The organism is Thiobacillus sp. (assembly GCF_018780105.1).
Classification (GTDB): Bacteria; Pseudomonadota; Gammaproteobacteria; order Burkholderiales; family Thiobacillaceae; genus Thiobacillus.
In genome coordinates, this window is the sequence record NZ_JADMKC010000030.1 from 1 (window position 1) to 50,141 (window position 50,141).

Below are 50,141 nucleotides of genomic sequence, written 5' to 3' on the forward strand. Positions count from 1 at the left end.
CGATTCGCGAAGGCGGCCGTACCGTCGGTGCGGGCGTCGTGGCGAAAATCGAAGAATAAGGCGAATTACATGCAAAACCAGAAGATCCGTATCCGCCTGAAGGCGTTTGATTACAAACTTATCGACCAGTCTGCACTGGAAATCGTCGAGACTGCCAAGCGCACCGGCGCCGTGGTCAAGGGCCCAGTTCCGCTGCCCACATCGATTGAGCGTTTTGACGTGCTGCGTTCGCCTCACGTCAACAAGACGTCGCGCGACCAGTTCGAGATTCGTACTCACCGCCGCTTGATGGATATCATGGATCCAACCGACAAAACGGTCGATGCACTGATGAAGCTGGATCTTCCTGCTGGCGTGGACGTCGAAATCAAGTTGTAAAAATCGGGCGGCATCGGTATACTGCCGCCCCTTCGCTGTATCAATAGTCGCCGGTCAATTGTAATCGGCACCTACAACCCTTGCGGTCGGCCCAGGTTGGTCGCTTGAGATAGGAAATACAAAAATGAGTATAGGGCTCGTTGGCCGCAAGGTCGGCATGACCCGCATTTTTACCGAGAACGGTGCATCCGTTCCGGTAACCGTGCTGGAAATGTCAAACAATCGTGTGACACAAGTGCGCACGTCTGAAACTGATGGTTACTCCGCGGTCCAGGTTGCTTATGGCGTGCGCCGCAATAGCCGTGTCAACAAATCTGAAGCGGGTCACTTCGCTAAAGCGGGTGTCGATGCTGGCGCCTTGATGCGCGAGTTCCGTGTGTCTGCTGATGTGGCGGCTCAATACCCGCTTGGCGCGACGGTTCCGGTTGAGGTGTTTGCTGCAGGGCAAAAGGTTGATGTGACGGGGGTGACGCAGGGCAAGGGCTTTGCGGGCACCATCAAGCGCCACAACTTCAAATCTCAGCGTGCGACCCACGGTAACTCCCGTTCGCACAATGTGCCGGGTTCTATCGGTATGGCGCAGGACCCGGGCCGCGTGTTTCCGGGCAAGCGGATGTCGGGTCATATGGGCGCGGTGACGTGCACCAAACAGAATCTCGAGGTTGTCCGTGTTGATGCGGAACGTGGGCTGGTGCTCCTGAAAGGGGCGGTCCCGGGTTCCAAGGGTGGTCATGTCGTGGTGCGCCCGGCAGTGAAGGGGGGTATCTGATGGAATTGACCGTTATTAACGAGCAGGGTCAGCAGGTGTCCAGTCTGGTTGCTGCCGATGAGACCTTTGGCCGCGACTACAACGAAGCGCTGATTCATCAGGTGGTGACCGCTTTCCAGGCGAATGCGCGCAGCGGCAATCGTGCTCAGCAAACGCGTGCCGAAGTGACGGCAACCACGCATAAGCCATGGCGCCAAAAGGGCACCGGCCGTGCGCGTGCAGGCCGCTCCTCAAGCCCGATCTGGCGTGGCGGTGGTCTGGCTTTCCCGAACAAGCCCAATGAAAACTTTACGCATAAGGTCAACCGCAAGATGTACCGTGCGGGCCTTGCCGCCATTCTGTCGCAGCTGGTGCGCGAGGGTAAGCTCAAGGTGGTCGAGAGTCTGGGTGTGGATTCGCCCAAGACCAAGTTGCTGGCGGGCAAGCTGAAGTCCATGGGCTACAGCAAGGTCATGATTATTGCGGATAGCGTGGATGAGAACCTGTGGTTGTCCTCGCGCAATCTGCCGAATGTATATGTGGTTGAGCCGCACCAGGCTGATCCCTGGAGCTTGGTCAAGTTCGGTAACGTGCTGATCACCAAGGCCGCAATCAAGCAGTTTGAGGAGATGGTGTGATGGGTGCGTTTACTCAGGAGCGTTTGCTCAAAGTTATTCTTGCGCCGGTGATCTCTGAAAAGAGCACGCGACTCGCGGACAAGTTGAATCAGGTGGTGTTTCGGGTGTTGCCTGATGCGACCAAGCAGGAAATTGGTGCGGCCGTGGCCGACTTGTTCAAGGTCGAGGTCGTGGGCGTGCAGGTTCTCAACGTCAAGGGCAAGGTCAAGCGCTCGGGGCGGGTTACGGGTCGCCGTGATAACTGGAAGAAGGCTTATGTCACCCTCAAACAGGGTCAGGACATTGACTTCGCGTCCGGTCAGTAAGGGAGAAAATCATGGCATTGATTAAAGTCAAACCCACCTCAGCCGGCCGCCGTGCGGTTGTCAAGGTTGTTACTCCGGGCCTGCACAAGGGCAAGCCGGTTGCTGCGTTGCTCGAGCCGCAAAAGCGAGGTTCTGGTCGCAACAACAACGGGCATATTACGGTTCGCCACAAAGGCGGCGGCCACAAGCAGCATTACCGTGTCGTTGATTTCCGTCGCAACAAGGATGGTATTCCTGCAACGGTTGAGCGTATCGAGTATGACCCCAACCGTTCGGCTCACCTGGCGTTGTTGTGTTATGCCGATGGCGAGCGTCGCTACATCATTGCGCCGCGTGGCATTCAGGCCGGCGCTCAGTTGGTGAGCGGCGTCGAGGCACCGATCAAGCCGGGTAATTGCCTGCCCTTGCGCAGTATTCCGGTGGGCAGCACGGTGCACTGCATTGAGATGATGCCGGGCAAGGGCGCGCAAATTGCACGTTCGGCCGGTACCTCGGTTCAGTTGCTGGCGCGTGAAGGTGCTTACGCCCAGTTGCGTTTGCGTTCGGGTGAAATCCGCAAGGTGCATGTCGACTGCCGTGCAACGCTTGGTGAGGTGGGTAACGAAGAGCACAGTCTGCGTTCGATCGGCAAAGCGGGCGCGATGCGCTGGCGTGGTGTGCGTCCGACCGTGCGCGGTGTGGTCATGAACCCATGCGATCACCCGCATGGTGGTGGTGAAGGCCGCACTGCGGCGGGCCGTCATCCGGTCAGCCCGTGGGGTACCCCGACCAAGGGTTATCGTACCCGTAGCAACAAGCGCACCTCCAACATGATCGTCCGCCGCCGTCAAGCGCGCTGATAGAGGTAGATAAGTAATGGCACGTTCAATTAAAAAAGGCCCGTTTGTCGATGGGCACTTGCTGAAAAAGATCGAAACTTCGCGCAACTCGAACGACAAGCGTCCGATCAAGACCTGGTCGCGCCGCTCGACCGTATTGCCTGATTTCATTGGCTTGACGATTGCGGTGCACAACGGCCGCCAGCATATTCCGGTGTTTGTGACCGAAAACATGGTCGGACACAAACTGGGTGAGTTTTCCATAACGCGGACCTTCAAGGGCCACGTTGCGGATAAGAAGGCTAAGAAATAAGGAGCGCATGATGGAAGTTTCTGCGATTTTGCGTGGTACGCGCTTGGGTGCACAAAAGGGCCGTCTGGTTGCTGATCAGATCCGGGGTCTTCGTGTCGAGCAGGCGTTGAATATTCTGGCCTTCAGCCCTAAAAAGGGTGCTGAGATTATCAAGAAGGTGCTCGAGTCGGCGATTGCAAATGCCGAACATAACGAGGGTGCTGATATTGATTCACTGAAAGTCAAAACGATTTACATCGACCAGGGTTCGGTGTTGAAGCGTTTTACTGCCCGCGCCAAAGGGCGAGGCAACCGTATTAGCAAACCGACCTGTCACATCACTGTGACGGTTGGGGATTAAGGAAGCGCCATGGGACAAAAAATACATCCAATTGGATTCCGCCTTGGCGTTCAGCGCATCTGGACCGCAAAGTGGTATGGCTCCAACAAGACCTTTGCCAGTTCATTGCTTGAAGACATCAAGGTCCGTGATTATCTGAAGAAGAAACTGGCGCATGCGTCCGTTTCAAAAGTGATCATCGAGCGTCCGGCTAAAAATGCGCGCATTACCATTTTCAGCGGCCGTCCGGGCATTGTGATCGGCAAGAAGGGCGAAGACATCGAAGTGCTGCGCGGTGAGCTTGCACGCCTGATGTCGGTGCCGGTGCATGTGAATATCGAAGAAGTCCGCAAACCCGAAACCGACGCGCAGATCATTGCTGACGGTATCGCGCAGCAGCTTGAGAAGCGCGTCATGTTCCGCCGTGCGATGAAACGCGCCATGCAGAACGCCATGCGTCTGGGTGCCCAGGGCATCAAGATCATGAGCTCAGGCCGTTTGAACGGTGCGGAAATTGCCCGTACCGAGTGGTATCGTGAAGGACGTGTGCCGTTGCATACCCTGCGCGCAGAAATCGACTACGGTTTCGCCGAAGCGCAAACGACGTACGGCATCATCGGTATCAAGGTATGGGTCTATAAGGGTGACGCGCTGAATCGTAGCGAACAGCCAGTGGTCGCTGAGCAAGAGAAGCGCAGCAAGAAACCAGGAGTGAAACATGCTGCAGCCAGCTAGAAGGAAATACCGCAAGGAACAAAAGGGCCGTAATACCGGCTTGGCAACGCGCGGCGCTGATGTGAGTTTTGGGGACTTTGGCCTCAAGGCTGTGGGCCGCGGTCGTTTGACAGCACGTCAAATCGAAGCGGCGCGCCGTGCGATGACCCGCCATATCAAGCGCGGTGGCCGCATCTGGATTCGTATTTTTCCGGACAAGCCCATTTCGCGTAAGCCTGCCGAAGTTCGTATGGGTAACGGTAAAGGTGCGCCTGAGTACTATGTTGCCGAGATTCAGCCGGGCAAGGTTTTGTATGAGATGGATGGCGTCAACGAAGAACTGGCACGCGAGGCATTTCGCCTGGCTGCTGCCAAGCTGCCGATTGCCACCACTTTCGTTACCCGCATGATCGGGAGCTAAACAATGAATACACAAGAAATGCGCGGCAAAAATGCCGTTGAACTGAAACAGGAACTCGAGTCCCTGTTGCGTGCGCACTTTGCGCTGCGTATGCAAGTGGCCACCCAGCAGTCCACCAAGACTGCCGATCTCGGCAAGTTGCGCCGTGACATTGCACGGGTTAAAACGATTATGCGCGAGAAGGCGGGTCAAGCATGACTGATAGCAAGAAGATGGTTCGCACCCTGACTGGGCGCGTGGTGAGTGACAAAATGAACAAGACGGTTACCGTCTTGGTTGAGCGCCGCGTAAAGCATCCTGTCATTGGCAAGATTATTCGCTTGTCCAAAAAATACCATGCACATGATGAAAACAATGAGTTTCATGAAGGTGACACGGTGCAGATCGAAGAGTCACGCAAGCTGTCACGTACCAAGGCATGGACAGTCAGCAAGCTTGTTGAGCGCGCCCGCGTTTAATACTTGCGCTAAGTTTGGTTTCTCAGTATAGTTCTGCGTTTTCCGGTTGGCGTGCCGGTTGAGGTTAACTGGTTCGTCGGCTCAATAGTTTTCGCGTAAGCGGAATATCTCCCGAACGGGTTCCAAAACTGGCCGCCGCTATGGTGGATAAAGTTGGAGGCAATTAAATGATTCAGATGCAGTCCGTTTTGGACGTTGCGGACAATACTGGTGCGCGCTCAGTTATGTGCATCAAGGTGTTGGGTGGTAGTCACCGTCGCTATGCGACTGTGGGTGATATCATCAAGGTCAGCATCAAGGATGCTGCGCCGCGTAGTCGCGTAAAAAAGGGTGACGTGTATAGCGCTGTTGTCGTGCGTACGGCTAAGGGCGTGCGCCGTCCTGATGGTTCGCTTGTGCGCTTTGATGGCAATGCGGCAGTGTTGTTGAACAACAAGCTTGAGCCGATTGGCACCCGCATTTTTGGCCCCGTTACCCGTGAATTGCGTACCGAGAAGTTCATGAAGATCGTCTCGCTTGCGCCCGAGGTTCTGTAAGGAAAATCATGGCACGTATTCATAAAAACGATCAGGTGGTAGTCCTAACCGGCAAAGACAAAGGCAAGCGCGGGACTGTGCTTCGTGTTCTGGATACAGGGCATCTTCTGGTCGGTGGCGTTAATCGCGTCAAGAAACACCAGAAGCCGAATCCCATGCGCAATGTTCAGGGCGGGATTGTTGAAAAAGAGATGCCGATCCAGGCTTCGAATATCGCGCTGTTCAATGCAGCGACACAGAAGGCGGATCGCGTGGGTTACAAGGTGCTGGAGGACGGTCGTAAAGTACGCGTGTACAAGTCCAATGGCGAGATGGTTGACGCACAGGGGTAATCATGGCGCGTTTTCAAGATTTATATCGTGACACGGTGGTGCCCAAGCTGATTGAACAGTTTGGTTACAAGTCGGTTATGGAAGTTCCTCGCATCAAGAAGATCACCCTGAATATGGGTGTGGGCGAGGCTGTTGCCGACAAGAAGGTGATGGATCACGCGGTCTCCGACATGCAGAAAATTGCGGGTCAGAAGCCGGTTGTTACCAAATCGAAAAAGTCGATTGCCGGCTTCAAGATTCGTGATAACTACCCGGTGGGTTGCATGGTCACCCTGCGTCGCGGTCAGATGTTTGAGTTTCTTGATCGTCTGGTTACTGTGGCTATGCCGCGTATTCGTGACTTTCGGGGCGTTTCGGGGAAATCCTTTGATGGCCGTGGCAATTACAACATGGGCGTCAAGGAACAGATCATTTTCCCGGAAATCGAGTACGACAAAATTGATGCTCTGCGTGGGATGAATATCACCATCACCACCTCGGCAAAAACTGATGATGAAGCGCGAGCGCTGCTTGCTGCCTTCAGCTTCCCGTTCAAGAATTGAGGTAGGCATGGCTAAGATGTCCTTGATTAACCGCGAAGAAAAGCGTGCGCGCATGGTTAAAAAATACGCTGCCAAGCGTGCTGAGCTCAAAGCGCTGATTTCGAATACCAAAACCAGCGATGAAGATCGCATGGCTGCATATAAAGCGTTGCAGGAACTGCCGCGTGATTCCAGTCCGGTGCGTCAACGCAACCGTTGTCAGTTGACTGGTCGTCCGCGTGGTGTGTTCAGCAAATTCGGCCTAGCGCGTAGCAAGGTACGTGAATATGCGATGCGTGGAGAAATCCCGGGCATCGTCAAGGCTAGCTGGTAAGGGGTAAGACGATATGAGTATGAGTGATCCGATCGCGGATATGCTGACCCGCATCCGTAACGCGCAAGCCGTTGAAAAAGCTGTCGTTTCCATGCCTTCATCAAAGGTCAAAATTGCCATTGCGAAAGTGCTGGCTGATGAGGGTTATATCGATGGTTTTGCCATTCGCGGCGAAGCTGGCAAGCCAGAGCTTGAATTGCAGCTCAAATATTATGCTGGTCGTCCTGTGATTGAGCGGATTGAGCGCGTCAGCAAACCGGGTCTGCGCATTTACAAGGGGGTGGAAGATCTCCCGCGTGTAATGAACGGCTTGGGTGTGGCCATCGTTTCGACTTCCAGCGGCGTGATGACAGACCGTCATGCGCGTGCCAAGGGTGTTGGCGGTGAAGTTTTGTGCGTCGTGGCCTAAGGGGGAGCGGATATGTCACGTGTTGCTAATAACCCCATTTCCCTGCCTGCAGGTGTTGAAGTCGCCCTGGGCGCCAAGATTTCCGTCAAGGGCCCTTTGGGTTCATTGACTCAGGCCATGTCGGATGATGTGAACGTTGCGCTTAATGCGGGCGTGCTGACATTTGCGCCGGCTGCGGAATCGATCCAGTCGAATGCGATGGCGGGAACGCTGCGCGCACTGGTCAACAACATGGTCACCGGTGTTTCCAAGGGGTTCGAGAAAAAGCTGCTGCTGGTTGGCGTGGGTTACCGCGCGCAGGCTCAGGGTGATGCGCTGAATTTGACCCTTGGCTTTTCGCATCCGGTTGTTCACAAGATGCCCGCCGGCATCAAAGTCGAGACCCCTACGCAGACGGAGATTCTGATCAAGGGTGTTGATCGGCAGGTTGTCGGGCAGGTGGCGGCTGATGTTCGCTCATATCGTCCGCCGGAGCCTTATAAAGGCAAGGGCGTTCGCTATAGCGATGAAGTCGTGATCAAGAAAGAAACCAAGAAGAAGTAAGGTTTAAGGATAAACAATGAACACCAAGCAATCACGGATTCGCCGGTCGCGTAAAACTCGCGCCAAAATCGCGGCCGTTAAGGCGATTAGGCTTTCGATCAATCGTACCAACAGCCATATTTATGCCCAGATCATTTCTGCGGACGGCGGTACGGTGATGACCAGCGTATCGAGCAACGATAAGGATATGCGCGGTCAATTGCCGAACGGCGGAAATATTTCTGCTGCTGCGGCAGTCGGCAAGCGTTTGGCTGAAAAGGCCAAGGGTTTGGGTATTGAAAAAGTGGCTTTCGACCGGTCTGGTTTTCAGTTTCATGGGCGCGTAAAGGCCCTGGCTGAAGCGGCCCGCGAAGGCGGTTTGGTATTTTAACGAGGCAGACCCAAGATGGCCCGTACAGCACCTACAAGTAACGAAGAGCGCGGCGACGGCTTGCGCGAAAAGATGATTTCCGTCAACCGTGTCACCAAGGTGGTGAAGGGTGGACGGATCATGGGTTTCGCAGCATTGACCGTGGTCGGCGATGGCGATGGCGGCATTGGCATGGGCAAGGGTAAATCCCGCGAAGTGCCTGTTGCAGTGCAGAAGGCGATGGAAGAAGCCCGCCGCAAACTCGTCAAGATCAATTTGAAGAGCGGCACGTTCCACCACACCGTGGTGGGCCATCATGGCGCATCTCGTGTCTTGATCCAGCCCGCTTCTGAAGGTACCGGCATTATCGCGGGTGGCGCAATGCGCGCTGTGTTCGAGGTGATGGGTGTGCAGAACGTGCTGGCAAAATGCCTGGGTTCCACCAATCCCTACAACGTTGTGCGTGCGACCATTGACGGTCTGATGAAGATGTCCACACCCTACGAAATTGCTGCGAAACGCGGCAAATCAGTTGAAGACATTACGGGGTAAGTCATGGCTGAACAGAAGATGATCAAGGTAACGCAAGTCAAAAGCCTGATTGGCACCAAACAGGCACATCGTGCTTGTGTGCGTGGCTTGGGCTTGCGTCGGATGCACCAGACTGTTGAAGTGCTGGATACGCCGGAAAACCGTGGAATGATTACCAAGGTTGCTTACTTGGTGAAGTGCGAGGCTTAAATGGAACTGAATAACATTAAACCGGCCGATGGCGCGAAGAAAAACAAGCGTCGTGTGGGTCGTGGTATTGGGTCCGGCCTTGGCAAAACTGCAGGTCGCGGTCACAAAGGTCAATCCTCGCGTTCGGGCGGTTTCCACAAGGTGGGTTTTGAAGGCGGTCAGATGCCGATGCATCGCCGTCTGCCAAAGCGTGGCTTTGTTTCGTTGACCAAGGCGAATACGGCTCATGTGCGCATTTCAGAACTCGATGCCCTGGGCGTTGACGAGATAGATCTACTGGTGCTGAAGCAGGCCGGCATGGTCAGTGTGTCCGTACGTGCGGCCAAGGTTTACCTTGCTGGCGAGATGACCAAGGCAATCAAACTTCGCGGCATTGCTGTCACGAAGGGCGCGCGCGCAGCAATCGAAGCGGCCGGCGGCAGCATCGCCGATTGATTCCGCGAGGACGCGCATTTTGGCTACGCCTAAATCCGGCATGAGCAAGTATGGGGATCTGAAGCGTCGCCTGCTGTTTCTGCTCGGCGCACTGATCGTATACCGCATCGGGACATTTATTCCGGTACCGGGTATTGATCCGCTTGTACTGGACCAGCTGTTCAAATCTCAGCAGGGCGGCATTCTCGGCATGTTCAACATGTTCTCGGGTGGTGCGCTGTCTCGTTTCAGCGTATTTGCACTGGGGATCATGCCGTACATCTCGGCGTCGATCATCGTGCAGTTGATGACGACCGTTTCGCCCCAGCTGGAAGCCTTGAAAAAGGAAGGCGAGGCCGGCCGCCGCAAGATTACGCAGTACACCCGTTATGGGACCCTGTTCCTTGCCCTGTTTCAGGCAATTGGAATTGCAATTGCATTAGAGTCTCAGGCTGGTTTGGTGCTGGATCCCGGTATGGCTTTCCGCTTGACCACGGTAGTGACCTTGACCGCGGGGACCTTGTTTCTGATGTGGCTAGGCGAGCAGATTACTGAACGTGGTCTTGGAAACGGTATCTCCATTATCATTTTTGCGGGTATTGCTGCAGGTTTGCCGCACGCCATTGGCGGAACGCTAGAGCTTACGCGGACAGGTGCGTTCTCCATTCCGCTGGTGTTGATGCTTTTTGTGGCGGTGTTGCTGGTTACTGCATTGGTTGTATTTGTCGAACGCGGTCAGCGCAAGATTCTGGTCAATTACGCTAAACGCCAGGTGGGCAAGATGGTCGTGGGCGGGCAGAGTTCACATCTGCCGCTTAAGTTGAATATGGCGGGCGTCATTCCCCCGATCTTCGCTTCGAGCATTATTTTGTTCCCCGCCACCCTGGCGGGCTGGTTTGGCAGCAAGGATGGTTTGGGTTGGCTTAAAGATATCGCCTCAACCCTGTCGCCCGGCCAACCGGTATATGTGTTGCTGTATGCGCTTGCGATCATCTTCTTTTGCTTTTTTTATACGGCCTTGGTGTTCAACTCCAAGGAAACGGCAGAAAATTTGAAGAAGAGCGGTGCGTTTGTGCCGGGGATTCGTCCTGGTGATCAGACTGCACGCTACATCGACAAGATTTTGACCCGGCTTACCTTGGTTGGTGCGATATACATCACGCTGGTGTGCTTGCTGCCCGAGTTTCTGATTTTGAAATGGAATGTGCCTTTCTATTTCGGCGGTACGTCCCTGCTGATTATCGTGGTGGTTACGATGGACTTTATGGCGCAAGTTCAGGCTTACGTCATGTCTCATCAATATGAAGGATTGCTTAAGAAGGCAAATTTCAAGAGTGGTCTGGTGGGTCGCTAAGCGGCAATGTAGGTTGAACCGGCTTCCTGAGGGTTTGCTTTTGCAGTAATTGTTTTTGTTCGGCGGTATATGCCGATAGTGAATGGAGAGAACCATGAGAGTTCAGGCTTCTGTTAAAAAAATGTGCCGTAAATGTAAGGTTGTACGTCGCAAGGGTGTTGTGCGCGTGATTTGCGACGATCCCCGTCACAAGCAACGTCAGGGCTGATCCTGGCTTGTCGATTTGATTTCGAGTCAACCAATGTTTGGTTGATGTGTTATAATATTTTGTTTTGCGCTCGGAGCTTTGCCAATGGCTCGTATTGCAGGGGTTAATATCCCGAATCATCAACACGCGGTTATCGCGTTGACCGCCATTTTCGGTATCGGTCGTACTACGTCTGGAAAGATTTGTGACGCTTCTGGCATTGCCCAGACGTCGAAAATCAAGGACTTGACTGAAGCGGAGATGGAGCGTCTGCGTGAAGGCGTGGCCAAGTTCGCGGTCGAAGGTGACCTTCGTCGTGAAATCACCATGAACATCAAGCGGCTGATGGACCTCGGTTGTTACCGTGGTTTCCGTCACCGTAAAGGCTTGCCGGCACGTGGTCAGCGTACCCGTACCAATGCCCGTACCCGTAAGGGTCCGCGCAAGGCCATCAGAAAATAAGGTTTAGACATGGCTACGAAAACAGCAGCTCGCGTTCGCAAGAAGGTTAAAAAGAATGTGGCAGAGGGTATTGCCCACATTCATGCTTCTTTCAATAACACGATTGTGACGATCACCGATCGTCAGGGTAACGCGCTTTCCTGGGCGACGGCGGGCGGCGCAGGCTTCAAGGGCTCGCGCAAGTCGACTCCGTTTGCTGCTCAGGTTGCGGCCGAAAATGCCGGAAAGATTGCGCAGGAATGTGGCGTGAAAAACCTGGAAGTTCGCATCAAGGGCCCGGGCCCTGGCCGCGAATCCACCGTTCGTGCATTGAATGCGCTGGGCTTCAAGATCTTGACGATCTCTGATGTGACCCCCATTCCGCACAACGGTTGCCGTCCTTCCAAAAAGCGTCGTATCTAATAGTAGGGAAAATCATGGCTCGTAATCTTGATCCCAAATGCCGTCAGTGTCGCCGTGAGGGCGAGAAGCTCTTCCTCAAGGGCGAGAAATGTTTCACTGACAAATGCGCAATCGAGCGCCGCGCCTATGCACCTGGTCAGCATGGTCAGAAAAGCGGTGCGCGCCTGTCCGGTTATGGCGTTCAACTGCGTGAAAAGCAGAAAATCCGTCGTATCTATGGCGTTCTTGAAGGTCAGTTCCGTTTGACATACAAGCGTGCAGACAGCCGCAAGGGTGTGACCGGCGAAAATCTGCTTTCGATGCTGGAGTCGCGTCTGGACTCGGTTTGTTATCGCATGGGTTTCGGCGCCTCGCGCACTGAAGCACGTCAGGTTTTGCGCCACAACGGCATTACCGTGAACGGTCGTCGCGTCAATATTCCTTCGTATCAGGTGCGTGCGGGTGATGTGGTTGAGGTGGCTGAAAAGGCCAAGTCTCATTTGCGGATCAAGGCTGCGGCAGAAGCTACGGCGGCACGTGGTTACCCTGAGTGGGTCGAAGTGGATGCCAAAGCGCTGAAGGGCACCTACAAGGCTGCTCCGCTTCGCTCGGAACTGCCGTCGACCATCAACGAATCTCTGGTCGTTGAACTGTACTCCAAATAAGCTGGGCCGGTCTTGATGGCCAGGTGTTAAGGAATCGTACTTTATGCAAAGCGCAACGGAATTTCTCAAACCACGTATTGTGGAAGTTGATCGTGCTTCACCGCTGCACGCTAAGGTCATCATGGAGCCTTTCGAGCGTGGCTATGGCCATACGCTCGGCAATGCGCTTCGTCGCATCCTCTTGTCATCCATGGTTGGCTATGCGCCAACCGAAGTGACCATCAGCGGTGTGGTGCATGAATATTCGACGATTGAAGGCGTTCAGGAAGACGTCGTCGACATTCTGCTGAATCTCAAAGGCATTGCTTTCAAGATGCACGGCAAGTCCGAAGTCATGCTGAAAGTCAGCAAATCTGGCGAGGGTGTTGTCACTGCAGGCGACATCGAAGTCGGTCACGACATTGAAGTGCTGAACCCTGCTCATGTGATCGCTCACCTGACCAAGGGCGGCAAGCTGGACATGGAAATCAAGATCGAAGCCGGCCGCGGTTATCAGCCCGCCAGCGTGCGAAAGGTTTCCGAAGATACGCGCTCTGTGGGTTCCATCCTGCTGGATGCATCTTTCAGCCCGGTCCGTCGTGTGGCTTACTCGGTTGAAAGTGCGCGCGTTGAGCAGCGTACCGACCTTGACCGCCTGGTGATCGATATCGAGACCAACGGTGTGGTCGAGCCGGAAGAGGCCGTGCGCACTGCTGCGCGCATTCTGGTGAAACAGTTGTCGGTCTTCGCTGATCTTGAAGGCACACCAGCCGAATCAGAGTTGCCGCGTTCGCCACAAGTCGATCCGCTGCTGCTGCGTCCGGTTGATGACCTTGAGCTGACTGTCCGTTCGGCCAATTGCCTGAAAGCCGAAAACATCTACTTCATCGGCGACCTGATTCAGCGTTCCGAATCCGAATTGCTGCGCACGCCGAATCTGGGCCGCAAGTCGCTGAATGAAATCAAGGATGTGCTTGCTTCACGCAGCCTGTCCTTGGGGATGCGCCTCGAAAACTGGCCGCCCGCAGGTCTCGAGCGCCCCTGATTTTTTAATTGTCACCTGATAATAAAGTGCGGGTCGCCTTGGCTGGCGGCTTTGCCCAAGAATATATCTAAAAGGAATTTGCCATGCGTCATCGTCAGTCTAACCGTAAGCTCAACCGTACAACCAGCCATCGTCTGGCCATGTTTCGCAACATGACGGTGTCCCTGCTGAAGCACGAAGTCATCAAGACGACGTTGCCTAAAGCCAAGGAGTTGCGCCGTTTCGTCGAGCCCCTGATTACTTTGGGTAAAGAGCCGAGCCTTGCCAACCATCGCCTGGCGTTCGACCGCATGCGTGACCGTGACATGGTGGTCAAGCTGTTTGCCGAATTGGGCCCGCGTTACAAAACCCGTCCGGGTGGCTATCTGCGCATCCTGAAGTTCGGTTTCCGCAATGGCGACAATGCGCCGATGGCATTGGTCGAACTGGTCGATCGCCCGGATAGCAGCGCCGTTGCTGTCGACGTCGAATAAGTTGCTGCACGCTTCATCCAAGTGAAAAAGCCGGGTTATCCCGGCTTTTTCATGTCCGCAATCTGGCCGCTGTACCGAGAGCGGCGGTTTGGGCATACTCCTTGTAATCGTCTTCAAGGGTGCGGACTGTGATCGTTCTGTTTACGGATTTTGGCGTGCACGACCCCTATGTCGGGCAGATCAAGGCACGATTGGCACAACTTGCGCCAGCGCACCAGGTCATCGATCTGCTGCATGAAGTGCCGGATTTCAATGCGCATGCCGGCGCCCATTTGCTGGCCGCGTTTGCGCAGGGCTTTCCGCCTGGAAGCGTCTTTATTGCAGTTGTCGACCCGGGCGTGGGTACGCCGCGTGATGCGGTCGTGCTGCTGGCGGGTGGGCACTGGTATGTCGGCCCGGATAATGGCCTGTTATCCGTCGTACATGCGCGCCAGACTGACGCCCGGCTGTGGCGCATCGACTGGCGCCCCGATGTGATCTCCGCCACCTTTCATGGGCGTGACCTGTTCGCATTGATTGCAGCCGAGATCGCGCGCGGCGAGTTTCCACATGACAAGTTGAGCCCGCTGGACAAACTTCAGGTCGAGTTCGATGCAGGCGACTTGCCCCGGGTGATCTACATCGATCATTACGGCAATGCCTGGACGGGTATACGCGGCGTGCTAAGCAATGCGCGTGTGCAGGCTGCCGGCGAGACTTTCGTTCATGGCGAAAGCTTCGGCTTTGTCGAAAAGGGTGCGGGTTTCTGGTTCATCAACAGCGTTGGGCTGCTTGAACTGGCAGTAAATCGGGGCAGTGCTGCTGCAAACTTCGGTTTGAAAGTGGGCGATCCGGTTCAGGTGCAGCGTCTGAATTGATTGCTTGCCCAGATGGCTATATGCCTATCAGCAGGGCGCGATAATCATTGACGTTGGTGCGGGTCGGGCCGGTCACGACCAGATCGCCCAGCGCCGCAAAAAAAGCATGGCTATCGTGTCTGGCCAACAGTATCTCCGGATCCACATCCATCTCGGCTGCACGCTTCAAGCTGTCCGGGGTGATCAATGCGCCTGCGTTGTCTTCGCTACCGTCGATGCCATCGGTATCGCAGGCAATGGCGGCGGCCGGCAGGTCACGCAAGGCCAGCGCCAGCGCCAGCAGATATTCGCTATTGCGGCCGCCGCGGCCATGTTGCGGCCGCAGGGCGACCGTGGTTTCTCCACCGGAAACAAGGGCTAGCGGGGTTCGCCGTGTCATCGCATGGACCAGCGCCGCATGCTGGCGGGCAACGGTCTGGGCATCGCCGCTGACTGCATCGGACAGCAGCACGGCCGGGATGCCCTGTTGCTCGAAATAGGCGGTCGCTGCCGCCAGACTGTCGCGCGCACGGGCGATGATGCGGTTTTCCACCCGCTCGAAACAGGCGTCGCCGGGCTTGGGCGTGTCCGGCTGAACATCGCTGGCGCAGCCTTCGAGATGGTGTCTGACCCCCGCGGGCAGCGCGATCTGGAAACGCTGCAGAAGCGCGAGCGCATTGCCGCAGGTCGTGGGATCGGGGGCGCAGGGGCCGGAGGCGATGTCGGTGGGGTCGTCGCCGACCACGTCGGAAATGATCAGGCTCAGACCGCGCGCGCCTTGGGCGGCTTGGGCCAGTCTGCCGCCCGACAGGCGGGTGAGATGCTTGCGCACGGTGTTGATGTCCTGGATGCCCGCGCCGGCATGGAGCAGCGCCTTGGTCACCTGGCGCAGTTCCTTCAATGTCACGCCTGCGACCGGCGCTGCAAGCAGGCTGGAGCCGCCGCCCGATATCAGGACCAGCAGCAAGTCGTCTGCCCCCAACTGCCCCGCCAGATCGAGCATGCGCAGGGCCGCTGCTTCGCCGCGGCCGTCCGGTAGCGGATGGCTGGCCTCGATCACTTCGATGCGGCTGACTTCAATGTGCCGGGTGGGCAGGCTGTGCTGGTAGCGGGTCACGACCAGGCCGGATAGCGGTGTCTCAGCCGGCCAGTGCGCTTCCACCGCAGCAGCCATGCTGGCGGCCGCTTTGCCGCCGCCAAGCACCAGCGTGCGCCCGCGTGGGGGGGCGGGAAGATGGGGCGGCAGGATATGGGCCGGGTTCGCAGCGGCAACGGCAGCATGGAACGAGCCCAGCAGCAGTTGGCGTATGCGTTCTGTTTGCATATAAACTCCCACGCTTGATTCGCAAGCCTTTTTGCGCGCTTGCAAGACGAATTCAGGGTTGATCGATGTCATTCTTATCACACACCGCTGTCCTGGCCGGACGCTGGGCTGGCCTGGTGCGCACGCTGTTCGGCGCTACGACGATCAGCATCATTATGCTGGGATGTAGCGATAACGACACGCCCCGGAACGACGCGGCCAAAGCGTCCCAATCCGACGCGCGTGCCGGTCAGGCAGCGGCCGCCAAGCCGGCCTTGACGGTCGCCGCCATCACGCCGCAGTTGATCGAATGGCCGCGCGTGCTGACCAGCAACGGCAATGTCGCCGCTTGGCAGGAAGCCGTGATCAGCAGCGAAGTCAGCAATCTGCGCTTGATCGCGGTGCAGGTCAACGTGGGCGATCAGGTGAAAAAGGGCCAAGTGCTGGCACGCATTGCCAGCGACACCGTCGAGGCCGAACTGTCGCAAGCCAACGCATCCGTTGCCGAGGCCGAGGCCATGCTGAGCGAGGCGCGTGCCAACGGCGATCGTGCGAGGCAGTATCAAAAGACCGGCTTTCTCAGCGCCCAGCAGATCAACCAGTACCTGACGGCGGAGAAGACCGCGGTCGCCCGGCTCAATGCAGCACGCGCGCGCTTGCAGACCGAGCAGTTGCGGCTGGCGCAAACCGTAGTGCGCGCGCCCGACGACGGCGTGATTTCGGCGCGCACCGCGACCATCGGTTCACTTGCCCAGCCCGGGCAGGAATTGTTCCGCCTGATCCGCGGCAACCGGCTTGAATGGCGCGCCGAAGTCAGCGCCGCCGATCTGGCCAGGCTCAAGCCCGGGATGGCTGCGACCCTGACCTCCCCGGATGGCACGCAGGTGCAGGGGCGCGTGCGCATGGTTGCGCCGACCGTCGATCCGCAGACCCTGAACGGGCTGGTGTACGTTGATCTGCCGCCGACGGCGTCGGCCAATGGCTTGCGCGCCGGCATGTTCGCGCAGGGGGTGTTCGAGTTGGGACGTGCACGCGCCATGAGCTTGCCGCAATCCGCCGTGGTGCTGCGCGAGGGCTTCAGTTATGTATTCCAGTTGGCCGGCGCAGCCGGAGCAGAACAGGCCCGGGTGAGCCAGGTCAAAGTCGGCATCGGACAGCGTCGCGGAGACCAGATCGAAATCATCGGTGGCATCCAGCCGGACGCCCGGGTCGTGGCCAGCGGTGCGGGTTTCCTGGCCGATGGCGATGCGGTGCAGGTACTGGGTGCGGCGGCGGCCAGCCGCCCGCAGCAGTAGTTCAACGGTTCTCCGCCACCTGAGCAAGCTCAATCATGAACGTTTCTTCCTGGTCGATTAAAAACCCCATCCCGGCCGTGCTGCTGTTCATCATGCTGACGCTGGCCGGCCTGATGGCGTTCAAGGCCATGAAGATCCAGCAGTTCCCGGATATCGATTTGCCGACCGTGACGGTGACCGCCAGCTTGCCGGGCGCGGCGCCTGCCCAACTCGAAACCGAAGTGGCGCGCAAGATCGAGAATGCAGTCGCCACTCTGCAAGGCATCAAGCATGTCTACACCAAGGTGCAGGACGGCACCGCCACCGTCACCGTCGAATTCCGCCTCGAAAAGCCCACTCAGGAAGCGGTCGACGATGTGCGCGATGCGGTGTCGCGCATCCGTGCCGATTTGCCGGGCGACTTGCGCGATCCGGTCATCTCGAAAGCGAATCTGGCTGGCGCGCCCATCCTGACCTACACCGTGTCGTCCAGTCGCATGGACGACGAAGCGCTGTCCTGGTTCGTCGACAACACGGTCACCAAGCGCATGCTCAGCGTGCGCGGGGTGGGCGCGGTGGCGCGCGTCGGCGGCGTCAACCGCGAGGTGCGAGTTGAACTCGACCCGGCGCGCCTGCTGGCGCTGAACGCCAGTGCCGCCGACATCTCACGCCAGTTGCGGCAGATCCAGCAGGAAGCGTCGGGCGGTCGTGCCGACATGGGCGGTGCGGAACAGTCCGTGCGCACCATCGCCACGGTGGCTTCGGCTGGCGAACTGGCACGCATGGACATCGTGTTGTCGGATGGTCGCCGCGTCCAGCTCGATCAGGTGGCGACGGTGACCGACAGCGTCGCCGAACAGCGCTCGGCGGCGCTGCTCAACGGCAAGCCAGTGGTGGGATTCGAGATCGTGCGCAGCCGCGGCGCGGGCGAAGTCGAGGTGGCCGACGGCGTGCGTGCCGCGCTGGCGAAGCTCAAGGCCGAACAGCCCGACATCACGATCACCGAGGCCTTCAATTTCGTCGACCCGGTACAGGAAAACTTCGACGGCTCGATGGCGCTGCTGTTCGAAGGCGCGCTGCTTGCGGTGCTGGTGGTGTGGCTGTTTTTGCGCGACTGGCGCGCCACCCTGGTCGCCGCCACCGCGCTGCCGCTGTCGATGATCCCGGCTTTTGCCGCGATGCACATGATGGGATTCACGCTCAATGTGGTCACCCTGCTGTCGCTGTCGCTGGTGGTCGGCGTGCTGGTGGACGATGCGATCGTCGAGATCGAAAACATCATGCGCCATCTGCGCATGGGCAAAACGCCCTACCAGGCGGCGATGGAAGCAGCCGACGAAATCGGCATGGCGGTGATTGCCACCACCTTCACTCTGATCGCCGTGTTCCTGCCGACGGCCTTCATGAGCGGCGTGCCCGGCAAGTTTTTCGTGCAGTTCGGCTGGAGCGCGGCGATTGCGGTGTTTTTCTCGCTGGTGGTGGCGCGCATGCTGACGCCGATGATGGCGGCCTACCTGTTGAAACCGCCGAAAAAGGACCATTCCGAGCCGCGCTGGTTGGGGGCTTACCTGAAATGGGCGGCCTGGTGCCTGCGCCATCGCGTCGTCACCCTGCTGGCGGCAGCGGGTTTTTTCTTCGGTTCCTTTGCGCTGGTGCCCTTGTTGCCGACCGGCTTCATTCCGCCGGACGACCTGTCGCAGACCCAGGTCTATCTGTCGCTGCCGCCCGGTAGCACCTTTGCCGAAACGCTGGCCGCGGCCGAACAGGCGCGTGCCATCGTGCAAAAGAATCCGCACGTGAAACTGGTTTACACCGCAATCGGCGGCGGCGCGGCGGGTTCGGACCCGTTCATGCCGCGCGGCGCGGCCGAAGTGCGCAAGGCCACGCTCACGATCAACATGACGCCACGCGCGCAACGCGGCGGCGTCAAGAAACAGACCGTCGAGCGCGAGTTGCGCGAGGCGCTGGCAGCGCTGCCGGGCGCACGGGTCAACGTCGGATTCGGCGGCTCCAGCGAAAAATACGTGCTGGTGCTGGCGAGTGAAAATGGTCAGGCGCTGGCCGAGCACGCAAAAAAGGTCGAACGCGAGCTGCGTACGATACCCGGCATCGGCAACGTCACCACCAGCGCCAGCCTGGTGCGCCCCGAACTGGTCGTGCGCCCCGACTTTGCCAGGGCTGCTGCGCTCGGCGTCACCTCGGCCGCGATTGCCGACACCCTGCGCATCGCCACCGCAGGCGATTACGACCAGAGCCTGCCCAAGCTCAACCTGGCGCAGCGGCAAGTGCCCATCGTGGTCAAGCTGCCGCCCGGCGCCCGCCAAGACATGGCGCTGCTCGCACGGCTGACCGTGCCCGGCATCCATGGCCCGGTGATGATCGGCAACGTTGCCTCGCTCAGCCTCGACAGCGGCCCGGCCGAGATCGACCGCTACGACCGCCAGCGCAACATCAACTTCGAGATCGAACTGAACCAGCAACCGCTCGGCCTGGTGGAAAGCCAGGCCATGGCCTTGCCCAGCATTCGCAAGCTGCCGCCCGGTGTGACGCAGACCACGATCGGCGACGCCGAAGCGATGAACGAGCTGTTCGCCAGTTTTGGCCTGGCCATGATGACCGGCGTGTTGTGCATCTACATCGTGCTGGTGCTGCTGTTCAAGGGTTTCGTGCAGCCGGTCACCATTCTAGCCGCACTGGTGCTGTCGATTCCCGGCGCGTTCTTGGCGTTGTTCGTCACCCAGACCGCGCTGTCGATGCCGTCGATGATCGGGCTGGTGATGCTGATGGGCATTGCCACCAAGAACTCCATCCTGCTGATCGACTACGTCATTCTGGCGCGCCGCGACCACGGCCTGAACCGCTGGGATGCGCTGCTGGACGCCTGCCGCAAGCGGGCACGGCCGATCGTGATGACCACCATCGCGATGGGTGCGGGCATGCTGCCAATTGCGATCGGCATCGGCACCGACCCGAGCTTTCGTGCGCCGATGGCGATCGTAGTGATCGGCGGTCTGATCACTTCCACCTTCCTCAGCCTGTTGGTCATCCCGGTGGTATTCACCTATGTCGATGACCTGATCGCCTGGAGCGGACGCCTATTGCGGCGCGCACCGCAGCCTGTGCCGCAATAAAAAACGGCCAGGCATGGCCTGGCCGTTTCAGGCAGAGCGCGCTGGATTACTTCTGGACGGCTTCCTTGGTTGCGTCAGCTGCGTCCTTCACGTGCTCGGCGCCGGCAGCCGTGGCGTCGGCTGCACCGGCAACGGCTTCGGCGCCGGCCTCCTTGGCGGCTTCGCCTGCGGCTGCAGCGGCTTCACCGGTCGCATCGGCGGCTGCACCAACTGCGGTCGCGGCGGAATCCACTGCGGCGCCTGCGGCATCGGCGGCCTCGCCGGCGGCTTCTTGAGCCTGTTCAACGGCAGGCGCGGCGGCTTCTTCGGCCTTTTGACAGGCGGACAGCGCCAGTGCGGCGAAAAGAGCGAGGAACAGTTTGGATTGCATGTGGGAACTCCTTGAAGTAAATGAAAGAAAAAGGAAATGCGGGCCTGGCAATCCGCGGGGCTGATTATTAGTGGGGAAGTCCTGGAAAGACAAGCCGTTGTGGTTTTTTCGCCAATGCGTGCCAGACCACTAGAACGCTTCGTCGTCGCGCAGATAACGCCATTGCCCCAGCGGCAGCTCGCCCAGGCGGACGCGCCCGATGCGCACCCGCTTCAGGCCCACTACTTTGAGGCCGACCAGTTCGCACATGCGGCGGATCTGCCGCTTGCGGCCCTCCTTCAGGATGAAGCGCAGCTGGTCGGCGTTTTGCCAGCTCACCCGGGCCGGGCGCAGTTTCTTTCCGTCCAGCGACAGGCCGTGATTGAGTAGCGCGAATCCGCGGTCATCCAGTGGCCCCTCTACCCGCACCAGATATTCCTTCTCCACGTCCGAATCGTCGCCGATCAGCTGTTTGGCGACGCGGCCGTCCTGCGTCAGCACCAGCAGCCCGGTTGAGTCGATGTCGAGCCGGCCGGCCGGCGCCAGGCCCTTCAGGTGCTCGCGCGAAAACGCCTGTCCGGCGCGGCCGTCCTGCCACAGTGTCTCGGGGCGGATCAGTGTCACCGCAGGTTGATAACCCGGCTCGGGTTGTCCCGACACATAACCGACGGGCTTGTGGAGCAGGATGGTGACGCGTTGCTGCTGCTGTGCACTGGCTTCGCGGTCGAGCCGGATTGCGCAGTCGGGATCGACCTTGGTGCCGAGTTCGCTCACCCGGCGGCCGTCGACAAACACCAGGCCGCGTTCGATGTAGCTGTCCGCCTCGCGGCGCGAGCACAGGCCGCGTTCGGACATGAGTTTGGAGAGACGGATGGGTTCGTTCATGAACGCATTTTCGCACCAACATCTGGGCGTCGTATAAAGCCGTCTAGAATATTTGCCGAACTGATTTTATGGAGCTGATGCGATGGGCGCGTCACGTTTGCTGGCATCGATCCTGATGCTCGTGTTGCTGGCCGGATGCGCAGCCTATACGCGTCACGAACTCGATGCGCGTTTCGGTCAGCCGGATCCGGGCCGGGCTGCCCCGACTCAGGTGGCGGCCTCGGTGCCGCATTACCGGGACGATGTGAAACGTATCGTCGACAGCCGCTGCGTGGTTTGCCATGGCTGCTATGACGCGCCGTGCCAGCTGACGCTGGCGTCTCACGATGGATTACGGCGCGGCGCCAATCCGATCGAGGTGTATGGCACCCGTTTGATCGAGACCGATCCGACGCGTATCCACATCGACGCGCAGACGCCGGTCGCGTGGCGCCAGCAGGGATTTCATGCCGTGCTGAACGAACGCGATCCCACGCCCGAGGCCAATCGGGAAGCCAGCGTGATTTACCGCTTGCTGCAGCTCAAGCGCACCCATCCGCAACCGGAGGGCGGGGTGTTGCCGGCCGCTGAGTATGATTTTTCGCTCGACCGCAAACAGGTTTGCCCGACGGTTGAGAACGTGGCGAGCCTGGAAAAGGATCACCCGCAATGGGGCATGCCGTTTGGCATGCCGGGCTTGCCCGATGCCGAGTATCAAACCCTGACGCGCTGGATCGAGGCGGGTGCGCCCTACGTACCCAAGCCCGATCTTGCTGCGGCGCAGCTTGAGCGGGTGGGGCAGTGGGAAGCGTTTCTCAATGGCGAGTCGAAAAAGTCGCAGTTGATGGCACGCTACGTCTACGAGCACTGGTTCCTGGCGCATCTGTATTTCGACGATCTGCCGCCGGGCGAATATTTTGATCTGGTGCGCTCGAAAACCCCGCCCGGCCAGCCCATCCAGATCATCGCCACGCGCCGGCCGTTCGACGATCCCGGGGTCGAGCGGGTGTATTACCGCCTGCGCCGCGTAGAAGATACGCTGCTCAGCAAGACGCACATGCCCTATGCGCTCAATCCTGCGCGCATGGCCAAAATGACGGCGCTCTTCCTCGACCCCGACTATGCAGTCGAGGCCTTGCCTTCATACGAACCTGCGGTGGCCGCCAACCCCTTCATCGCCTTTCAGGCCCTGCCCACGCAGGCGCGCTATCGCTTCATGCTCGACGAAGCGCAATACACGGTGATGGGGTTCATCAAGGGCCCGGTCTGCCGTGGCCAGGTGGCGTTGAGCGTGATCAACGATTATTCCTGGGTGTTCTTTCTGGATCCGGCGCTGGGGGCGAGCGATCACGATGCGGCGTTTCTCGCGCGCGAACTCGGCAATCTGCAGTTGCCGGCGCAGCAGGGCAGCGAGATCAGTGCGCTGCTGGACTGGAAAAAATATGCTGACAGGCAGTCCAGCTATCTGCGCGCCAAGAGCGAGTTCACCAGCGCGGCATTCGACGGCAAGCGCAAGCTGACGCTGGATGCGATCTGGTCAGGCGACGGTAGCAACCGCAATGCCGCGCTGACCATCTTTCGCCACGAAGACAGCGCCTCGGTCGTGCAGGGCCTGATTGGGCCGCAACCGCAGACCGTGTGGTTGCTGGGCTATCCCCTGCTGGAGCGCATCCACTATTTGCTGGTGGCGGGCTACGACGTGTATGGCGATGTCGGACATCAGCTCGTCACCCGCCTGTACATGGATTTCCTGCGCATGGAGGCGCAGATGAACTATCTGTCATTGCTGCCTGTCGAGGCACGCGACGACGTGCGGGATGTCTGGTACCGCGGCGCCAGCGACGATATCAAGGCTTACCTCGACGGCAGCAAGGCCTGGTTCAAGCCGCAGAGCGGCATTCCCTATCAGACCACGCATCCGAATGCCGAGCTGCAGCAGATGTTGCAACAGCGGCTGAAGCCGGTGCACAACCCGCATTTCGATCTCGACGGCAAGGGGCTGGGTGAGGTGCCGCGCAAACAGCTCGCGCGCCTTGCCGGCCTGAGCGGCGCCGCACTGGCGCCGCTGCCCGAAGTGGCTTTTGTCGCGCTGCGCGGCAACGATGGTCAGGTGCATTACTACACGCTGCTGCACAACAAGGCCTATGGCAATGTTTCGCATCTTCTCGACAGCAAGGATGAGCGTTTGCCGAATGAAGACACGCTCACGCTGGTCGAGGGTTTCCTCGGGGCATACCCGAATGCATTTTTTGCCCTGAATGAAACCGATCTGCCGGGATTCGTCGACATGGTGGCCGCGCTTGAAAGCGAGGATGACTACCGGACGAAACTGATGGCACGTTATGCCATCCGTCGCACCGATGCGCGGTTCTGGCCGCACAGCGATCAATTGCTGGCGGCCTTCCGCGAACGGGTAGGGGTGGACGCGGCGCTGTTTGACTACAACCGCTTCGAGAACCGCTAAGGTAAGCGTCAGCGCTTGGCGAGCACCGGGCGCAGGTAGTGGCCGGTGTGGCTGGCCGGGTTGTCCGCCACCGTTTCCGGCGTGCCTTCCGCGAGGATCAGGCCGCCGCCCGCGCCGCCCTCTGGGCCGAGGTCGATCAGCCAGTCGGCGGTTTTGATCACATCCAGATTGTGCTCGATGACGACGACGCTGTTGCCGGCGTCGGACAGCCGCTGCAATACTTTCAACAGCAGATCGATGTCGGCGAAGTGCAGCCCGGTGGTGGGCTCGTCCAGAATGTACAGCGTGCGGCCGGTGTCGCGTTTGCTGAGTTCCAGCGCGAGCTTGACCCGCTGCGCCTCGCCGCCCGACAGCGTGGTGGCGGACTGGCCGAGGCGGATGTAGCCGAGGCCGACGTCGAGCAGGGTTTGCAGCTTGCGCCGGACCACCGGCACGACGGCGAAGAATTCGTGCGCTTGCTCGATGGTCATTTCCAGCACGTCGCGGATGGTCTTGCCCTTGTAATGGATTTCCAGGGTTTCGCGGTTGTAGCGCGCGCCGTGGCAGGTGTCGCACGGCACATAGATGTCGGGCAGGAAATGCATTTCCACCTTGATCACGCCGTCGCCCTGGCAGGCTTCGCAGCGGCCGCCCTTGACGTTGAAGCTGAAGCGGCCGGGGCCGTAGCCGCGCATACGCGCTTCCGGTACGCCGGCGAACAGTTCGCGGATCGGGGTGAACAGTCCGGTGTAGGTGGCAGGGTTGGAACGCGGGGTGCGGCCGATCGGGCTTTGATCGACGTTGATCACCTTGTCGAAAAATTCCATCCCGCGGATTTCGCCGTGCGGTGCGGGTTCGGTCGAGGAACCATACAGATGGCGCGCGACGGCGGCGTACAGCGTGTCGTTGATCAGCGTCGATTTGCCCGAGCCGGAGACGCCGGTGATGCAGACGAACAGCCCGACCGGCAGATTCAGCGTGACGTTTTTCAGGTTGTTGCCGCTGGCCTTCGTCACCACCAGTTGCCGCTCCGGGTCGGGTGCGCGGCGCTGCGCGGGCATGGCGATCGACCGGCGCCCGGACAGATACTGGCCGGTGAGCGAGTGTTCCGACAGGCGGATTTCTTCCGGCGTGCCTTCGGCCACCACTTCGCCGCCATGCACGCCCGCGCCGGGCCCCATGTCGACCACGTAATCGGCGGCGCGGATGGCGTCTTCGTCGTGCTCGACCACCAGCACCGAGTTGCCGATGTCGCGCAGGTGTTTCAGCGTGGACAGGAGGCGATCGTTGTCGCGCTGGTGCAGACCGATCGAAGGCTCGTCGAGCACGTACATCACGCCGGTGAGGCCTGAGCCGATCTGGCTGGCCAGCCGGATGCGCTGCGATTCGCCGCCCGACAGCGTGTCGGCGGAGCGGTCGAGCGACAGGTAATCCAGTCCGACATTGTTGAGGAAGCCGACGCGGGCGATGATTTCCTGGACGATCTTCTCGGCGATCTGGGCGCGGTGGCCTTCGAGCGTCAGCGCCTCGAAAAACGCCAGCGCCTGCTTCAGCGGCATCGCGCTGACTTCATAAATCGGCACGCCGCCGACCATCACGTGGCGCGCTTCCTCGCGCAGCCGCGTGCCGTGGCAAGCCGGGCAGGGCTTGTTGTTCTGGTATTTGGCGAGCTCTTCGCGCACCGCCGTCGAATCGGATTCGTGGTAGCGCCGCGCCATGTTGGCGAGCACGCCCTCGAATGGATAGCTTTTCGTAGTGAAGCCGCCGCGCGGCGCCAGCACCTGGAAGACGATGGATTCCTTGCCACTGCCGTTGAGGATGACATCGCGGATGCGATCGGGCAGTTCGTCCCATGGCGCGTCGAGGTCGAAACCGTAGTGCATCGCCAGGCTTTGCAGCAGCATGTAAAAGAACTGGTTGCGCTTGTCCCAGCCCTTGATCGCGCCCGAGGCCAGTGACAGGTGCGGAAAAGCGACCACGCGCGCAGGATCGAAAAAGCTGATCTGGCCGAGGCCGTCGCAGGTGGGGCAGGCGCCCATCGGATTGTTGAACGAGAATAGCCGCGGCTCCAGTTCGGGCAGGGCGTAGCTGCACACCGGGCAGGCGAATTTGGCGGAGAACAGGTGTTCCTTGCCGCTGTCCATCTCCATCGCCAGCGCGCGCCCGTCGGCATGGCGCAGCGCGGTCTCGAAGCTTTCGGCCAGACGCTGCTTGGCGTCGATGCGCACTTTCAGGCGGTCGACCACCACTTCGATGGTGTGCTTCTTGTTCTTGTCCAGCTTGGGCACGGCGTCGATCTCGTGCACTTTGCCGTCCACCCGTACCCGCACGAAACCCTGTGCGCGCAGCTCGGTGAACAGTTCGACGTTCTCGCCCTTGCGGCCCACCACCAGCGGCGCGAGGATCATCAGCTTGGTGTCTTCCGGCAACGCCAGCACGGCGTCAACCATCTGCGACACCGTCTGCGCGGCCAGCGTGATGCCGTGTTCCGGACAGCGCGGATCGCCGACGCGGGCATACAGCAGGCGCAGGTAATCGTGGATTTCGGTCACCGTGCCGACGGTCGAGCGCGGATTGTGGCTGGTGGCCTTCTGCTCGATGGAAATCGCGGGCGATAGGCCTTCGATCAGATCGACGTCGGGCTTTTCCATCAGCTGCAAAAACTGCCGCGCGTAGGCCGACAGCGATTCGACGTAGCGCCGCTGGCCTTCGGCATACAGCGTGTCGAACGCCAGCGAGGATTTGCCCGATCCCGACAGGCCCGTGATCACCACCAGCTTGTTGCGCGGCAGGTCGAGGTTGATGTTCTTCAGGTTGTGGGTGCGGGCGCCGCGGATGCGGATGGTTTCCATATTGGGGACGGAGGACGTAATTCGCGACCTGCTAATATAACGGACTTCCGTTGCCCACCGAATTCTCCGCTGTGTCCGAACTCGAACTCTCCGAATCCATGACCCGCAGCGAAAAGCGGGCTGCATCCGGGCTGGCCGCCATTTTCGGTCTGCGGATGCTCGGCATGTTCCTGATCCTGCCGGTGTTCGCGCTGTATGCCGAGCATCTGCCCGGCGGCGACAACCATACCCTGGTCGGACTCGCGCTGGGCATGTATGGCCTCACCCAGGCCATCCTGATGATTCCGTTCGGCATGGCGTCCGACCGCATCGGGCGCAAAAAAGTCATTATTTTCGGCTTGATTCTATTTGCGCTCGGTAGTTTCCTGGCGGCTACCGCCACCGACATCTACTGGACCATCGCCGGCCGTGCCTTGCAGGGCGCGGGTGCGGTTTCCGCCGCCGTCAGCGCGATGCTGGCCGACCTCACCCGCGAAGAGCACCGCACCAAAGCCATGGCGATGATCGGATCGACCATTGGCGTCGCGTTCGCCGTGTCGATGGTCGCCGGCCCCGCGCTCGCGCATGTGATCGGCGTTCCGGGCATTTTTGCGCTCACCGGGGTGCTCGCGCTGGCAGCGATCTGGGTGGTGAAAGTATGGGTGCCCGATCCCGCATCCAGCCACTTTCATGCCGACGCGCAGGCCAACCCGGCCAATTTGATCGACGTGCTGAAAAACAGCCAGCTGGTGCGGCTCGATTTCGGCATCTTTGCGCTGCATGCCGCGCAAATGGCGATGTTCGTCGTGGTGCCGGTGGCGCTGAAAGACACCGGGCTGACGGTCGAGCATCACTGGATGGTGTACTTGCCGGTGCTGCTGGGTTCGCTCGTGCTGATCGTTCCCGCCATCATCTATGGCGAAAAGCGTGGCCGCATGAAGCCGGTTTTTGTCAGCGCGGTGGCCTTGATGCTGCTGGCGCAAGTCGGGCTGGCACTGGGTATTGGCCATTTCTGGAGCATTGTCGCCGCGCTGTTCGTCTATTTTGTCGCGTTCAACCTGCTCGAAGCGAGCCTGCCTTCGCTGATCTCCAAGCTGGCGCCGGTGTCCGCCAAGGGCACGGCGATGGGGGTCTACAACACCGCGCAAGCTTTGGGGCTGTTTTTCGGAGGCGTGGTTGGCGGCTGGCTGGCGCAGCACCATGGCTTTCAGGCCGTGTTCATCTTCTGCGTGGTGCTGATGGCGGGATGGCTGCTGGCCAGCCTGTCGATGCAGGCGCCGCCCGCGATCAAAACCCGCATGTTTCGCGTCGGCGTGATGCCGCCCGATCAGGCTGCGCTGCTGAAAATGCGGCTGGTCGGGGTGGCCGGTGTGGTCGAGGCGGTGGTGCTGGGCGAAGAAGGCGTGGCCATGCTGAAAGTCAGCATCAAGGGCTGGGACGAAGACGGCGCGCGCAGCGTGCTGGCAGGCCGCTTGCCTGAAGCTGCCTGATAGAATCCACATCCGGAAACCGCTCAATCTATTCAATTTCAAACGGGGAAAAACATGGCATCCGTCAATAAAGTCATTCTGGTCGGCAACCTGGGGCGTGATCCCGACATGCGATATTTGCCGAGCGGCGATGCTGTCGCCAATCTGGCGCTGGCCACCACCGATAAATTCAAGGACAAAAGCGGCGAGATGAAGGAAGCCACCGAGTGGCATCGCATCAGCTTCTTTGGCCGTCAGGCCGAAATCTGCGGCCAGTATCTGAAGAAAGGCAGCCAGATTTACGTCGAAGGCTCGCTGCGCACCCGTAAATACACCGACAAGGATGGCGTCGAAAAATACGCCACCGAAATCCGCGGCGACCGCATGCAGATGCTTGGCAGCAAGGGCGGTGGCGGCATGGCGGACATGGACGACGGCGGTTACACGCAGCAGGCCGCACCGAAACCCGCGCCGCGTCCCAGCGCCCCGCCTGCGCGCCCGGCATCGAGCGGTTTCGACGATATGGAAGACGATATTCCGTTCTGATCCAGCATTCGCCGGTTCCGGCACATAAAAATAATCAGGGAGTAGCCGGTGGGAATAAGGAGACGATGGCTTGGGCCTGCCGGGCTTGTCCTGTGCACATCGACCCAAGCCGCGGCCTTGAGCGAGGCGGATTTTCTGGCCGATCTTCCCGTGGTCTTGTCGCCATCGCGTCTGAGCCAGTCACTCGCAGACGCACCCTCTGCGGTTACGGTCATCGATCGGGAGATGATTCGGGCCGCAGGCATAACCCACGTGCTCGACGTATTCCGGCTGGTGCCGGGGTTTTCGGTCGCACATCAGGATGGGCTGGTGGGGACGCTGAGCTATCACGGCCTGGGCGATGGCTATGCCCGCCGCTTTCAGGTGCTGATCGACGGGCGCTCGGTCTACAGCCCCGACTTTGGCCAGGTTTACTGGCGCAATCTGCCGCTTTCGCTGGAAGACATCGACCGTGTTGAAGTCATACGTGGGCCGGCAGCAGCCAGCTATGGCGCGAATGCTTTCCTGGGGGTGATCAATTTCCTGACCCGTGCGGACGTCGGCGGTACTCGCCCGGGCGTCAAGGTTGGGGTGGGCGAGGGCGGTTATCGGGAACTCAGCGCACGGATAGGCGGAGTGACCGAATCCGGACAATGGCGTATTTCGGTTTCGCAACGCTCTGACGACTACTACGAATCCATACCGGACGACGTTCGGGATCGCTTTGTCGATGGGCGGGGAGACTGGCGCATCAGCAATATGGATACCCTGACATTGATGGGTGGCGTTGCCCATACCCAGCTGGACGAGGATGCGGCCGCCGGACAGGTTTTTCCGGTCAATCTGCACTCGGCCTATGGGCAGGCCATCTGGCAGCGGGTCTATGAGGATGGCGCGGAAACCCGCCTGTTCTACAACTTCACGCAGCAGACCTACGGCGACACTCTTGATCTGGGTGGATTTCCTCCACCGCTGGATCTCGGGTTCTCGACCCGGCGGCAGAATCTCATTGCAGCCTGGAACTTTGCCCTGGCCCCCGCCGCGCGTGTCGCGCTGGGAGCGGAATATCGCATGGACGAAGTGCAGTCGCAGTTTTATTACAACCAGCCGGAATCGATCGAGGAGCGCTCCTGGCGCGTATACGGTAACGGCGAGTTCCGCCTGGCGCCGCAATGGCTGGTGAATGCCGGCGCCATGCTGGAGTCGACCCAAGCCGGGCAACAGGAGTTTTCTCCCCGACTCACCTTGCATTATCAGCCGCGCGCCACCCAGTCATTCCGAATCGGCTACAACCTGGGTTACCGGGTGCCAACGTATTACGAATTGTCCGGCCAGATCGTTGCGGATTTTGGTTATGGCCCCGATACCTTGCTGATCCTGCCTGACGATCTTCAATCAGAGCGCATCGTTTCGCGCGAGATCGGCTGGTGGCAGGCCTGGCCCGATGCGGGGCTGACGCTCGACATGCGGGCCTTTTACGATCGTTATACCGATCTGATCGATTTCGCCGAAGTGTCTTATATCGATGGGCAGGACGATCTGGCCTACCAGTTTTTCAACGCGGGCGATGCCACGGTGAGAGGCCTTGAGTTTGAGATTGAGTGGAAGCCCGCCCAACGTACGCGTCTCCGCTTTGCGCCGGCCTGGGCACGCATTAAAGCCGACAACCCGGACTGGAATGATTCCGCACCGTCATCTCGTTCAACCTGCTGGCGGAGCATGGCTTGAGTCAGGCGTGGTGGGTAAGCGGTTTGTGGAACAAAAGCGGTCCGTATACCTGGCTGGGGGCGGGGGGCCAGATCGAAGGGACCAATTTGCTTGACCTGAGACTCGCCTGGCGCGGCAAGACCTCGGATGTCCCGCTTGAAGTGGCGCTCATCGGCCGTCGTCTGCTGGGCGGCGGTGCGGAGTTTGACCCAGCACGCGAAACGGAATCGCAGGCCTTGGTGCAATTCCGGGCAGGATTTTGAGCCAGCGCGGCTGAATTGCTGCAAAATCCCGGTGTCCTTAATATTCCTGACCCTCCCTTTGCGCAGCATTTCCATCCCTGCCGTCAACACCCTGCTGCGCAGGTACGTCATGGCCGTGCTCGCCGGACTGTCGCTGCCCGCCGCCGCGGCCGAGTCGGAGGCGGACTTTCTCGACGAGCTGCCGGTGGTGTTGTCGGCGTCTCGCCTGTCGCAGCCAGTCAACGAAGCGCCTGCTGCCGTCACCATCATCGACCAGGACATGATCCGGGCGTCGGGCTTTCGCGATATCCCCGAATTGTTGCGGCTGGTACCGGGCTTTGCGGTGTCGTATACCCGCGACAATACCTGGGCAGCGGGTTATCACGGGCTGGGCGATGCCTATTCGCGGCGTTTTCAGGTGCTGGTCGACGGCCGCTCGATCTATAGCGCGCATTACGGCGCGGTGAACTGGGCGGATTTGCCGCTTTCCATCGACGACATCGAACGCATCGAAGTGGTGCGCGGCCCGGATGCTGCGGTGTATGGCGCCAATGCGTTTGCTGCGGTGATCAACATCATTTCCAAGACTGCGGCTCAGGTGCCGGGCGAGTTCGTGTCGATGCAGGCGGGCGAACAGGACATGGGCGGACTGACGCTGCGCCATGGCGGCGGCGACGAGGTCATGCGGTATCGCATTACCGCATCGGCGCAGCAGCGCGATCGCTTCGAGCGCGATGTGACCTTCAAATCCGCTGCCAGCAATGCGAACGGACAGTATTTCGAAGCGAGCGATACCTACTTCGTCAATGGCCGCATGGATTGGCAACTTACCCCGGACTCGGACGCGATGGCGCAGTTTGGCGTGTCGCAGGGCAACTGGGATGCGGGCAAGCTCACCGGGGAACTGGGTTCCCTGGTTGAGCCGAACGAGCAGGATTCGCGGGCGCAGTATCTGCAGCTGGCTTATCACAAGGTGGAATCTGCCATGCGCGAGTGGCGGGTACAGGCCTATTTCAGCCAGAACCGCTTCGATGCCAACAAAGTGGCGGATTTGATCGTGCCGCCCGTCACGGTCAACGTGGACCAATATCTGCAGCAAACCCGCAGCAGCATCGAGCTGCAGGTCAATGACCAGTGGGCGCCAGATTTGCGCGCCGTTTGGGGCGGAGAAGTCCGGCAGGAAACCGTGCGCAGCCCGCAAAACTACAATTCGGACCGGACCCTGCGCGGTGAACTCGCGCGCGCCTCGGCCAACATCGAATGGCGGGCCAACGACTGGATGCTGCTGCAGGCGGGCGCCATGCTGGAGCATCATTACTACACCGGCGCAGACGTTTCGCCGCGTGCCGCCGTCAACTTTACCCTGGCGCCGGGACACACCCTCCGCATGGGCATCTCGCGGGCGTACCGCTCGCCGACTTTCTTCGAAGAAGAAGGCAATCAGGTCTTTCTGTTGCAGTCCGGGGCAATCGGCGACGTGGTGACCGTGCCCTCGGACGGGCTTGAACCCGAACGTTTGCTGTCGCGCGAGATCGGCTATGTGGGCCAGTTCCAGCCGGCCCGGCTGGAACTGGATGTGCGCCTGTTCAAGGACCACATCGATCAGTTTATCGGCCAGAGCAACGACTTGTTCGACCCCTCTGACGATGCCAGCATCCGGCCGAAGGAGCTCCAGTCGGGCAATATCGGTACGGTCGACACCCAGGGCGGCGAACTTCAGTTGCGCTGGCGGCCGACGGAGTCGCTGGACGTCGTCGCCTATTTCGCCCGGGTGTTCATGCGCTCGGACATCCCATCGCCCGCTGCGGCCAACTTCAATAGGGACATTCCCGTCTCCTCGCCGCGTAACAGCTGGCAGATATTGACCAGCTACCGCATGGGCCATGGCTGGATGGTCAGTCTGGGCGCCTGGCATTACGACGAAATGAAGTGGCTGTCCGAGGGGGATTTGACGCAAATGTTCACCCGCGTGGATGCACGTCTGGCGCGCCGCTGGAAATGGGAAGGCCGCGACGTGGAAATGGCAATCGTCGGACAGAATCTGGGCGATGCGTACACTGAGTTCCGCGACACCAATGTCTACAGTAGCCGGGTGTACGGCAGCTTCAGTATGGCTTGGTGAGGGGGCTTGAGCGGGCGGCCCGTTCGCCCGGAACGGGCGTCGGGCTGTCCGGGCGCCGTGACAGCGTCATGGGGTACGTGTGCCCCGGAGTGGGTACTTGTGCCCCGCAGAGGTACGTGTGCCCGGCTCTATTGGGTATAATCACGCAACTTCTTGATTGTCGGAGAATTTTTATGCCGATTTACGCTTACAAATGTACGTCCTGCGGTTTTGCCCAGGATGAAATGCAAAAAATTGCGGATGCGCCCCTGAGCGTGTGTCCGTCGTGCGGCAAGGCGGATTACGCCAAGCAGGTGACCGCCGCCGGGTTCGCGCTCAAGGGCAATGGCTGGTACGCCACGGATTTCAAGGGCAACGGCAGCAAGCCTGCGGAAACGAAGTCCGAGGCACCATCTCCCGCGTGCGGTACCGGCGCATGCCCGGCCTGTAACTGAGGCCGAGCCACGATCCTGGAAGCGGGCGGCATGTGCCCTGAATTGGGTATGTGCCGCCCGCTTCTTTGTTTGTATAACCACTCTTTCCATGAAACGCTATTTCATTACCGGCCTGCTGATCTGGGTGCCCCTGGGCATCACGCTGTGGGTGCTCGACCTGCTGATCGGCAGCATGGACCAGACGCTCACCGTGCTGCCCGCGGCGTGGCAGCCGCATGCCTGGCTGGGCATGCGCATCCCGGGCCTGGGCGTCATTCTGACCTTGCTGGTCATTGTTCTCACTGGCGTGTTCGCCACCAATTTCTTCGGCCAGAAGCTGATCGACTGGACCGAGGCCCTGGTGGCGCGCATTCCGGTCGTCAAAAGCATCTACGGCAGCGTCAAGCAGGTGTCCGACACGCTGTTGTCTGGCAGCGGTCATGCGTTTCGTAAAGTGTTGCTGGTACGCTACCCGCATCCGCAGGCGTGGTCGCTGGCGTTTCAGACCAACGTGCCGGATGAGGTGGCGCGCATGCTGCCCGAGGCGCATGTGGCGGTGTTCATTCCCACCACGCCGAGTCCGGTCAACGGGTTTTATTTTTACGTAAAAAAGAGCGAAGTCATCGAGCTGGATATTCCGGTCGATCGCGCGCTCAAATACATTATTTCGATGGGCGTGGCCTCCGGCGAAACGCGCCCCGGGATTCAACAATAGAAAGCAATCAGGAAACAGCATGCGGACTCATTACTGTGGCGCGGTCAGCGCCGGCGATATCGGAAAAACCATCACGATCTGCGGCTGGGCGCACCGGCGGCGCGACCACGGCGGCGTGATCTTCATCGATCTGCGCGACCGCGAAGGCATGATGCAGGTGGTGATCGACCCCGATACGCCAGCTGCATTCAAGCTGGCCGAGGAAGTGCGCTCCGAATTCGTGCTGAAGATCGAGGGCCTGGTGCGCGCCCGTCCAGCCGGCACCGAAAACCCCAACATGCCGACCGGCATGGTCGAAATGCTGACGCGCAATCTGGAGGTGCTGAACGCCTCGCTGACACCGCCGTTCCAGATCGACGACGACAACATCAACGAAAACATCCGCCTGCAGTACCGCTATCTCGACCTGCGCCGCGAGCCGATGCAGAAGAACCTCAAGCTGCGCTACCGCGTGTCCAAAATCATGCGCGACTACCTCGACACGCACGGTTTCATGGAAGTCGAAACGCCGATGCTGACACGCAGCACCCCGGAAGGCGCACGCGATTACCTGGTGCCGAGCCGGGTGCATGACGGCATGTTCTACGCGCTGCCGCAGTCGCCGCAGCTGTTCAAGCAGCTGCTGATGGTGGCCGGTGTCGACCGCTATTTCCAGATCACCAAATGCTTCCGCGACGAAGATCTGCGCGCCGACCGCCAGCCCGAGTTCACCCAGGTCGACCTGGAAACCTCATTCCTCGGCGAGGAAGAGATCATGGCGCTGGTCGAAGGCATGATCCGCGACATGATGATGAAGGCGCAGGGCACCGAACTGCCTGCCGCGTTCCCGCGCATGACCTATCACGAGGCGATCAATCGCTACGGTTCTGACAAGCCCGACATGCGGGTGACACTCGAAATCGTCGATGTCGGCGATGCGATGAAAGACGTTGCGTTCAAGGTGTTTTCCGGTCCGGCCAACGATGCCAAGGGCCGCGTCGCGGCATTGCGGATTCCCGGCGGCGCAGCGCTTTCGCGCAGCGAGATCGACGCCTACACCGAGTTCGTCAAGATCTACGGCGCCAAGGGACTGGCCTACATCAAGGTCAACGATGTGTCGCAACTGAATGAAACCGGCCTGCAATCGCCCATCGTCAAGAACCTTTCCGACGCTGCGCTGAAGGCCGTGATGGAGCGCACCGGCGCGGCCAACGGCGACCTGATTTTCTTTGGTGCGGACAAGGCCAAGGTGGTCAACGATGCGCTCGGCGCGCTGCGCCTGAAAATCGGCCACGAGAAAGGCCACCTCGACGGCCGCGCCTGGGCGCCGTTGTGGGTGGTCGATTTCCCCATGTTCGAGTTCAACGAGGACGAAAACCGCTGGGACGCGCTGCACCATCCCTTCACTGCGCCCAAAGACGGTCACGAAGAATGGCTTGCCACCGACCCCGGTAAGTGCCTGTCGAAAGCGTACGACATGGTGCTGAACGGCTGGGAAGTCGGCGGCGGTTCGGTGCGCATCCACAAGCAGACGGTGCAGGACAAGGTGTTTGCTGCGCTCAACATCGGTGAGGACGAACGCCGCGAGAAATTCGGCTTCCTGCTCGACGCGCTGCAATACGGCGCGCCGCCACACGGCGGTCTGGCGTTCGGCCTGGATCGTCTGGTCACCCTGATGACCGGCGCCGAGTCGATTCGCGACGTCATTGCATTCCCCAAAACCCAGCGCGCCAGCTGCCTGATGACCAATGCGCCGAACGTGGTGGACGACAAGCAGTTGCGCGAATTGCACATCCGCCTACGCAACCCGGTTTCGACCGACAAGGCGGCCTGAGCTTTTTTTATCCGCGAAGAAACGCGAAGAAGCACGCTGCAGGTTCCCTTCGCGTACTTCGCGGATCAGGATTTTGAAATGAAATTCGCCGATACCCTGAAAACCTTGCCCGAGTTCGCCGGCGAGCAACTCGTTCTGACCGACAGCAGCGGTGCGGAAGTCGCCGTCATCGCCAACGCACCCGGCACCGCAGGCTCTTTTCGCGTGTATGCCCATCTGGCGCAGCAATACGGTGCGATCAATGCCGAGGCGGCGGCCGAGGGCCTGGCAATTTTCGCCGAGCACACCGAAGACGCCAGCCGGAATCCCGGCAGGCATCCAAATATCGACCGCCTGATCGCCATCCTGACGACGGGCATTCCACTCAACGCCCGCATCATTTGAGCGCGCATAAAATACCGGTCTCCGTCCTCGTCGTGATCCACACGGCGGATGGTCAGGTGCTCCTGATGGAGCGCGCCGATGCGCCGGGGCTCTGGCAATCGGTCACCGGCTCGCAGGATGCAGGCGAAACCCTGATGCAGACTGCGATTCGTGAAGTGCGCGAAGAGACCGGGCTGGACGCCGGCCAGTTTGCGCTGACCGACTGGGGGATTGAAACCCGCTACGAAATCTATGAACGCTGGCGCCATCGCTACGCGCCGGGCGTGACGCACAACACCGAGCATGTGTTTGGCCTGTGTCTGCCCGGCGCCTTGCCTGTTACCTTGGCGCCGCGCGAGCATTTGCGATACCGCTGGCTGTCGCGCGAGGCGGCGGCCGAGGCCTGTTTCTCGCCCAGCAATGCCGCCGCGATCCGCCGCCTGCCCGCCCTATAATTAGCTCATGAGCGCTTCGCTGCACATTGCCAGTTACAACATGCACAAGGGGTTGTCGCAATTCAATCAGCGACTGACGGTGCACGAACTGCGCGATCGTCTGGGCGCGCTGGGCACCGATATCGTGTTTCTGCAGGAAGTGCAGGGCGTTCATGGCGTGCGCGCCAGCCGATTCCAGCACTGGCCGGCCAAGCCACAGCACGAGTTTTTGGCCGGACACGTCTACACCGATTTCGTCTACGGCAAGAACTGTGTCTACGACACCGGCCATCACGGCAATGCCATCCTGTCGCGCCACAAGATCCTGTCGTGGGAGAACCAGGATATTTCGGCGCATGCGTTCGAGAGCCGCGGCATGCTGCATTGCGAAATCGAAGTGCCGGGCATGCCCGTGCCGCTGCACTGCATCAACGTCCACCTGGGGCTGACCGAGCGCGGCCGCCGGCGCCAGCTGCAAATGATCGCGGCACGCGTGCACGCGATGGTGCCGGACGATGCGCCGTTGATCCTGGCCGGCGACTTCAACGACTGGCTGGTGCGCGCGGGCCATTTCTTCGAAGACGAGCTGGGGCTGGTCGAAGTGTTCAAAACCCATCATGGCAAGACAGCGCGCAGTTATCCCGCCTTTTTGCCGATGTTCCAGCTGGACCGGATTTATATCCGGGGTTTCAGCATCCAGTCCGCACGCGTCCAAACCGGCAACGCCTGGCACCGAATTTCCGACCATGCCGCCCTGACGGCCCAGCTTCGCGCAGTCTGATGCCCGCGCGCAATCGCTGGCGACCCTTGTTTTTTCGCGGTGTCGACCTGGTTTCAGGCAATTGCCTGCGCTTGCTGCAAAGCGGAACCGAATTCTTTCCGGCCCTGATTGCCGCCATCGACGCCGCGCAGCATGAAGTCCACCTCGAAACCTACATTTTCAACACCGACCCCAGCGCCGAGGCGGTTCAGGCAGCGCTGATCCGCGCAGCGCAGCGCGGGGTGCGGGTGCGTTTGCTGATCGATGGGGTGGGTTCGCGCCAGTTGCCGACAGCCTGGCGGGATGCGTTGAGCGCTGCGGGTGTCAGGGTGCTGGTCTATCGTCCGATCATTGCGGGCTGGCTTTCCAATCCCCGCAATCTGCGGCGCTTGCATCGCAAGCTGGCGGTGATCGATGCGCGCATTGCCGTGATCGGTGGCATGAATCTGATCGATGATTTCGAGCCGGTGCGGTTCGCCCAGCCGCGTCTCGATTTCAGCGTCGAGGTGCAGGGCCCGCTGCTGGCGCGCATTCATGCCAGCGTGCGTCATCTGTGGCAGCTGGTGGCGTTGACGCAATTGCGCACTGGCGAGCAGGCGCACTGGGCCGAACCATCCTGGCCGACCGACGGCCACGTGCGTGCCGCCTTCGTGGTGCGTGACAACTTCGCGCATCGCCGCGAAATCGAGCGGGCCTATCTTGCTGCGCTGGCCCTGGCGCGCGACGAAATCATTCTGGCCAGCGCCTATTTCCTGCCGGGTCATCGTTTCCGGCAGCTGCTGCGCCGGGCTGCGGCGCGCGGCGTACGGGTGCAACTGCTGGTGCAGGGGCATACCGATCATCCCTTTTATCAAAGCGCATCGCGTGCCCTGTACCGCGATTTGCTGGCGGCGGGGGTCGAAATTTACGAATACCGGGCAAGCGAACTGCATGCCAAGGCGGCGGTGATCGACCGCCATTGGGCGACAGTGGGATCCAGTAACCTCGACCCGTTCAGCCTGCTGGTGGCGCGCGAGGCCAACATCGTGGTTGAAGACGCAGGATTTGCATCCACGCTGGAGCAGCGTCTGCAACAGGCTATCGGTCAAGCCATCCCGCTCGATGCGGCTGACTGGCAGCGCCGCCCCCGGCTGCAACGCATGCTGTCGTGGCTGGCTTATGGGCTGATCCGGCTGATGGTGGGCATCGCCGGATTCGGCCGCTGGGCCTGAGCGCACATTCCACAAGCTCGTTCGTTCTTGTAGCGCCGCGTGGGGCGGTGCTATATTGCCGCGCGTATGTTTAGCGTTTGCACCCAAGGTGCGGGGCGTGAGGCTTACAGGTTTTGTGTGCGGGATCCTGAGACGGGGTCCGCTTATCCCTTCGTTCAGTCCTGGAGATGTTATGAAAAAACTGTATTCCGTCGTATGCGCTGCCGTGTTGTCCTTGTCCGCTTCGGTTGCATCGGCCGATTCCGCCACGCTGCCTAGCAAGGTCGTGATCGACTCCATCACGGGCGGCGCAACGGTCACGGCTGTCGACAAAGCCAATCGCACCTTCACGCTGACGGCCAAGGATGGCAAGGCGCACACCTTCACGGCCGGGCCTGAAATGGTGAACTTCGACCAGATCAACGCGGGCGACAAGGTTGTCTCCACCTACGCTCAGGAAATGTCCATCAGCGTGAACAAGATGGGTGGGGCGCCGAAAGTGGAAGAAAAAGAACGCGTGGTCAGAGCGGCCAAAGGCGATAAGCCCAGCATCATTGTGGCAAACAGCACGGAAGTCACCGGCGTGGTCACTGCGATCGATCAAAAAGCCCGCACCGTCACGCTGAAGGGCCCGCAGGGCAAGGAAGCCACTTTCCCCGTCAAGGAAGGCGTCAAGGGATTCAGCAACATGGCCAAAGGCGATAACGTGGTCATCAGCTACACCGAGGCCTTGTCCATCGCTGTCGTTGCGCCGACTCCTGCTGGCAAGAAGAAGTAATCAGCAGGCAGGCTGCCGGGCCTTGGCCTGGCCGAATAAAACTTGGCACAACAAAAAAGGCGACCCGTGAGTCGCCTTTTTTGTTGCCCGGTTGCTGAAAAGCCTACAGCCGTGCAGCCTTGAACGTGTCGCACTGACCCGGATCGCCGCTTTGCATGCCGTGGCTGAACCATTGCATCCGCTGTTCCGACGAGCCGTGGGTAAAGGACTCCGGTACCACGTAGCCGCGTGCCTGTTGTTGCAGGCGGTCGTCGCCCACGCCGGCCGCTGCCGCCAGGGCCTCTTCGGTGTCGCCCGGCTCCAGAATCTGCCGTTCGCGGTTGGCATGGTGCGCCCACACCCCGGCAAAACAGTCGGCCTGCAGTTCCATCCGCACTTGCAGGGCATTGCCTTCGGCTTCCGCCGCGCGGCTGCGCGCCGCGTGAACCTTGTCCGAAATGCCGAGCAGGGTTTGCACGTGGTGGCCGACTTCGTGCGCCACCACATAGGCCTGGGCAAAATCGCCCGGCGCATCATGGCGTTGCGCCAGATCGTTGAAAAAACGCATATCCAAGTAAAGCTTCTGGTCGCCCGGGCAATAAAAAGGGCCCATCGCCGCTTCGGCGTGACCGCAAGCCGACTGCACCGCGCCGGAAAACAGCACCAGATGGGGCTGCGAATAGACGTGCCCCGATGCCTTGAACAGCGCGCCCCACACATCTTCGGTATCAGCCAGCACCACTGACATGAATTCCTTGAGCTTTTCCTCTTCAGGGCTCGAGGGCGAAGCTTGCTGCTCGGTGGGGACCGGCATCAGGCCGCCGGCCTGGTTCAGCACCACCGACGGATCGCCGCCAAAATACATCACCACCAGCGCCAGCACGATCGCGCCGATGCCGCCTCCGGCCAGCCCCTTCCCGCCCACGCGCATGCCGCGCCGGTCTTCGATATTGTCACTGCGGCGTCCGTGTTCCCAGCGCATGGCGTGTCCTTTCGGGTCGAACAAGATGAATGCCCATTCTAGTCGGAGGCCCCTGTTCTCAGGTAGACGACCCCCGACCGTCGGTGGCAGTGTCTATGGGCGCAGAGGCCGCGGGCTGTAGCGCTGGTGCAACAAAACAACACTTTTCCGGCTGCGTAACAGAAAAAACAACAGGTTTGCTTGCCGCCCCGGTCTCAGTCTGGATAATCGACCCCCGTCCAACGAGCACTTTTCCAAGTGGGACAGCTCTGCAGAGCTTTAGCCATAATTGGTTTTTTATGCCCTCTGGGTACTTATTTTTACTTTCTTAGGAGTAAAGCAATGAAAAAATCCCTGATCGCTCTGGCTGTTGCCGGCGTCGTTTCCGCACCGGCTTTCGCTGCCACCAGCAACGTGGATGTGTACGGCAAACTGCATGTCGCACTGTCCTTCTATGACGACAGCAACTACTCGGACACCCAGGTTTCCTCCAACGCCAGCCGCATCGGCTTCAAGGGCACCGAAGATCTGGGCGGCGGTCTGGCTGCCATTTGGCAGATCGAGTCCGGCATCAACCTGGACGAGCAGAACGGCACCTTCGCAAGCCGCAACAGCTTCGTCGGCCTGAAGGGTGGTTTCGGTACCGCCCTGATCGGTAACCATGACACCCCGCTGAAGCTCGTGGGTCGTGCAGTTGACCTGTTCGGCGATACCATCGCTGACTCGCGCAACGTGATGGGTGGCGGTTCCGACACCCGCGGCGACAACGTCGTGGCCTACATCTCCCCCACCTGGACCGGCTTCAGCTTTGCTGCAGCTTATTCCACCGACCCGGTTTCTGCAGCAGCTAACGCTGGTGACGTGGCTGATCGCAGCCTGTACAACCTGAGCGCGACCTACGCAAACGGCCCCTTGTTCCTGGGCTTTGGCTACGGTGACGGCGACTACCACGAGGCAAATGGTCTGGGCGCTCAGTATCGTCTGGCTGCTGGCTTCACCTTCGGTGACTTCAAGCTGGTCGGTCAATATGACAGCCTGGAAGATGACTCCACCACCGTCGGCACCCTGGCTGGTGACTACGACGCATGGATGGTCGGCGGTTCCTACACCATGGGCGCGATGGTCTTCAAGGCCAACTACATGCAAGGCGAGTACGACACCGTTGGCACGAACTATATCGATCCCGAGCAGTGGACCGTTGGCATGGACTACAACCTGTCCAAGCGTACTTCCGTGTATGTTCTGTATGCTGATGGTCAGAACATCACCCTCGGCGCAGGCGGCGGCACCAGCGACCAAGTCGCAGGTTTCCCGGCTTCGGCCGTTGCTGATGACGACAACTCCGCTTTCTCGGTTGGCGTGGTGCACTCTTTCTAATTCAACGCCGGGGCAACCCGGTTTGAATGATGAAACTGAAACGGGCTCCTTCGGGAGCCCGTTTTTTTTTTGCTTAGTTTTCCACAATCTCGAAGTCGTGTGTGATTTCGGCGACCTTGCCCAGCATGATGCTGGCCGAGCAGTATTTTTCGGCGGATAGATGGACAGCCTGTTCGACCCGCTTGGGGTCGAGGCCTTTGCCGCTGACGGTGAAGTGGACGTGGATCCGGGTAAACACCTTGGGGTCGGTGTCGGCGCGCGTGGCATCGATATCGGCGATGCAGTCGGTCACGTGCTGACGGCCTTTGCGCAGGATGTGGACGACATCGAATGCGGAGCAGCCGCCCAGGCCCAGCAGCAGCATTTCCATCGGTCGCACGCCAAGATTTTTGCCGCCTGATTCGGGTGCGCCATCCATGACGACGCTATGACCGGATTCGCTCTGGCCGACGAAGCTGACGCCTTCGATGAGTTTGACACGGGCTTTCATGGGTTGCTTTCAGACAAAAAAGAACGGAGTTTGTACCACAGAATGCCGAGCCATTCGTGCAGGGCAAATGTGCTGTCGCGTAGCCCGGCCGGCGTGGGCAGGCAGTCCAGGATTGAATCGATGCGGGCGCTGGAAAACTGGATTCCGGCCGGAGCGACGCTCAGGCCCTGCGCTTCGAACAAGGGAAGGGCGCGCCGCAAATGCCAGGCGTGGGTGACCAGCACGATGCGCTGGATCTGTTTGGGTTTGAGATGCTGCGCGGACAGTCGGGCGTTGTCCCACGTCGTAAGCGCAGCGTCTTCGACCCAGTGGCAGGCAATGCCGTATTCGCTCAGCAGAACCTGTTGCATGATGCGGCCTTCGGTGAGGGTGCCACCTCCCGGCTTGCCGCCGGTAACCAGGATGGGGAGGCCGCTGCTGCGGTGCAGGCGAGCTGCGTAGCGCAGACGCTCAAGGCTGATTCCGTTCAGCGTGTCGCCGCCGTATTCGGCGGACGCGATGCGCCTGCCGCCGCCCAGTACGACAATGGCCTCCGCTTTTTGTATGTCGGTGACCCCAATCGGACGGCTGATTTCCAGTGTTCGGAGCAACAGGCCGCCCATCCATGGCGTGGCCAGGGTATAGAGTGCGGTTGTGGAGAGAATAATAAGCGACATGGCCAGGCGGGGGCGGCGACGGTGGAAAATGAGACCTGCGGTCAGCAATAGCACCAGAAGCAGCGGCGGGAGCAGGACCGCAGCGATCAGATTTGTGGCGAGCCAGGCGGACATGGCAGGAATTGTATGCCGGCGCCCTGCGAAATTCGCACACAGTGTTTGACTTTGTTCGGGCTGCGCGGGTAAACTACCCGGCTTTCCAAGATAGTCCTCTGTGCAGAGGTTGGGTCATGAAAACCTTTTCCGCTAAAACGCATGAAGTTCAACGCGACTGGTTCGTTGTTGATGCTGATAACAAAGTGCTGGGTCGTCTGGCTTCCGAAATTGCCCGCCGTTTGCGCGGCAAGCATAAGCCCGAATTCACGCCGCACGTCGACACGGGCGATTACATTGTTGTTGTCAATGCATCCAAGTTGCGCGTGACCGGCAACAAGGAACTCGACAAGAAATACTATCGTCACTCGGGTTACCCGGGCGGCATTTACGAAACGACTTTTGGCAAGATGCAGGAGCGTTTCCCCGGTCGTGCGCTGGAAAAAGCGGTCAAGGGCATGCTCCCGAAAGGCCCGCTTGGCTACGCCATGATCAAGAAAATGAAAATTTATGCGGGCGCGGATCATCCGCATGAGGCGCAACAGCCCAAGCCGCTGGAAATCAACGCTCAAATTTAAGGCCACACCATGATCGGTAACTACAACTACGGTACGGGACGTCGCAAATCATCTGTTGCGCGCGTGTTTATCAAGGCGGGCAGCGGCAAGATCGTTGTGAACGACAAGCCGGTGGACGAATATTTCTCTCGCGAAACCGGCCGCATGATTGTGCGTCAGCCGCTGGTTCTGACCGATAACCTGAATACGTTTGACATTATGGTTAACGTGTCGGGCGGCGGTGAGTCGGGTCAGGCCGGCGCGGTGCGTCACGGCATTACCCGCGCACTGATCGAGTTCTCGCCCGAGATGAAGCCTACGCTCAAGGTCGCAGGTCTGGTGACACGTGATGCGCGTGAAGTCGAGCGTAAAAAAGTCGGCTTCCACAAGGCGCGTCGCCGCAAGCAATTCTCCAAGCGTTGATTATTTGGCGCTGCCAAAAAGCCGTCCGTGTTTGGGCGGCTTTTTTTATGGCTGTTACATGGGTGTTCTACAATAGCTCTCATACTTACCAGGGAAGCTGAGCATGATCAAAGTAGGAATTGTTGGAGGCACGGGTTACACCGGGGTTGAGTTGTTGCGCTTGTTGGAGCGTCATCCGCAGGTGGAACTGAAGGCGATCACTTCTCGCAAGGAAGCCGGCATGCCGGTGGCCGAGATGTTTCCGAATTTGCGCGGACGCGTAAAGCTGGCATTTTCCACGCCGGAAGAGGCGGGGCTGGAAGATTGCGATGTGGTTTTTTTCGCCACGCCCAACGGCGTGGCAATGCAGCAGACCCGGGCTTTGCTTGATGCAGGCGTTAAGGTGATCGATCTGGCCGCGGACTTTCGCATCAAGGACGTCGCGGTGTGGGAACACTGGTACAAAATGGAACACGCCTGCCCCGATCTGGTGGCGGAAGCGGTGTACGGGCTGCCAGAGATCAACCGGGCAGCCATTAAAAATGCACGCTTGATCGCCAACCCTGGGTGTTATCCCACAGCGGTGCAGTTGGGCTTTTTGCCCTTGCTGGAATCGGGAGCGGTGGATTTGGGGTTTCTGGTGGCAGATGCCAAGTCGGGTGTTTCGGGTGCGGGGCGCAAGGCCGAAATTGCCACCTTGTTCGCCGAATCTTCCGACAATTTCAAGGCTTATGGCGTGGGTGGCCATCGCCACTGGCCGGAAATCAAGCAGGGCCTAGAGTCCTTTGCCGGCAAGGCTGTGGGGTTCACGTTTGTCCCGCATTTGTTGCCCTTGATCAGGGGGATCCATGCCACGCTGTATGCCAGGGTGAGTGCTGATATCGATTTGCAAAGCCTGTTCGAGCGGCGTTATGCGGATGAGGCTTTTGTAGACGTTTTGCCTGCGGGTTCTCACCCCGAAACGCGATCGGTGCGCGGCGCGAATATGTGCCGGATTGCGGTACATCGTCCGCCAGGAAGCGACAGCGTGGTGGTGTTGTCGGTGATTGATAATCTGGTCAAAGGCGCAGCCGGACAGGCGGTGCAAAACATGAACATCATGTTTGACCAGCCCGAAGACACTGCGCTGGCTGCCGTGGGGATGCTTCCGTGAACGTTCGGTGACGCGTGCGAATGCCCCGCAGTCGTCGCGCCTGCTCGAGCGGCCGGAACTCCGGGTTGAAAACAGGGTCATTGCTTGACGCAGCGTGGGTGATGCGGATAATTGGCCCACACTTATTTAAGGAGCACCAACATGAACGCAGCAACCGAAATGGAAATTCCGCTGATCTTCACCGATAGCGCGGCCAGCAAAGTCAAAAGCCTGATTGACGAAGAAGGCAACCCCGATCTGAAACTGCGCGTGTTTGTTTCCGGTGGCGGTTGTTCCGGTTTCCAGTATGGCTTCACCTTTGACGAAGCCCAGAACGCAGACGACACCGCAATGGTGAAGAATGGCGTGACTCTGCTGGTCGATTCGATGAGTTTCCAGTATCTGGTCGGCGCCGAAATCGATTACTCGGAAGGCCTGGAGGGCGCGCAGTTCGTCATCAAGAATCCGAACGCCACGACGACCTGCGGTTGCGGTTCCTCGTTTTCTGCATAAGTAGTATTTGGCAATCTTTTAAAAAGGGGCCTAGGCCCCTTTTTTTATGGCGGCGTGCCTGCTCAGGCTGGGTAAATCGCACCCAGAATGCGCTCGCCTCGTGCGCCCGTGACAGATGGCAGATTGCCTGGCGCATGATGCATGGCCTGACGTGCGAGCCATGCAAAAGCGAGCGCTTCCATCCAGTCCGGATCTACGCCAAGTGCAACTGAGCTTTTTACCTGTGTGCCAGGCAGACGGCTGCTGATCCTTTGCATCAGCACAGCGTTGTGGACGCCACCGCCACAGATGTAGAGCTCCTGGGTGCCTTGGCAATCACGGTTTATTGCGTCGCAAAGGCTAATGGCAGTGAACTCGAGCAGCGTGGTTTGTACGTTTGCGGCTTCAACTGGCTGACTCAACCCGCTAATCTGGCTATCCAGCCACTCCAAGTTGAACTGTTCACGTCCGGCGCTCTTGGGTGGCCCCAATTTCAGATACTCATGGCTGAGTAATCTATCAAGCAATTCCGCGTGGATGACGCCCATTGCGGCCCAGGCGCCATTGCGGTCGTAATGTTCACCTAGGTGTCGTTTGATCCATGCATCCATCAGCATGTTGCCGGGGCCGGTATCCCAACCCCGGACTGGGCCGCTGCTGGGTAGATCACTGATATTGGCAATGCCGCCTATGTTGGCAATCACGCGGTGGATTTCAGGGTGTCTCATCTGAGCGTGGAAGGCGGGCACCAGCGGTGCGCCCTGGCCGCCTGCGGCGATGTCACGGCTACGGAAATCGGCAACAACGGTGATACCGGTGAGCTCTGCCAGCAAGGCAGCATTGCCGATTTGCAGGGTATAGCCGTCGGCAGGGCGATGACGCAGGGTTTGGCCGTGACAACCGATCGCACGTACATTGATATGGGTGGTTTTGTTCAGCAACTCATTGACGGTTTGTGCATATAGGCGCGCCAAATCGTTGGCGGCGCAGGCTGCCAGATGGATTTCATTGGGCTGGGGCGAGTGCAAGGCAAGCAGCTGCGCGCGCAGGCTGTCGGCGAAAGGCAGGTAATGCGAATGAATAAGCCGGGTTTGGCCGGCAAGGTTCACTTCGGCGAGAACAGCATCTACGCCATCAAGGCTGGTACCGGACATGAGACCGACAAAATGCTCGGTCTCATGTTGAGGTGTCTCGCTCAATCGAGCGCAGCGAGGTTGGTGCCTCGCAGCAAAGCCAGCTTTTCAGACCAATTGGCAGTTTGCTGTAGGAATTGTGCACGTTGCGCCACGTCCAGCGGAGCTGAACCCGGCAACTTGATGGTCATTGGGTTATAGGGTTTGCTGCCAATGCGCACTTCGTAATGCAAGTGCGGGCCGGTAGATGCGCCAGTCGAGCCGACATAGGCAATAACCTCACCTTGGTTGACTGGACGCCCGGGGCGGATGCCGGATGCAAATGCGCTCAGGTGAGCGTAGTAGGTTTCGTAGCCGCTGTGATGACGCAGGATGACGAGATTGCCGTAACCCCCTTTGCGGCCAGCGAAGGCAACCGTGGCATCGCCCGTGGCTTTGACCCGGGTTCCGGTCGGTGCGCCGAAATCAACGCCGGTATGTGCGCGGTGGAAGCCAAAAACAGGATGCTTGCGCGAGTTGCTGAAGCTGGACGTAACCCGGGAAAACTCGAGCGGCGAGCGCAAGAAGCCTTTTTTCAGGGATTCGCCATCCGGCGTGTAATAGTCCTCGCGTCCAGACTGATCACGGAACAGGACGGCACGGAGCGGCTTTCCTGCATTGACGAACTCGGCTGCGAGCAGCTTGTCTGCGCCGACAGGCTCGCCATTGCGATAGTTCACCGTGTAAATCACCGAAAATGTGTCGCCACGACGCAGGTCGTCACGGAAGTCCAGGCTTGTAGAAAACACGTCGGTCATCTGGCTGGCGATTTTGTCGGGGATGCCGGCGCTGTCGGTCGCACCGAATAGCGATGACAGGATGCGGCCTGAACGCATGACGACACGGCTCTCGATCAGTTGATCGTCTGCTTCCGCAACAAAGGCGTCGCCTTGACGGCGGACCGACAAGTTTGACCCATCCGCATGCTCGAACTGGATTGACAGCAGTTGTCCATCCTGCGAGGTCGTGGCCTGGATGCGTTTTCCGGCGCGGATACTGGAAGCCAGCTGATGAACTGCATCGGTCGAAAGCACGCGCTGGATTTCAAGGTCGTCGATTCTCATGCGTGACAGCACGCTGGAGAGGGTGTCACCCGATTGGGTTACGCCTTCTCGGACGAACGAAGCGGTACGCACGGTGCCCAGTGAGGGCAATGCAATGGCCTCGGTAATGCTTTCCGGGGGCGTATCAAGCGTATTGGTGTCCGGGGCGAGGCCAAATGCGGCAACAACGCCAAAGAGCGGCAAGCTTGAGAGAGCAACCAGAGTGCGCAGTCCAAGACGGCGTTCCGCCCCTGTCATGCGATCGGTTAAGATTCTCAGTTTGGTGAGCGGCATGGACCGGTTCCCTTCCGTAATCAAGACCCCATTCTACCATGAATATTTTCGGGGAATTTCTGAGTCCAAACAGTGGCTTGCGCTGCTGTCGGATGGCTTGGTACGTAATGTTTACGGTTAAGGGCAGGAAAACTTGACTGGCACAGAAGAGAGGACGTTGATGCAGGACGCATTGCAAGAAATCAAACGTGGGGCCGATGAGCTGCTGGTTGAGGCTGAGCTTGTAGAAAAGCTGAAAACAGGTCGTCCGCTTCGGATCAAGGCGGGATTCGACCCTACTGCTCCTGATCTGCATTTGGGTCATACGGTGCTGCTTAACAAGTTGCGGCAGTTTCAGGCTTTGGGGCACCAAGTCATATTCCTGATTGGTGATTTCACGGGAATGATCGGTGATCCGACGGGGAAAAATACTACGCGGCCGCCATTAACGCGTGAAGCGGTGGCAGAAAACGCGAAAACCTATCAGGAGCAGGTATTCAAAATTCTGGATCCGGCCCTGACGGAGGTGCGCTTCAATTCTGAATGGATGGAAGGCCTAGGCTCGGTGGGGATGATTCGGCTGGCTGCAACTCATACGGTTGCCCGCATGCTGGAACGGGACGATTTCCATAAGCGCTATTCAAATCAGCAGCCCATCGCGATTCATGAGTTTCTGTACCCGCTCATTCAGGGATATGACTCGGTGGCGCTAAACGCTGACGTGGAGCTTGGCGGGACGGATCAGAAGTTCAATCTGCTGATGGGGCGTGAATTGCAAAAGCAGAATAACCAGTCTCCACAAAGTATTTTGACGATGCCGCTGCTGGAAGGCTTGGATGGCGTCAACAAAATGTCGAAGTCTTTGGGTAACTACATCGGGATCAACGAGCCGCCGCAGGAGATTTTCGGAAAGCTGATGTCGGTTTCGGATGACTTGATGTGGCGCTACATCCATCTGTTGTCATTTGAGTCCCTGCAAACCATCGGAGGTTGGAAGCAACAAGTGGCGGATGGGGCCAACCCGCGTGACATCAAAGTGGGATTTGCTCAGGAAATTGTTGCGCGATTTCACGGCGCCAACGCGGCGCAGCAGGCGCTTACGGAATTTGAGGCGCGCTTTCAGAAAGGTGCGCTGCCGGCGGATATGCCTGAAATCACTTTGCCCGGCATGGATGGCGGAATGACTGTGCCGGTGCTGCTTAAGCAGGCCGGATTGGTTGAGAGCACGTCGGAGGCGATTCGCCAGATTGCCGGGGGCGGGGTGCGGCTGGATGGTGAGCGTGTGGTGGATAAGGGAGTGGTGGTGCAGTCTGGCGCCACTGTTGTGGCTCAGGTCGGGAAGCGCAGATTTGCGCGTGTAACAATTATTTAAAATAGTTTTGCTGAAAGTGTTGACGGGGCTGGTTTGCTCTGTAGAATGCGCACCTCTTCGAAGCGCTGCGAAAAAGGCGCGATCGAAAAAGCAGTAACGGTTTACACAGTAGTTAAGTCGAATCGAAAATTACCAGTTGCGCAATTTCAGAAGTTCTGTAGAATGCGCGGCTCTCGAAACGGCGAAGCAAGAAGTTGATGCTGAGTTAATCGATTGATCTTTAACAATTTACAGCCGATAGGTGTGGGTGTTGTTGCGGTAGTTGGATCGGGTTTATCTGATCTGGCAACTAGCATTAATGCTCACACTTGAAATAAAGAGTCGTTTTAATTAACGGCCGAGTTTTGAGTTGAGCGAAAGTATTTGAAGTAATAGCAGAGATTGAACTGAAGAGTTTGATCCTGGCTCAGATTGAACGCTGGCGGAATGCTTTACACATGCAAGTCGAACGGCAGCACGGGAGCTTGCTCCTGGTGGCGAGTGGCGAACGGGTGAGTAATGCGTCGGAACGTACCGAGTAATGGGGGATAACGCAGCGAAAGGTGTGCTAATACCGCATACGCCCTGAGGGGGAAAGTGGGGGATCGCAAGACCTCACGTTATTCGAGCGGCCGACGTCTGATTAGCTAGTTGGTGAGGTAATGGCTCACCAAGGCGACGATCAGTAGCGGGTCTGAGAGGATGATCCGCCACACTGGAACTGAGACACGGTCCAGACTCCTACGGGAGGCAGCAGTGGGGAA

General features: G+C 59.4%; 60 protein-coding genes and 1 rRNA gene. 52 read left to right on the forward strand and 9 right to left on the reverse strand.

Annotation, left to right across the window (positions count from 1 at the left end; all coding sequences use genetic code 11):
* Window positions 1-69 precede the first annotated feature (69 nt).
* The 29 genes from rpsJ (at window position 70) to IV098_RS13215 (ending at window position 14,694) form a co-directional block, all read left to right on the forward strand.
* Window positions 70-378: a 30S ribosomal protein S10 gene (gene rpsJ / locus IV098_RS13075; RefSeq protein WP_018079500.1), complete on the forward strand. Its 309-nt coding sequence runs from the start codon at window positions 70-72 to the stop codon at window positions 376-378.
* A gap of 124 nt (window positions 379-502) precedes the next feature.
* Complete coding sequence (gene rplC, locus IV098_RS13080) at window positions 503-1,147, forward strand: 50S ribosomal protein L3 (RefSeq protein WP_296889775.1); 645 nt, start codon at window positions 503-505, stop codon at window positions 1,145-1,147.
* Window positions 1,147-1,764, forward strand: a complete 618-nt coding sequence (gene rplD / locus IV098_RS13085) for a 50S ribosomal protein L4 (protein WP_296889778.1) — start codon at window positions 1,147-1,149, stop codon at window positions 1,762-1,764. The genes rplC and rplD overlap by 1 nt, the downstream gene beginning before the upstream one ends.
* Window positions 1,764-2,069: a 50S ribosomal protein L23 gene (rplW, locus tag IV098_RS13090; RefSeq protein WP_296889782.1), complete on the forward strand. Its 306-nt coding sequence runs from the start codon at window positions 1,764-1,766 to the stop codon at window positions 2,067-2,069. Before rplD ends, rplW begins: the two co-directional genes overlap by 1 nt.
* Before the next feature lie 11 nt (window positions 2,070-2,080).
* Window positions 2,081-2,908, forward strand: coding sequence for a 50S ribosomal protein L2 (gene rplB, locus IV098_RS13095; RefSeq protein WP_296889785.1), 828 nt, complete (start codon window positions 2,081-2,083; stop codon window positions 2,906-2,908).
* A gap of 16 nt (window positions 2,909-2,924) precedes the next feature.
* Window positions 2,925-3,200 (forward strand): 30S ribosomal protein S19, encoded by a 276-nt coding sequence (gene rpsS / locus IV098_RS13100; RefSeq protein WP_296889788.1) that lies wholly within the window; start codon window positions 2,925-2,927, stop codon window positions 3,198-3,200.
* Window positions 3,201-3,210: 10 nt separating this feature from the next.
* A complete protein-coding gene (rplV, locus tag IV098_RS13105) occupies window positions 3,211-3,540 on the forward strand; it encodes a 50S ribosomal protein L22 (RefSeq protein WP_296889885.1) in 330 nt (109 codons plus the stop codon).
* 9 nt (window positions 3,541-3,549) lie between these two features.
* Window positions 3,550-4,254 carry a 30S ribosomal protein S3 gene (gene rpsC / locus IV098_RS13110; protein ID WP_296889792.1) on the forward strand — a complete coding sequence of 235 codons (705 nt, stop codon included), beginning with the start codon at window positions 3,550-3,552 and terminating at the stop codon, window positions 4,252-4,254.
* The gene (gene rplP / locus IV098_RS13115) at window positions 4,238-4,654 is read left to right on the forward strand and encodes a 50S ribosomal protein L16 (protein ID WP_296889794.1); all 417 of its coding nucleotides are present in this window, start codon (window positions 4,238-4,240) and stop codon (window positions 4,652-4,654) included. The genes rpsC and rplP overlap by 17 nt, the downstream gene beginning before the upstream one ends.
* A gap of 3 nt (window positions 4,655-4,657) precedes the next feature.
* Complete coding sequence (rpmC, locus tag IV098_RS13120) at window positions 4,658-4,852, forward strand: 50S ribosomal protein L29 (RefSeq protein WP_296889796.1); 195 nt, start codon at window positions 4,658-4,660, stop codon at window positions 4,850-4,852.
* Window positions 4,849-5,112 carry a 30S ribosomal protein S17 gene (rpsQ, locus tag IV098_RS13125; protein ID WP_296889798.1) on the forward strand — a complete coding sequence of 88 codons (264 nt, stop codon included), beginning with the start codon at window positions 4,849-4,851 and terminating at the stop codon, window positions 5,110-5,112. The genes rpmC and rpsQ overlap by 4 nt, the downstream gene beginning before the upstream one ends.
* Before the next feature lie 167 nt (window positions 5,113-5,279).
* Window positions 5,280-5,648, forward strand: a complete 369-nt coding sequence (rplN, locus tag IV098_RS13130) for a 50S ribosomal protein L14 (protein WP_296889800.1) — start codon at window positions 5,280-5,282, stop codon at window positions 5,646-5,648.
* 8 nt (window positions 5,649-5,656) lie between these two features.
* The gene (gene rplX / locus IV098_RS13135; RefSeq protein ID WP_296889802.1) at window positions 5,657-5,980 is read left to right on the forward strand and encodes a 50S ribosomal protein L24; all 324 of its coding nucleotides are present in this window, start codon (window positions 5,657-5,659) and stop codon (window positions 5,978-5,980) included.
* Window positions 5,981-5,982: 2 nt separating this feature from the next.
* Entirely contained in the window at window positions 5,983-6,522 is a 540-nt protein-coding gene (gene rplE, locus IV098_RS13140; RefSeq protein WP_296889805.1) for a 50S ribosomal protein L5, read from the forward strand.
* A gap of 7 nt (window positions 6,523-6,529) precedes the next feature.
* A complete protein-coding gene (rpsN, locus tag IV098_RS13145; RefSeq protein WP_296889807.1) occupies window positions 6,530-6,835 on the forward strand; it encodes a 30S ribosomal protein S14 in 306 nt (101 codons plus the stop codon).
* A 13-nt stretch (window positions 6,836-6,848) separates the two neighbouring features.
* Complete coding sequence (rpsH, locus tag IV098_RS13150; RefSeq protein ID WP_296889809.1) at window positions 6,849-7,244, forward strand: 30S ribosomal protein S8; 396 nt, start codon at window positions 6,849-6,851, stop codon at window positions 7,242-7,244.
* 12 nt (window positions 7,245-7,256) lie between these two features.
* Window positions 7,257-7,787, forward strand: coding sequence for a 50S ribosomal protein L6 (gene rplF, locus IV098_RS13155; RefSeq protein ID WP_296889811.1), 531 nt, complete (start codon window positions 7,257-7,259; stop codon window positions 7,785-7,787).
* A gap of 16 nt (window positions 7,788-7,803) precedes the next feature.
* Window positions 7,804-8,157 (forward strand): 50S ribosomal protein L18, encoded by a 354-nt coding sequence (rplR, locus tag IV098_RS13160; RefSeq protein WP_296889812.1) that lies wholly within the window; start codon window positions 7,804-7,806, stop codon window positions 8,155-8,157.
* A gap of 15 nt (window positions 8,158-8,172) precedes the next feature.
* The gene (gene rpsE / locus IV098_RS13165) at window positions 8,173-8,688 is read left to right on the forward strand and encodes a 30S ribosomal protein S5 (RefSeq protein ID WP_296889813.1); all 516 of its coding nucleotides are present in this window, start codon (window positions 8,173-8,175) and stop codon (window positions 8,686-8,688) included.
* A gap of 3 nt (window positions 8,689-8,691) precedes the next feature.
* Window positions 8,692-8,877 carry a 50S ribosomal protein L30 gene (gene rpmD, locus IV098_RS13170; protein WP_296889814.1) on the forward strand — a complete coding sequence of 62 codons (186 nt, stop codon included), beginning with the start codon at window positions 8,692-8,694 and terminating at the stop codon, window positions 8,875-8,877.
* Entirely contained in the window at window positions 8,878-9,312 is a 435-nt protein-coding gene (gene rplO / locus IV098_RS13175; RefSeq protein WP_296889816.1) for a 50S ribosomal protein L15, read from the forward strand. It begins immediately after the preceding gene.
* A gap of 40 nt (window positions 9,313-9,352) precedes the next feature.
* Window positions 9,353-10,645, forward strand: coding sequence for a preprotein translocase subunit SecY (secY, locus tag IV098_RS13180; RefSeq protein ID WP_296889887.1), 1,293 nt, complete (start codon window positions 9,353-9,355; stop codon window positions 10,643-10,645).
* Between the two features lie 94 nt (window positions 10,646-10,739).
* Window positions 10,740-10,853 carry a 50S ribosomal protein L36 gene (gene rpmJ, locus IV098_RS13185; RefSeq protein ID WP_026240735.1) on the forward strand — a complete coding sequence of 38 codons (114 nt, stop codon included), beginning with the start codon at window positions 10,740-10,742 and terminating at the stop codon, window positions 10,851-10,853.
* 84 nt (window positions 10,854-10,937) lie between these two features.
* A complete protein-coding gene (gene rpsM / locus IV098_RS13190) occupies window positions 10,938-11,294 on the forward strand; it encodes a 30S ribosomal protein S13 (RefSeq protein ID WP_296889817.1) in 357 nt (118 codons plus the stop codon).
* Between the two features lie 9 nt (window positions 11,295-11,303).
* Window positions 11,304-11,696, forward strand: coding sequence for a 30S ribosomal protein S11 (gene rpsK, locus IV098_RS13195; RefSeq protein WP_296889818.1), 393 nt, complete (start codon window positions 11,304-11,306; stop codon window positions 11,694-11,696).
* A gap of 14 nt (window positions 11,697-11,710) precedes the next feature.
* Window positions 11,711-12,340, forward strand: a complete 630-nt coding sequence (gene rpsD, locus IV098_RS13200) for a 30S ribosomal protein S4 (protein WP_296889819.1) — start codon at window positions 11,711-11,713, stop codon at window positions 12,338-12,340.
* Window positions 12,341-12,383: 43 nt separating this feature from the next.
* On the forward strand, window positions 12,384-13,364 hold the full coding sequence (rpoA, locus tag IV098_RS13205) for a DNA-directed RNA polymerase subunit alpha (protein ID WP_296889822.1): 981 nt from the start codon (window positions 12,384-12,386) through the stop codon (window positions 13,362-13,364).
* A gap of 83 nt (window positions 13,365-13,447) precedes the next feature.
* On the forward strand, window positions 13,448-13,837 hold the full coding sequence (gene rplQ, locus IV098_RS13210; protein WP_296889824.1) for a 50S ribosomal protein L17: 390 nt from the start codon (window positions 13,448-13,450) through the stop codon (window positions 13,835-13,837).
* 128 nt (window positions 13,838-13,965) lie between these two features.
* The gene (locus IV098_RS13215) at window positions 13,966-14,694 is read left to right on the forward strand and encodes an SAM-dependent chlorinase/fluorinase (RefSeq protein WP_296889826.1); all 729 of its coding nucleotides are present in this window, start codon (window positions 13,966-13,968) and stop codon (window positions 14,692-14,694) included.
* Window positions 14,695-14,710: 16 nt separating this feature from the next.
* Here IV098_RS13215 and IV098_RS13220 read toward each other — a convergent pair whose 3' ends face one another.
* The gene (locus IV098_RS13220; RefSeq protein WP_296889828.1) at window positions 14,711-15,997 is read right to left on the reverse strand and encodes a glycerate kinase; all 1,287 of its coding nucleotides are present in this window, start codon (window positions 15,995-15,997) and stop codon (window positions 14,711-14,713) included.
* 65 nt (window positions 15,998-16,062) lie between these two features.
* On the opposite strand from IV098_RS13220, the gene IV098_RS13225 reads away from it, so the two are divergent.
* Complete coding sequence (locus IV098_RS13225) at window positions 16,063-17,271, forward strand: efflux RND transporter periplasmic adaptor subunit (RefSeq protein WP_296889830.1); 1,209 nt, start codon at window positions 16,063-16,065, stop codon at window positions 17,269-17,271.
* Between the two features lie 35 nt (window positions 17,272-17,306).
* Complete coding sequence (locus IV098_RS13230; protein ID WP_296889832.1) at window positions 17,307-20,381, forward strand: efflux RND transporter permease subunit; 3,075 nt, start codon at window positions 17,307-17,309, stop codon at window positions 20,379-20,381.
* A 46-nt stretch (window positions 20,382-20,427) separates the two neighbouring features.
* Here the strand turns inward: IV098_RS13230 and IV098_RS13235 are convergent, their stop codons facing one another.
* Window positions 20,428-20,751 (reverse strand): hypothetical protein, encoded by a 324-nt coding sequence (locus tag IV098_RS13235; RefSeq protein WP_296889834.1) that lies wholly within the window; start codon window positions 20,749-20,751, stop codon window positions 20,428-20,430.
* A 129-nt stretch (window positions 20,752-20,880) separates the two neighbouring features.
* On the reverse strand, window positions 20,881-21,615 hold the full coding sequence (locus IV098_RS13240; RefSeq protein ID WP_296889836.1) for a pseudouridine synthase: 735 nt from the start codon (window positions 21,613-21,615) through the stop codon (window positions 20,881-20,883).
* A gap of 82 nt (window positions 21,616-21,697) precedes the next feature.
* Here IV098_RS13240 and IV098_RS13245 point away from each other — a divergent pair, with 82 nt between their 5' ends.
* Entirely contained in the window at window positions 21,698-24,058 is a 2,361-nt protein-coding gene (locus IV098_RS13245; RefSeq protein ID WP_296889838.1) for a fatty acid cis/trans isomerase, read from the forward strand.
* A gap of 8 nt (window positions 24,059-24,066) precedes the next feature.
* On the opposite strand, the gene uvrA is transcribed toward IV098_RS13245, so the two are convergent.
* On the reverse strand, window positions 24,067-26,889 hold the full coding sequence (gene uvrA, locus IV098_RS13250) for an excinuclease ABC subunit UvrA (protein WP_296889839.1): 2,823 nt from the start codon (window positions 26,887-26,889) through the stop codon (window positions 24,067-24,069).
* Between the two features lie 98 nt (window positions 26,890-26,987).
* Between uvrA and IV098_RS13255 the strand changes: the two genes are divergently transcribed.
* From IV098_RS13255 to IV098_RS13315, 13 genes are all read left to right on the forward strand, one after another.
* A complete protein-coding gene (locus IV098_RS13255; RefSeq protein WP_296889889.1) occupies window positions 26,988-28,358 on the forward strand; it encodes an MFS transporter in 1,371 nt (456 codons plus the stop codon).
* A gap of 54 nt (window positions 28,359-28,412) precedes the next feature.
* On the forward strand, window positions 28,413-28,883 hold the full coding sequence (gene ssb / locus IV098_RS13260; RefSeq protein WP_296889841.1) for a single-stranded DNA-binding protein: 471 nt from the start codon (window positions 28,413-28,415) through the stop codon (window positions 28,881-28,883).
* A gap of 150 nt (window positions 28,884-29,033) precedes the next feature.
* Entirely contained in the window at window positions 29,034-30,590 is a 1,557-nt protein-coding gene (locus IV098_RS13265; RefSeq protein ID WP_296889891.1) for a TonB-dependent siderophore receptor, read from the forward strand.
* Window positions 30,587-30,832 carry a hypothetical protein gene (locus IV098_RS13270; protein WP_296889844.1) on the forward strand — a complete coding sequence of 82 codons (246 nt, stop codon included), beginning with the start codon at window positions 30,587-30,589 and terminating at the stop codon, window positions 30,830-30,832. Before IV098_RS13265 ends, IV098_RS13270 begins: the two co-directional genes overlap by 4 nt.
* Window positions 30,833-30,863: 31 nt before the next feature.
* Window positions 30,864-32,933 carry a TonB-dependent siderophore receptor gene (locus tag IV098_RS13275; protein ID WP_296889846.1) on the forward strand — a complete coding sequence of 690 codons (2,070 nt, stop codon included), beginning with the start codon at window positions 30,864-30,866 and terminating at the stop codon, window positions 32,931-32,933.
* 173 nt (window positions 32,934-33,106) lie between these two features.
* On the forward strand, window positions 33,107-33,367 hold the full coding sequence (locus IV098_RS13280) for an FmdB family zinc ribbon protein (RefSeq protein WP_296889848.1): 261 nt from the start codon (window positions 33,107-33,109) through the stop codon (window positions 33,365-33,367).
* Window positions 33,368-33,455: 88 nt separating this feature from the next.
* Window positions 33,456-34,061, forward strand: a complete 606-nt coding sequence (locus IV098_RS13285; protein ID WP_296889850.1) for a DUF502 domain-containing protein — start codon at window positions 33,456-33,458, stop codon at window positions 34,059-34,061.
* 19 nt (window positions 34,062-34,080) lie between these two features.
* Window positions 34,081-35,874, forward strand: a complete 1,794-nt coding sequence (gene aspS, locus IV098_RS13290; protein ID WP_296889852.1) for an aspartate--tRNA ligase — start codon at window positions 34,081-34,083, stop codon at window positions 35,872-35,874.
* A 78-nt stretch (window positions 35,875-35,952) separates the two neighbouring features.
* Window positions 35,953-36,258, forward strand: coding sequence for a DUF2322 family protein (locus IV098_RS13295; protein ID WP_296889854.1), 306 nt, complete (start codon window positions 35,953-35,955; stop codon window positions 36,256-36,258).
* The gene (gene nudB, locus IV098_RS13300; RefSeq protein ID WP_296889856.1) at window positions 36,255-36,692 is read left to right on the forward strand and encodes a dihydroneopterin triphosphate diphosphatase; all 438 of its coding nucleotides are present in this window, start codon (window positions 36,255-36,257) and stop codon (window positions 36,690-36,692) included. The genes IV098_RS13295 and nudB overlap by 4 nt, the downstream gene beginning before the upstream one ends.
* Before the next feature lie 7 nt (window positions 36,693-36,699).
* The gene (locus IV098_RS13305; protein WP_296889858.1) at window positions 36,700-37,452 is read left to right on the forward strand and encodes an endonuclease/exonuclease/phosphatase family protein; all 753 of its coding nucleotides are present in this window, start codon (window positions 36,700-36,702) and stop codon (window positions 37,450-37,452) included.
* Complete coding sequence (clsB, locus tag IV098_RS13310) at window positions 37,452-38,642, forward strand: cardiolipin synthase ClsB (RefSeq protein ID WP_296889860.1); 1,191 nt, start codon at window positions 37,452-37,454, stop codon at window positions 38,640-38,642. Before IV098_RS13305 ends, clsB begins: the two co-directional genes overlap by 1 nt.
* Window positions 38,643-38,814: 172 nt before the next feature.
* Window positions 38,815-39,399, forward strand: a complete 585-nt coding sequence (locus IV098_RS13315; protein WP_296889862.1) for a hypothetical protein — start codon at window positions 38,815-38,817, stop codon at window positions 39,397-39,399.
* Between the two features lie 103 nt (window positions 39,400-39,502).
* Here the strand turns inward: IV098_RS13315 and IV098_RS13320 are convergent, their stop codons facing one another.
* A complete protein-coding gene (locus IV098_RS13320) occupies window positions 39,503-40,360 on the reverse strand; it encodes a neutral zinc metallopeptidase (protein ID WP_296889864.1) in 858 nt (285 codons plus the stop codon).
* A gap of 321 nt (window positions 40,361-40,681) precedes the next feature.
* Between IV098_RS13320 and IV098_RS13325 the strand changes: the two genes are divergently transcribed.
* Window positions 40,682-41,716, forward strand: a complete 1,035-nt coding sequence (locus IV098_RS13325) for a porin (RefSeq protein WP_296889866.1) — start codon at window positions 40,682-40,684, stop codon at window positions 41,714-41,716.
* A gap of 73 nt (window positions 41,717-41,789) precedes the next feature.
* Here the strand turns inward: IV098_RS13325 and IV098_RS13330 are convergent, their stop codons facing one another.
* Entirely contained in the window at window positions 41,790-42,206 is a 417-nt protein-coding gene (locus tag IV098_RS13330) for an OsmC family protein (RefSeq protein WP_296889868.1), read from the reverse strand.
* Window positions 42,203-42,976 (reverse strand): YdcF family protein, encoded by a 774-nt coding sequence (locus tag IV098_RS13335; protein ID WP_296889870.1) that lies wholly within the window; start codon window positions 42,974-42,976, stop codon window positions 42,203-42,205. The genes IV098_RS13330 and IV098_RS13335 overlap by 4 nt, the downstream gene beginning before the upstream one ends.
* Window positions 42,977-43,092: 116 nt before the next feature.
* On the opposite strand from IV098_RS13335, the gene rplM reads away from it, so the two are divergent.
* The 4 genes from rplM to erpA all read left to right on the forward strand — a co-directional run bounded on the left by rplM (window position 43,093) and on the right by erpA (window position 45,559).
* Window positions 43,093-43,533 (forward strand): 50S ribosomal protein L13, encoded by a 441-nt coding sequence (rplM, locus tag IV098_RS13340; protein ID WP_296889872.1) that lies wholly within the window; start codon window positions 43,093-43,095, stop codon window positions 43,531-43,533.
* A gap of 9 nt (window positions 43,534-43,542) precedes the next feature.
* Complete coding sequence (gene rpsI / locus IV098_RS13345; protein ID WP_296889874.1) at window positions 43,543-43,935, forward strand: 30S ribosomal protein S9; 393 nt, start codon at window positions 43,543-43,545, stop codon at window positions 43,933-43,935.
* A 103-nt stretch (window positions 43,936-44,038) separates the two neighbouring features.
* Window positions 44,039-45,067 (forward strand): N-acetyl-gamma-glutamyl-phosphate reductase, encoded by a 1,029-nt coding sequence (gene argC, locus IV098_RS13350; RefSeq protein WP_296889876.1) that lies wholly within the window; start codon window positions 44,039-44,041, stop codon window positions 45,065-45,067.
* Window positions 45,068-45,208: 141 nt separating this feature from the next.
* Window positions 45,209-45,559, forward strand: a complete 351-nt coding sequence (gene erpA / locus IV098_RS13355; RefSeq protein WP_296889878.1) for an iron-sulfur cluster insertion protein ErpA — start codon at window positions 45,209-45,211, stop codon at window positions 45,557-45,559.
* 62 nt (window positions 45,560-45,621) lie between these two features.
* On the opposite strand, the gene IV098_RS13360 is transcribed toward erpA, so the two are convergent.
* Window positions 45,622-46,737 carry an anhydro-N-acetylmuramic acid kinase gene (locus tag IV098_RS13360; protein ID WP_296889879.1) on the reverse strand — a complete coding sequence of 372 codons (1,116 nt, stop codon included), beginning with the start codon at window positions 46,735-46,737 and terminating at the stop codon, window positions 45,622-45,624.
* The gene (locus IV098_RS13365) at window positions 46,734-48,047 is read right to left on the reverse strand and encodes a peptidoglycan DD-metalloendopeptidase family protein (protein WP_296889881.1); all 1,314 of its coding nucleotides are present in this window, start codon (window positions 48,045-48,047) and stop codon (window positions 46,734-46,736) included. Before IV098_RS13365 ends, IV098_RS13360 begins: the two co-directional genes overlap by 4 nt.
* Before the next feature lie 160 nt (window positions 48,048-48,207).
* On the opposite strand from IV098_RS13365, the gene tyrS reads away from it, so the two are divergent.
* Window positions 48,208-49,398 (forward strand): tyrosine--tRNA ligase, encoded by a 1,191-nt coding sequence (gene tyrS, locus IV098_RS13370; protein WP_296889883.1) that lies wholly within the window; start codon window positions 48,208-48,210, stop codon window positions 49,396-49,398.
* Window positions 49,399-49,781: 383 nt separating this feature from the next.
* A 16S ribosomal RNA gene (locus tag IV098_RS13375) occupies window positions 49,782-50,141 on the forward strand; the annotation flags it as partial.

Bases quoted from the DNA above. Each gene is read 5' to 3' on its own strand.
- rplX (WP_296889802.1), top strand. From the start codon at position 5,657: ATGGCACGTATTCATAAAAACGATCAGGTGGTAGTCCTAACCGGCAAA.
- rplM (WP_296889872.1), top strand. From the start codon at position 43,093: ATGAAAACCTTTTCCGCTAAAACGCATGAAGTTCAACGCGACTGGTTC.
- rpsI (WP_296889874.1), top strand. From the start codon at position 43,543: ATGATCGGTAACTACAACTACGGTACGGGACGTCGCAAATCATCTGTT.
- IV098_RS13335 (WP_296889870.1), bottom strand. From the start codon at position 42,976: ATGTCCGCCTGGCTCGCCACAAATCTGATCGCTGCGGTCCTGCTCCCG.
- rplQ (WP_296889824.1), top strand. From the start codon at position 13,448: ATGCGTCATCGTCAGTCTAACCGTAAGCTCAACCGTACAACCAGCCAT.
- IV098_RS13295 (WP_296889854.1), top strand. From the start codon at position 35,953: ATGAAATTCGCCGATACCCTGAAAACCTTGCCCGAGTTCGCCGGCGAG.
- rpoA (WP_296889822.1), top strand. From the start codon at position 12,384: ATGCAAAGCGCAACGGAATTTCTCAAACCACGTATTGTGGAAGTTGAT.
- rplE (WP_296889805.1), top strand. From the start codon at position 5,983: ATGGCGCGTTTTCAAGATTTATATCGTGACACGGTGGTGCCCAAGCTG.
- secY (WP_296889887.1), top strand. From the start codon at position 9,353: ATGAGCAAGTATGGGGATCTGAAGCGTCGCCTGCTGTTTCTGCTCGGC.
- rpsK (WP_296889818.1), top strand. From the start codon at position 11,304: ATGGCTACGAAAACAGCAGCTCGCGTTCGCAAGAAGGTTAAAAAGAAT.
- IV098_RS13220 (WP_296889828.1), bottom strand. From the start codon at position 15,997: ATGCAAACAGAACGCATACGCCAACTGCTGCTGGGCTCGTTCCATGCT.
- IV098_RS13285 (WP_296889850.1), top strand. From the start codon at position 33,456: ATGAAACGCTATTTCATTACCGGCCTGCTGATCTGGGTGCCCCTGGGC.
- clsB (WP_296889860.1), top strand. From the start codon at position 37,452: ATGCCCGCGCGCAATCGCTGGCGACCCTTGTTTTTTCGCGGTGTCGAC.
- rplC (WP_296889775.1), top strand. From the start codon at position 503: ATGAGTATAGGGCTCGTTGGCCGCAAGGTCGGCATGACCCGCATTTTT.
- tyrS (WP_296889883.1), top strand. From the start codon at position 48,208: ATGCAGGACGCATTGCAAGAAATCAAACGTGGGGCCGATGAGCTGCTG.
- rpsN (WP_296889807.1), top strand. From the start codon at position 6,530: ATGGCTAAGATGTCCTTGATTAACCGCGAAGAAAAGCGTGCGCGCATG.
- rpmJ (WP_026240735.1), top strand. From the start codon at position 10,740: ATGAGAGTTCAGGCTTCTGTTAAAAAAATGTGCCGTAAATGTAAGGTT.
- argC (WP_296889876.1), top strand. From the start codon at position 44,039: ATGATCAAAGTAGGAATTGTTGGAGGCACGGGTTACACCGGGGTTGAG.
- aspS (WP_296889852.1), top strand. From the start codon at position 34,081: ATGCGGACTCATTACTGTGGCGCGGTCAGCGCCGGCGATATCGGAAAA.
- rplO (WP_296889816.1), top strand. From the start codon at position 8,878: ATGGAACTGAATAACATTAAACCGGCCGATGGCGCGAAGAAAAACAAG.
- rplD (WP_296889778.1), top strand. From the start codon at position 1,147: ATGGAATTGACCGTTATTAACGAGCAGGGTCAGCAGGTGTCCAGTCTG.
- IV098_RS13230 (WP_296889832.1), top strand. From the start codon at position 17,307: ATGAACGTTTCTTCCTGGTCGATTAAAAACCCCATCCCGGCCGTGCTG.
- rplF (WP_296889811.1), top strand. From the start codon at position 7,257: ATGTCACGTGTTGCTAATAACCCCATTTCCCTGCCTGCAGGTGTTGAA.
- IV098_RS13245 (WP_296889838.1), top strand. From the start codon at position 21,698: ATGGGCGCGTCACGTTTGCTGGCATCGATCCTGATGCTCGTGTTGCTG.
- IV098_RS13280 (WP_296889848.1), top strand. From the start codon at position 33,107: ATGCCGATTTACGCTTACAAATGTACGTCCTGCGGTTTTGCCCAGGAT.
- rpmC (WP_296889796.1), top strand. From the start codon at position 4,658: ATGAATACACAAGAAATGCGCGGCAAAAATGCCGTTGAACTGAAACAG.
- rpmD (WP_296889814.1), top strand. From the start codon at position 8,692: ATGGCTGAACAGAAGATGATCAAGGTAACGCAAGTCAAAAGCCTGATT.
- IV098_RS13315 (WP_296889862.1), top strand. From the start codon at position 38,815: ATGAAAAAACTGTATTCCGTCGTATGCGCTGCCGTGTTGTCCTTGTCC.
- rplW (WP_296889782.1), top strand. From the start codon at position 1,764: ATGGGTGCGTTTACTCAGGAGCGTTTGCTCAAAGTTATTCTTGCGCCG.
- IV098_RS13325 (WP_296889866.1), top strand. From the start codon at position 40,682: ATGAAAAAATCCCTGATCGCTCTGGCTGTTGCCGGCGTCGTTTCCGCA.
- IV098_RS13225 (WP_296889830.1), top strand. From the start codon at position 16,063: ATGTCATTCTTATCACACACCGCTGTCCTGGCCGGACGCTGGGCTGGC.
- rplB (WP_296889785.1), top strand. From the start codon at position 2,081: ATGGCATTGATTAAAGTCAAACCCACCTCAGCCGGCCGCCGTGCGGTT.
- rplN (WP_296889800.1), top strand. From the start codon at position 5,280: ATGATTCAGATGCAGTCCGTTTTGGACGTTGCGGACAATACTGGTGCG.
- rplR (WP_296889812.1), top strand. From the start codon at position 7,804: ATGAACACCAAGCAATCACGGATTCGCCGGTCGCGTAAAACTCGCGCC.
- IV098_RS13305 (WP_296889858.1), top strand. From the start codon at position 36,700: ATGAGCGCTTCGCTGCACATTGCCAGTTACAACATGCACAAGGGGTTG.
- uvrA (WP_296889839.1), bottom strand. From the start codon at position 26,889: ATGGAAACCATCCGCATCCGCGGCGCCCGCACCCACAACCTGAAGAAC.
- rpsE (WP_296889813.1), top strand. From the start codon at position 8,173: ATGGCCCGTACAGCACCTACAAGTAACGAAGAGCGCGGCGACGGCTTG.
- rpsD (WP_296889819.1), top strand. From the start codon at position 11,711: ATGGCTCGTAATCTTGATCCCAAATGCCGTCAGTGTCGCCGTGAGGGC.
- IV098_RS13235 (WP_296889834.1), bottom strand. From the start codon at position 20,751: ATGCAATCCAAACTGTTCCTCGCTCTTTTCGCCGCACTGGCGCTGTCC.
- IV098_RS13240 (WP_296889836.1), bottom strand. From the start codon at position 21,615: ATGAACGAACCCATCCGTCTCTCCAAACTCATGTCCGAACGCGGCCTG.
- rplV (WP_296889885.1), top strand. From the start codon at position 3,211: ATGGAAGTTTCTGCGATTTTGCGTGGTACGCGCTTGGGTGCACAAAAG.
- IV098_RS13365 (WP_296889881.1), bottom strand. From the start codon at position 48,047: ATGCCGCTCACCAAACTGAGAATCTTAACCGATCGCATGACAGGGGCG.
- rpsC (WP_296889792.1), top strand. From the start codon at position 3,550: ATGGGACAAAAAATACATCCAATTGGATTCCGCCTTGGCGTTCAGCGC.
- erpA (WP_296889878.1), top strand. From the start codon at position 45,209: ATGAACGCAGCAACCGAAATGGAAATTCCGCTGATCTTCACCGATAGC.
- IV098_RS13255 (WP_296889889.1), top strand. From the start codon at position 26,988: ATGACCCGCAGCGAAAAGCGGGCTGCATCCGGGCTGGCCGCCATTTTC.
- ssb (WP_296889841.1), top strand. From the start codon at position 28,413: ATGGCATCCGTCAATAAAGTCATTCTGGTCGGCAACCTGGGGCGTGAT.
- rpsM (WP_296889817.1), top strand. From the start codon at position 10,938: ATGGCTCGTATTGCAGGGGTTAATATCCCGAATCATCAACACGCGGTT.
- rpsS (WP_296889788.1), top strand. From the start codon at position 2,925: ATGGCACGTTCAATTAAAAAAGGCCCGTTTGTCGATGGGCACTTGCTG.
- rpsQ (WP_296889798.1), top strand. From the start codon at position 4,849: ATGACTGATAGCAAGAAGATGGTTCGCACCCTGACTGGGCGCGTGGTG.
- IV098_RS13330 (WP_296889868.1), bottom strand. From the start codon at position 42,206: ATGAAAGCCCGTGTCAAACTCATCGAAGGCGTCAGCTTCGTCGGCCAG.
- rplP (WP_296889794.1), top strand. From the start codon at position 4,238: ATGCTGCAGCCAGCTAGAAGGAAATACCGCAAGGAACAAAAGGGCCGT.
- rpsJ (WP_018079500.1), top strand. From the start codon at position 70: ATGCAAAACCAGAAGATCCGTATCCGCCTGAAGGCGTTTGATTACAAA.
- rpsH (WP_296889809.1), top strand. From the start codon at position 6,849: ATGAGTATGAGTGATCCGATCGCGGATATGCTGACCCGCATCCGTAAC.
- IV098_RS13320 (WP_296889864.1), bottom strand. From the start codon at position 40,360: ATGCGCTGGGAACACGGACGCCGCAGTGACAATATCGAAGACCGGCGC.